The sequence below is a fragment of the Pseudomonas zanjanensis genome (genome assembly GCF_014268745.2).
Taxonomy (GTDB): domain Bacteria; phylum Pseudomonadota; class Gammaproteobacteria; order Pseudomonadales; family Pseudomonadaceae; genus Aquipseudomonas; species Aquipseudomonas zanjanensis.
The window spans coordinates 915049-972719 of record NZ_JABWRB020000001.1 but is presented as its reverse complement, the minus strand read 5'-3'; the positions used below and the strand labels follow the sequence as shown (position 1 = coordinate 972719).

General features: G+C 62.3%; 46 protein-coding genes and 1 other RNA gene (1 of these 47 running past the window's edge). 30 read left to right on the top strand and 17 right to left on the bottom strand.

Going from position 1 to position 57671, the window contains the following annotated elements; translation table 11 throughout:
* From acnA to HU715_RS04450, 3 genes are all read left to right on the top strand, one after another.
* On the top strand, nucleotides 1–1168 hold the 3' end of the coding sequence (gene acnA, locus HU715_RS04460; RefSeq protein WP_186705239.1) for an aconitate hydratase AcnA. It extends 1574 nt beyond the left edge of the window; the window shows 1168 of its 2742 coding nt (coding positions 1575–2742); the start codon falls outside the window, past its left edge; it ends in the stop codon at nucleotides 1166–1168.
* 313 nt (nucleotides 1169–1481) lie between these two features.
* Nucleotides 1482–2270, top strand: coding sequence for a CPBP family intramembrane glutamic endopeptidase (locus tag HU715_RS04455; RefSeq protein ID WP_186705240.1), 789 nt, complete (start codon nucleotides 1482–1484; stop codon nucleotides 2268–2270).
* A gap of 77 nt (nucleotides 2271–2347) precedes the next feature.
* Complete coding sequence (locus HU715_RS04450) at nucleotides 2348–3913, top strand: methyl-accepting chemotaxis protein (RefSeq protein WP_186705241.1); 1566 nt, start codon at nucleotides 2348–2350, stop codon at nucleotides 3911–3913.
* A 191-nt stretch (nucleotides 3914–4104) separates the two neighbouring features.
* On the opposite strand, the gene HU715_RS04445 is transcribed toward HU715_RS04450, so the two are convergent.
* Nucleotides 4105–4794, bottom strand: a complete 690-nt coding sequence (locus tag HU715_RS04445; protein ID WP_225917553.1) for an alpha/beta family hydrolase — start codon at nucleotides 4792–4794, stop codon at nucleotides 4105–4107.
* 96 nt (nucleotides 4795–4890) lie between these two features.
* Between HU715_RS04445 and ccoN (HU715_RS04440) the strand changes: the two genes are divergently transcribed.
* The 18 genes from ccoN (HU715_RS04440) to HU715_RS04355 all read left to right on the top strand — a co-directional run bounded on the left by ccoN (HU715_RS04440) (nucleotide 4891) and on the right by HU715_RS04355 (nucleotide 21715).
* Nucleotides 4891–6315: a cytochrome-c oxidase, cbb3-type subunit I gene (gene ccoN / locus HU715_RS04440; protein WP_186705242.1), complete on the top strand. Its 1425-nt coding sequence runs from the start codon at nucleotides 4891–4893 to the stop codon at nucleotides 6313–6315.
* Nucleotides 6316–6325: 10 nt separating this feature from the next.
* Nucleotides 6326–6934 (top strand): cytochrome-c oxidase, cbb3-type subunit II, encoded by a 609-nt coding sequence (gene ccoO / locus HU715_RS04435; protein WP_053120686.1) that lies wholly within the window; start codon nucleotides 6326–6328, stop codon nucleotides 6932–6934.
* A 5-nt stretch (nucleotides 6935–6939) separates the two neighbouring features.
* Entirely contained in the window at nucleotides 6940–7140 is a 201-nt protein-coding gene (locus HU715_RS04430) for a cbb3-type cytochrome oxidase subunit 3 (protein ID WP_186705243.1), read from the top strand.
* Nucleotides 7137–8090: a cytochrome-c oxidase, cbb3-type subunit III gene (gene ccoP, locus HU715_RS04425; RefSeq protein ID WP_186705244.1), complete on the top strand. Its 954-nt coding sequence runs from the start codon at nucleotides 7137–7139 to the stop codon at nucleotides 8088–8090. Before HU715_RS04430 ends, ccoP (HU715_RS04425) begins: the two co-directional genes overlap by 4 nt.
* A 481-nt stretch (nucleotides 8091–8571) precedes the next feature.
* The gene (gene ccoN, locus HU715_RS04420; protein WP_053120682.1) at nucleotides 8572–10014 is read left to right on the top strand and encodes a cytochrome-c oxidase, cbb3-type subunit I; all 1443 of its coding nucleotides are present in this window, start codon (nucleotides 8572–8574) and stop codon (nucleotides 10012–10014) included.
* Nucleotides 10014–10622 carry a cytochrome-c oxidase, cbb3-type subunit II gene (gene ccoO / locus HU715_RS04415; RefSeq protein WP_072407855.1) on the top strand — a complete coding sequence of 203 codons (609 nt, stop codon included), beginning with the start codon at nucleotides 10014–10016 and terminating at the stop codon, nucleotides 10620–10622. The genes ccoN (HU715_RS04420) and ccoO (HU715_RS04415) overlap by 1 nt, the downstream gene beginning before the upstream one ends.
* Nucleotides 10623–10627: 5 nt before the next feature.
* A complete protein-coding gene (locus HU715_RS04410) occupies nucleotides 10628–10813 on the top strand; it encodes a CcoQ/FixQ family Cbb3-type cytochrome c oxidase assembly chaperone (RefSeq protein WP_003183474.1) in 186 nt (61 codons plus the stop codon).
* A complete protein-coding gene (gene ccoP / locus HU715_RS04405) occupies nucleotides 10810–11793 on the top strand; it encodes a cytochrome-c oxidase, cbb3-type subunit III (RefSeq protein ID WP_186705245.1) in 984 nt (327 codons plus the stop codon). The genes HU715_RS04410 and ccoP (HU715_RS04405) overlap by 4 nt, the downstream gene beginning before the upstream one ends.
* 152 nt (nucleotides 11794–11945) lie before the next feature.
* Entirely contained in the window at nucleotides 11946–12200 is a 255-nt protein-coding gene (locus HU715_RS04400; protein ID WP_186705246.1) for a type II toxin-antitoxin system Phd/YefM family antitoxin, read from the top strand.
* Nucleotides 12201–12611 carry a type II toxin-antitoxin system VapC family toxin gene (locus HU715_RS04395; RefSeq protein WP_186705247.1) on the top strand — a complete coding sequence of 137 codons (411 nt, stop codon included), beginning with the start codon at nucleotides 12201–12203 and terminating at the stop codon, nucleotides 12609–12611.
* Nucleotides 12612–13038: 427 nt separating this feature from the next.
* Nucleotides 13039–14454 (top strand): cytochrome c oxidase accessory protein CcoG, encoded by a 1416-nt coding sequence (gene ccoG / locus HU715_RS04390; protein WP_186705248.1) that lies wholly within the window; start codon nucleotides 13039–13041, stop codon nucleotides 14452–14454.
* An 11-nt stretch (nucleotides 14455–14465) separates the two neighbouring features.
* Complete coding sequence (locus HU715_RS04385; protein WP_186705249.1) at nucleotides 14466–15005, top strand: FixH family protein; 540 nt, start codon at nucleotides 14466–14468, stop codon at nucleotides 15003–15005.
* A 196-nt stretch (nucleotides 15006–15201) separates the two neighbouring features.
* Nucleotides 15202–17652 (top strand): heavy metal translocating P-type ATPase, encoded by a 2451-nt coding sequence (locus HU715_RS04380; protein WP_186705250.1) that lies wholly within the window; start codon nucleotides 15202–15204, stop codon nucleotides 17650–17652.
* Between the two features lie 24 nt (nucleotides 17653–17676).
* Entirely contained in the window at nucleotides 17677–17895 is a 219-nt protein-coding gene (ccoS, locus tag HU715_RS04375) for a cbb3-type cytochrome oxidase assembly protein CcoS (protein ID WP_003183505.1), read from the top strand.
* Nucleotides 17888–18571 carry a sulfite exporter TauE/SafE family protein gene (locus tag HU715_RS04370; protein WP_186705251.1) on the top strand — a complete coding sequence of 228 codons (684 nt, stop codon included), beginning with the start codon at nucleotides 17888–17890 and terminating at the stop codon, nucleotides 18569–18571. The genes ccoS and HU715_RS04370 overlap by 8 nt, the downstream gene beginning before the upstream one ends.
* Nucleotides 18572–18878: 307 nt before the next feature.
* On the top strand, nucleotides 18879–20261 hold the full coding sequence (hemN, locus tag HU715_RS04365) for an oxygen-independent coproporphyrinogen III oxidase (RefSeq protein WP_186705252.1): 1383 nt from the start codon (nucleotides 18879–18881) through the stop codon (nucleotides 20259–20261).
* A gap of 94 nt (nucleotides 20262–20355) precedes the next feature.
* Nucleotides 20356–21090: a fumarate/nitrate reduction transcriptional regulator Fnr gene (gene fnr, locus HU715_RS04360; RefSeq protein ID WP_053120659.1), complete on the top strand. Its 735-nt coding sequence runs from the start codon at nucleotides 20356–20358 to the stop codon at nucleotides 21088–21090.
* Nucleotides 21091–21166: 76 nt separating this feature from the next.
* Complete coding sequence (locus tag HU715_RS04355) at nucleotides 21167–21715, top strand: adenine phosphoribosyltransferase (RefSeq protein ID WP_092197401.1); 549 nt, start codon at nucleotides 21167–21169, stop codon at nucleotides 21713–21715.
* Between the two features lie 127 nt (nucleotides 21716–21842).
* On the opposite strand, the gene recR is transcribed toward HU715_RS04355, so the two are convergent.
* From recR to dnaX, 4 genes are all read right to left on the bottom strand, one after another.
* Complete coding sequence (recR, locus tag HU715_RS04350; protein ID WP_003183510.1) at nucleotides 21843–22445, bottom strand: recombination mediator RecR; 603 nt, start codon at nucleotides 22443–22445, stop codon at nucleotides 21843–21845.
* Between the two features lie 66 nt (nucleotides 22446–22511).
* On the bottom strand, nucleotides 22512–23540 hold the full coding sequence (gene curA, locus HU715_RS04345) for an NADPH-dependent curcumin/dihydrocurcumin reductase (protein ID WP_186705253.1): 1029 nt from the start codon (nucleotides 23538–23540) through the stop codon (nucleotides 22512–22514).
* Between the two features lie 300 nt (nucleotides 23541–23840).
* Nucleotides 23841–24179, bottom strand: a complete 339-nt coding sequence (locus HU715_RS04340; protein WP_003183512.1) for a YbaB/EbfC family nucleoid-associated protein — start codon at nucleotides 24177–24179, stop codon at nucleotides 23841–23843.
* Between the two features lie 64 nt (nucleotides 24180–24243).
* On the bottom strand, nucleotides 24244–26319 hold the full coding sequence (gene dnaX, locus HU715_RS04335; protein ID WP_186705254.1) for a DNA polymerase III subunit gamma/tau: 2076 nt from the start codon (nucleotides 26317–26319) through the stop codon (nucleotides 24244–24246).
* A gap of 132 nt (nucleotides 26320–26451) precedes the next feature.
* On the opposite strand from dnaX, the gene HU715_RS04330 reads away from it, so the two are divergent.
* Nucleotides 26452–27222: a substrate-binding periplasmic protein gene (locus HU715_RS04330; RefSeq protein WP_186705255.1), complete on the top strand. Its 771-nt coding sequence runs from the start codon at nucleotides 26452–26454 to the stop codon at nucleotides 27220–27222.
* Here the strand turns inward: HU715_RS04330 and HU715_RS04325 are convergent.
* Complete coding sequence (locus tag HU715_RS04325; protein ID WP_186705256.1) at nucleotides 27168–28916, bottom strand: putative bifunctional diguanylate cyclase/phosphodiesterase; 1749 nt, start codon at nucleotides 28914–28916, stop codon at nucleotides 27168–27170. The two genes, HU715_RS04330 and HU715_RS04325, sit on opposite strands and share 55 nt — an antisense overlap.
* Before the next feature lie 338 nt (nucleotides 28917–29254).
* On the opposite strand from HU715_RS04325, the gene HU715_RS04320 reads away from it, so the two are divergent.
* Nucleotides 29255–29569: a helix-turn-helix domain-containing protein gene (locus HU715_RS04320; RefSeq protein WP_186705257.1), complete on the top strand. Its 315-nt coding sequence runs from the start codon at nucleotides 29255–29257 to the stop codon at nucleotides 29567–29569.
* Nucleotides 29570–29757: 188 nt separating this feature from the next.
* Here HU715_RS04320 and ffs read toward each other — a convergent pair.
* The 6 genes from ffs to HU715_RS04290 all read right to left on the bottom strand — a co-directional run bounded on the left by ffs (nucleotide 29758) and on the right by HU715_RS04290 (nucleotide 39377).
* Nucleotides 29758–29854: signal recognition particle sRNA small type (gene ffs / locus HU715_RS04315), an RNA gene on the bottom strand.
* A 367-nt stretch (nucleotides 29855–30221) separates the two neighbouring features.
* On the bottom strand, nucleotides 30222–31382 hold the full coding sequence (locus HU715_RS04310) for a zinc-binding metallopeptidase family protein (RefSeq protein ID WP_186705258.1): 1161 nt from the start codon (nucleotides 31380–31382) through the stop codon (nucleotides 30222–30224).
* Between the two features lie 230 nt (nucleotides 31383–31612).
* On the bottom strand, nucleotides 31613–33970 hold the full coding sequence (gene ligA / locus HU715_RS04305) for an NAD-dependent DNA ligase LigA (RefSeq protein WP_186705259.1): 2358 nt from the start codon (nucleotides 33968–33970) through the stop codon (nucleotides 31613–31615).
* A gap of 153 nt (nucleotides 33971–34123) precedes the next feature.
* Nucleotides 34124–34969: a cell division protein ZipA gene (gene zipA, locus HU715_RS04300; RefSeq protein WP_186705260.1), complete on the bottom strand. Its 846-nt coding sequence runs from the start codon at nucleotides 34967–34969 to the stop codon at nucleotides 34124–34126.
* Nucleotides 34970–35227: 258 nt separating this feature from the next.
* A complete protein-coding gene (smc, locus tag HU715_RS04295) occupies nucleotides 35228–38716 on the bottom strand; it encodes a chromosome segregation protein SMC (RefSeq protein ID WP_186705261.1) in 3489 nt (1162 codons plus the stop codon).
* Between the two features lies 1 nt (nucleotide 38717).
* Nucleotides 38718–39377, bottom strand: coding sequence for a GntR family transcriptional regulator (locus HU715_RS04290; RefSeq protein ID WP_186705262.1), 660 nt, complete (start codon nucleotides 39375–39377; stop codon nucleotides 38718–38720).
* Between the two features lie 383 nt (nucleotides 39378–39760).
* Between HU715_RS04290 and xdhA the strand changes: the two genes are divergently transcribed.
* The 4 genes from xdhA to guaD all read left to right on the top strand — a co-directional run bounded on the left by xdhA (nucleotide 39761) and on the right by guaD (nucleotide 45883).
* Nucleotides 39761–41215, top strand: a complete 1455-nt coding sequence (gene xdhA / locus HU715_RS04285; protein WP_186705263.1) for a xanthine dehydrogenase small subunit — start codon at nucleotides 39761–39763, stop codon at nucleotides 41213–41215.
* Entirely contained in the window at nucleotides 41208–43607 is a 2400-nt protein-coding gene (xdhB, locus tag HU715_RS04280; RefSeq protein ID WP_186705264.1) for a xanthine dehydrogenase molybdopterin binding subunit, read from the top strand. The genes xdhA and xdhB overlap by 8 nt, the downstream gene beginning before the upstream one ends.
* Before the next feature lie 114 nt (nucleotides 43608–43721).
* Entirely contained in the window at nucleotides 43722–44558 is an 837-nt protein-coding gene (xdhC, locus tag HU715_RS04275; RefSeq protein WP_186705265.1) for a xanthine dehydrogenase accessory protein XdhC, read from the top strand.
* Between the two features lie 20 nt (nucleotides 44559–44578).
* Nucleotides 44579–45883, top strand: coding sequence for a guanine deaminase (guaD, locus tag HU715_RS04270; protein ID WP_186705266.1), 1305 nt, complete (start codon nucleotides 44579–44581; stop codon nucleotides 45881–45883).
* Between the two features lie 136 nt (nucleotides 45884–46019).
* On the opposite strand, the gene HU715_RS04265 is transcribed toward guaD, so the two are convergent.
* Nucleotides 46020–46784 carry a GntR family transcriptional regulator gene (locus HU715_RS04265; RefSeq protein ID WP_186705267.1) on the bottom strand — a complete coding sequence of 255 codons (765 nt, stop codon included), beginning with the start codon at nucleotides 46782–46784 and terminating at the stop codon, nucleotides 46020–46022.
* A 244-nt stretch (nucleotides 46785–47028) separates the two neighbouring features.
* On the opposite strand from HU715_RS04265, the gene HU715_RS04260 reads away from it, so the two are divergent.
* The gene (locus HU715_RS04260) at nucleotides 47029–48219 is read left to right on the top strand and encodes a benzoate/H(+) symporter BenE family transporter (protein ID WP_003199555.1); all 1191 of its coding nucleotides are present in this window, start codon (nucleotides 47029–47031) and stop codon (nucleotides 48217–48219) included.
* Nucleotides 48220–48381: 162 nt separating this feature from the next.
* Here the strand turns inward: HU715_RS04260 and HU715_RS04255 are convergent, their stop codons facing one another.
* Entirely contained in the window at nucleotides 48382–48726 is a 345-nt protein-coding gene (locus tag HU715_RS04255; RefSeq protein ID WP_186705268.1) for a YggL family protein, read from the bottom strand.
* A gap of 232 nt (nucleotides 48727–48958) precedes the next feature.
* Between HU715_RS04255 and dacB the strand changes: the two genes are divergently transcribed.
* Entirely contained in the window at nucleotides 48959–50425 is a 1467-nt protein-coding gene (dacB, locus tag HU715_RS04250; protein WP_186705269.1) for a D-alanyl-D-alanine carboxypeptidase/D-alanyl-D-alanine endopeptidase, read from the top strand.
* 261 nt (nucleotides 50426–50686) lie between these two features.
* Here the strand turns inward: dacB and HU715_RS04245 are convergent, their stop codons facing one another.
* Together HU715_RS04245 and rlmKL are read right to left on the bottom strand one after the other, a co-directional pair.
* A complete protein-coding gene (locus tag HU715_RS04245) occupies nucleotides 50687–53071 on the bottom strand; it encodes a sensor domain-containing diguanylate cyclase (RefSeq protein ID WP_186705270.1) in 2385 nt (794 codons plus the stop codon).
* Between the two features lie 142 nt (nucleotides 53072–53213).
* Nucleotides 53214–55484, bottom strand: a complete 2271-nt coding sequence (rlmKL, locus tag HU715_RS04240) for a bifunctional 23S rRNA (guanine(2069)-N(7))-methyltransferase RlmK/23S rRNA (guanine(2445)-N(2))-methyltransferase RlmL (RefSeq protein ID WP_186705271.1) — start codon at nucleotides 55482–55484, stop codon at nucleotides 53214–53216.
* A gap of 531 nt (nucleotides 55485–56015) precedes the next feature.
* On the opposite strand from rlmKL, the gene rmf reads away from it, so the two are divergent.
* Nucleotides 56016–56231, top strand: coding sequence for a ribosome modulation factor (rmf, locus tag HU715_RS04235; RefSeq protein WP_003223300.1), 216 nt, complete (start codon nucleotides 56016–56018; stop codon nucleotides 56229–56231).
* Nucleotides 56232–56559: 328 nt separating this feature from the next.
* On the opposite strand, the gene HU715_RS04230 is transcribed toward rmf, so the two are convergent.
* A complete protein-coding gene (locus HU715_RS04230) occupies nucleotides 56560–57579 on the bottom strand; it encodes a quinone-dependent dihydroorotate dehydrogenase (RefSeq protein WP_186705272.1) in 1020 nt (339 codons plus the stop codon).
* Nucleotides 57580–57671 lie beyond the last annotated feature (92 nt).

Sequence of the window (57671 nt, the reverse complement as noted above, 5' to 3'; positions counted from 1 at the left end):
CAACTCCGGGCCGTTGCCGGACCCCATCGAGAAAGCCATCCAGAAAGCCGATCTCACCGTGGCCTCGGTCTTGTCGGGCAACCGCAACTTCGAAGGCCGAGTGCACCCACTGGTGAAGACCAACTGGCTGGCCTCGCCGCCATTGGTGGTCGCCTATGCCCTGGCCGGCACGGTGCGCATCGACATCAGTAGCGAGCCGCTGGGCAACGACCGGGACGGCAAACCGGTGTACCTGCGGGACATCTGGCCCAGCAGCCAGGAAGTCGCCGCCGCCGTGGCCCAGGTCAATACCAGCATGTTCCACAAGGAATACGCCGCTGTGTTTGCCGGTGACGAGCAATGGCAGGCTATCGAGGTGCCGCAAGCGGCCACCTATGTCTGGCAGGACGATTCGACCTATATCCAGCATCCACCGTTCTTCGACGACATCGGCGGGCCGCCACCGGCGGTCAGGAACGTCGAGGGCGCCCGAGTGCTGGCCCTGCTGGGGGACTCGGTAACCACCGACCACATCTCCCCGGCCGGTAACATCAAGGCCGACAGCCCGGCCGGTCGTTACCTGCGCGAACAGGGCGTGGAGCCACGGGACTTCAACTCCTACGGTTCACGGCGTGGCAACCATCAGGTGATGATGCGCGGCACCTTCGCCAACATCCGCATCCGCAACGAAATGCTCGACGGCGAAGAAGGCGGCAATACGATCTACATTCCCAATGGCGAACGCATGCCGATCTACGACGCCGCCATGCTGTACCAGGCCGCGGGCACGCCGCTGGTGGTGATCGCCGGCCAGGAATATGGCACCGGGTCGAGCCGGGACTGGGCGGCCAAGGGCACCAATCTGTTGGGGGTCAAGGCGGTGATCGCAGAAAGCTTCGAGCGCATCCATCGCTCCAACCTGGTGGGCATGGGCGTGCTGCCGTTGCAGTTCAAGCTCGACCAGAACCGCAAGAGCCTGAACCTCACGGGCAAGGAAACCCTGGACATCCTCGGGCTCAATGACGTCGAACTGACGCCGCGCATGAACTTACCCTTGGTCATCACCCGGGAGGATGGCAGCCAGGAGCGAATCGAAGTGCTGTGTCGGATCGATACCTTGAATGAAGTGGAGTATTTCAAGGCCGGCGGGATTCTTCACTATGTCTTGCGACAATTGATTGCTGCTTGAAATTGTGGGAGCGGGCTTGCTCGCGAAGGCAGTGAAACAGTCAACATTGATGCTGCCAGGCACACCGCTTTCGCGAGCAAGCCCGCTCCCACAGGTTCTGCGGCTCGCTGACTGTTATTCACCTCTTAACGGGCGATGTTTTGTATCGACCCGCCTATAATCCCGCCGGCACCCACACAACCGCGCCAGCCAACTGCTTGCCCCTCCTGCGCATGAATCTGCATGGACACAAATGTGCTCTTTGCGCGACACAGTGGCGTCGAAGACCCGACGGCCGCCCTCGCCCAGAGTTCTCCCGCTAAAAGGATGTTGTATGCCCGCTCTATCCTGGCTTCACCTGGCCTTTCTTTCCACCGGCTATGGCTTGTCGCTGCTCTACGGCCAGTTGGCCTGGACCGCGGCCATCTCGGTTGCGCTGCTGCTGTTCGCCGGGTATGCGGTTCGCCAGCAACAGACACCGGTTGGCCAGTTTCTCGGGCATGCGCTGTTCATTGTCATGGCCCTGGCATTGGCCCTGCACTGGATGCCTGGCTTCTTTAACGGCCGGGCCATCGCCCCCCAGCGTTTGACCGATGATGCCGTGCCGTTTGCCATGTACCTGAACCAGGACAAGCCGCTGATCGGTTTCTGGCTATTGCTGGCCTGCCCCTGGATCGTCGGCCGGCGCTCACTGCGCCTGTCCGTCCAGGCCACGGCACTGGGCTTGGGGCTGAGCGCGATGCTGGCCCTCGGCGGGGCTGTGCTGCTGGGCATGGTCCACTGGGCGCCGAAGTGGCCGGATCACGCCTGGTTGTGGACCGCTAATAATCTTTTATTGGTCACGATCGTGGAGGAAGCGCTGTTTCGTGGCTACATTCAGGGGGGGTTGAGTCGACGCTTCAAACATTTGGCCCAGGGCGACAACCTGGCGCTGCTCCTGGCCTCGCTGCTGTTCGGCCTGGTGCATGCCGGCGCGGGCTGGCAGTGGGTGCTGTTGTCGGGCCTGGCGGGCGTCGGTTACGGCCTGGCGTATCGTTTTGGCGGCCTGGGCGCGGCGGTCGCTACGCATTTTTTGCTCAACCTGCTTCATTTCGCCCTCTTTACCTACCCGATGCTGGCGTGATAGCGACAGGCAAAAATAACTTCAACTAAAACCTGACGACGCCGACAACCTTTCAAAGCCTTGCGGATCTACACACCATGCGTAACAACCAACCCGTCACACAACGCGAAAGGACCTTCCCGGCCCAGCAACGATTGATTTCCACCACAGACACCAAGGGTGTGATCACTTACTGCAACGATGCTTTCGTTGAAGTCAGCGGGTATTCGAAGGAAGAACTGATCCGTGCGCCGCACAATCTCGTGCGCCATCCCGATGTCCCCTCCGCCGTGTTCGCGCACATGTGGGGCACGCTGAAACAAGGCTTGCCATGGATGGGCATCGTCAAGAATCGCTGCAAGAGCGGTGACCATTACTGGGTCAACGCCTATGTCACGCCCGTGTTCGAGGGCAATCAGGTGGTCGGCTACGAGTCGGTGCGGGTCAAGCCCACCGCCGAGCAGATCGGCCGCGCCGAAGCCCTCTACCAACGCATCAACCAGGGCAAGTCCGCAGTGCCGGGCAGCGACAAGTGGTTGCCGATACTGCAGGACTGGCTGCCGTTCATCCTGGTCAGCCAGCTGGGCTTCGTCGTCGGCGCGTTTCTGAATTCTTCCTGGGGCTTTGCCCTGGCTGCCCTGCTGTCGGTGCCCTTGGGGCTGATGGGCCTGCAATGGCAGCAACGCGGGATCAAGCGCCTGCTGCGCCTGGCCGAACAAACCACCTCCGACCCGCTGATCGCGCGGATGTACACCGACAGCCGCGGCGTCCAGGCACGCCTGGAGATGTCGATCCTCAGCCAGCAAGCGCGCCTGAAAACCTGCCTGACCCGCCTGCAGGACACCGCCGAACACCTCAACGACCAGGCTCGCCAGTCCAATACCCTGGCCCACGACAGCTCCAGCGGCCTGGAACGTCAGCGGGTGGAAACCGAACAGGTCGCCACGGCCGTCAACCAGATGGCGGCAACGACCCAGGAGGTCGCCAGCCACGTGCAGCGCACCGCCGATGCCACCCAGGAAGCCAATCGCCTGACCAGCCGCGGCCGCGACATCGCCGGGGAAACCCGCGAAGCCATCGAGCGGCTATCGGTGGTGGTGGGTGAGACCGGTCAAACCGTCACCCAACTGGCCAAGGACAGCGATGAGATCGGTGGCGTGGTCGACGTGATCAAAGGCATCGCCGACCAGACCAACCTGCTGGCCCTCAACGCGGCCATCGAAGCGGCCCGTGCCGGCGAGATGGGCCGTGGCTTTGCCGTGGTGGCCGACGAGGTAAGGCAACTGGCGCAACGCACCAGCGAGTCCACCGGGCAGATCCACGCGCTGATCGCCAAGCTCCAGCAGACCGCCACCAACGCCGTGCAAACCATGGACGCCGGCAACCGCCAGGCCGAAGAAGGCGTGGCGCGAGTCATGGAAGCGGACCAGGCGTTGGTGGGCATCAGCGAAGCCGTGGCGCATATCACGGACATGGCCACCCAGATCGCCGCTGCCACCGAGGAACAAAGCTCAGTGGCCGAGGAGATCAGCCGCAACATCAGCAACATCTCGGAACTGGCCGACCAGACTTCGGGACAGGCCCACAGCTCGGCGCTGCTCAGCGAAGAGCTGACCCGGACAGCCAATACGCAGTATTCGTTGGTGGAGCGGTTCAACCGCTGATAGATGCCTGCCCAGTAAAAAACCGGGAAGGTGTTGCTCCCCGGTTTTTTATTGCCAATTCAAAAGTGGTGTCGCGTTATGAACCATCTTCGCGAGCAAGCCCGCTCCCACAGGGGATTGCAGTTGTTCATGCGAACGCATTCTAAAATGTGGGAGCGGGCTTGCTCGCGAAGAGGCCAGGACAGACGCTATCAATCCTGAAGAAACGCCGCCACCGTTCTCGCCGCCGCCTCCAAATGCTGCTCATGACTGAACCCCGAAACCTTCAGCGGCTTGAGGTCATGATCCCCCGCCACCAACCACAACACCTCGATGCTGGGTGACAAGGTGTAGCCCTGCACCGCCTCCCGATTACCCAACGCATCCCGCTCGCCCTGGACAATCAACGTGCGGGTCTTCAATGCCGCCAGATGCTCGACCCGCGGTTTCTCCGGCTTGCCCACCGCGTAGAAGGGATAGCCCAGGCATACCAGCGCATCGGCGCCCAGCTCATCGGCCAGCAGGCTCGCCATGCGCCCCCCCATGGACTTGCCGCCAATGGCCAGCCGCCCAGCGACATAAGGCCGCACCTTGGCGTACACCTCTCGCCAGCATTCGAGCAGCTTGGGCGCCGGGTTCGGTGGACGCTTGCCGCCATCCAGACGCCGCTGGGCCATGTAGGGAAACTCGAAGCGCAACACGTTGACGCCTTGTGCGGCAAGGCGTGCGGCCATTTCCTCCATGAAGCCGCTGTCCATCGGCGCACCGGCACCGTGGGCCAGGATCAGGGTCGGTGGTTCGGCGCACACCCCGGGCCGCGCGGCCGTCCACAACCAGCCATGTTGCTCCACGCACCGCGCCCATTGATCCCCGTCAATACTGGCCTTGTGCTGTTTGTCCATGCTTGCCTCGCTTTTAGTCTGCCTATAACTCCAGGCGAAGAACGCCGCACTGCCTTGCGCAGGCGCTCACTTCGGCTGAACCGTGGATGGGGAACCATGAACACTTCTATCAGTACCGCCTACAACTACAAGGTGGTCCGCCAATTCGCCATTATGACGGTGGTGTGGGGCATCGTCGGCATGGGGCTCGGGGTTTTTCTCGCAGCCCAATTGGTCTGGCCGCAGCTCAACTTCGATTTGCCCTGGACCAGCTTCGGCCGCCTGCGCCCGCTGCACACCAACGCGGTGATCTTCGCCTTCGGCGGCTGCGCGTTGTTTGCCAGTTCGTTCTACTCGGTGCAACGCACCTGCCAAACTCAGCTGTTTGCGCCGAAAATCGCCGCGTTCTGCTTCTGGGGCTGGCAACTGGTGATCCTGCTGGCGGCCATCAGCCTGCCGCTGGGCTACACCAGTTCCAAGGAGTACGCCGAACTGGAATGGCCGATCGACATCCTGATCACCATCGTCTGGGTCGCCTACGCCATTGTGTTCTTCGGCACCGTGGCCAAGCGCAACACCAAGCACATCTATGTCGGTAACTGGTTCTTCGGCGGGTTCATCCTGACCGTGGCGATCCTGCACATCGTCAACAACCTGGAACTGCCGGTGAGCTGGACCAAGTCCTACTCGGTGTACGCCGGGGCCACGGACGCGATGGTGCAATGGTGGTACGGGCACAACGCCGTAGGCTTTTTCCTCACCGCAGGCTTCCTGGGGATGATGTATTACTTCGTGCCGAAGCAGGCCGAACGCCCGGTGTATTCCTATCGCCTGTCCATCGTCCACTTCTGGGCGCTGATCACCCTGTACATCTGGGCCGGCCCGCACCACCTGCACTACACCGCGCTGCCGGACTGGGCACAGTCCCTGGGCATGGTGATGTCGCTGATCCTGCTGGCACCGAGCTGGGGCGGCATGATCAACGGCATGATGACCCTCTCGGGCGCCTGGCATAAGTTGCGCAGCGACCCGATCCTGCGGTTCCTGGTGGTGTCCCTGGCGTTCTACGGCATGTCGACCTTCGAAGGTCCGATGATGGCGATCAAGACCGTCAACGCCCTTTCCCACTACACCGACTGGACCATCGGCCACGTGCATGCCGGCGCGCTCGGCTGGGTGGCGATGATTTCCATCGGCGCGCTGTACCACATGATCCCGAAAGTCTTCGGCCGGCCACAGATGCACAGCATCGGCCTGATCAACGCGCACTTCTGGCTCGCGACCATCGGCACCGTGCTCTACATCGCCTCGATGTGGGTCAACGGCATCGCCCAGGGCCTGATGTGGCGGGCGGTGAACGAGGACGGCACGCTCACCTATTCCTTCGTCGAAACCCTGGTGGCCAGCCACCCAGGCTTCGTCGTGCGGTTGGCGGGCGGGGCGATCTTCCTCATCGGCATGCTGCTGATGGCCTACAACACCTGGCGCACCGTGCGGGCCTACCAGCCTGCCGAAGCCGCCGCTGCCGCGCAGATGGCCTGAGGAGTCCGCCATGAAACACGAAACAATCGAAAAAAACGTCGGCCTGCTGATGCTGCTGATGGTCCTGGCCGTGAGCATTGGCGGCCTGACCCAGATCGTGCCGCTGTTCTTCCAGGACGTGACCAACAAGCCGGTGGACGGCATGAAGCCCTACACCGCCCTGCAACTGGAAGGCCGCGACATCTACATCCGTGAAGGCTGCGTCGGCTGTCACTCGCAGATGATCCGTCCGTTCCGCGCCGAGACCGAGCGCTACGGCCACTACTCCGTCGCTGGCGAAAGTGTCTGGGATCACCCGTTCCTGTGGGGTTCCAAGCGTACCGGGCCGGACCTGGCACGGGTCGGCGCGCGCTACTCCGATGATTGGCACCGCGCCCACTTGTACAACCCGCGCAACGTCGTGCCGGAGTCGAAAATGCCGGCCTACCCCTGGCTGGTGGCCCAGGCAGTGGACAGCAGCCACACCGAAGGCAAGCTGCGCGCCATGCGCACCCTCGGCGTGCCGTACACCGACGACGACATCGCAGGCAGCGTGGCCTCGCTCAAGGGCAAGACCGAAATGGACGCGCTGGTGGCCTACCTGCAAGTGCTCGGCACTGCCATCAAGAGCAAGAGGTGAGCCTGATGTTCTTTGAAATGAGCACTGGAATGATCCGTGGGCTGGGCACCGTCGTGGTGTTCATCGCCTTCATCGGCCTGATCCTGTGGGTGTTCAGCAGCAAGCGCGGACCGGAGTTCGCCCAGGCGCGCCTGCTGCCGTTCGCCGACGAGCCACCTGCCGATCTCACCCCCCAAGACCCTGCAACAAGGAGTACCCGGCCATGACCACCTTCTGGAGTACGTGGATCTGCGTACTGACCCTCGGCAGCCTCATCGGCCTGACCTGGCTGCTGATCGGCACCCGCAAGGGCGAGACCAAGGGCAGCGTCGACCAGACCATGGGCCACAGCTTCGACGGCATCGAGGAATACGACAACCCACTGCCGCAGTGGTGGTTCCTGTTGTTCGCCGGCACCCTGGTGTTTTCCGTCGGTTACCTGGTCCTCTACCCGGGCCTGGGCAACTGGAAAGGCATCCTGCCCGGGTACGAGAACGGCTGGACCGGCGCCCATGAATGGGAAAAGGAAATGGCCAAGGCGGACGCCAAGTTCGGGCCGATCTTCGCCAAGTTCGCGGCCATGCCCGTGGAAGAAGTCGCCAAAGACCCACAGGCCTTGAAGATGGGTGGCCGCCTGTTCGCCTCCAACTGCTCGGTCTGCCACGGCTCGGACGCCAAGGGTGCCTTCGGCTTCCCGAACCTGGCCGACAGCAACTGGCGCTGGGGCGGCGCCGCCGAGACCATCAAGGCGACCATCATGGGCGGACGCATGGCGGCGATGCCGGCCTGGGGGGAAGTGCTGGGGGAGGCCGGGGTCAAAAACGTGGCCGCCTATGTTCGCCACGACCTGGCCGGCCTGCCTTTGCCGGCAGACAGCGGTGCCGACCTGCAAGCCGGCCAGCAGGCCTTCAACACCACCTGCGTTGCCTGCCACGGCGCCAACGGCCAGGGCACCGAAGCCATGGGGGCGCCGAACCTGACGCAACCGGCCGGCTTCATCTACGGCACCAGCCTGACCCAGTTGCAGCAGACCATTCGCCACGGACGCCAAGGCCACATGCCGGCACAGAATGAGTTGCTGGGCAATGACAAGGTGCAACTGCTCGCGGCTTATGTCTACAGCCTGTCCCAGGGTGTCGGCACCGGGCGCCTGCAAGCGGAACACAAAAGCGAATAAATCCTGACCACACGAACAGCCGCATTCATCTGGATGCGGCTGTTCCGTGCCCCTGCGCGACTCATTGTCGCACCCTCCCATAGTCTTTCTTTCGGTTCCCCTGAATCAGGTCTAAGCTTGCCTTTGCGTGCGCTGGCGACTGCCGGTTTCAGGTCGATCCGACCCGATGCGTTCGACAATCGTTCGACAAAAAGGCCGCAAAGGCAGGTGAATACCGGCCGTTGCGACAGTTGCCTGGCATCACCCGAACGCTGTGTTCGAACACACCCCGTTACAACCGACCTGCCCCCCTCGCCTCTTTCCTTCGTTGCGACATTTTGCCGAGGGCCAATTTTGTCCCTACACCGAACAGGGAAAGGCCGCAGAATCAGCTTTGGAAAGCATTGACCCAGGTCATGGCGCGTTGCAATGACCCCCCGCTTTCTCCATACTTGCGACCGATTTTTATCCTAATAAAACACCCAAACCGTGGAACCTTAGAATGAGCACAGCAATCAGTCCGACTGCTTATAACTATAAGGTAGTCCGCCAGTTCGCCATCATGACGGTGGTCTGGGGGATCCTTGGCATGGGGCTCGGTGTCTTCATCGCCTCGCAACTGGTCTGGCCGGAGTTGAACTTCGATCTGCCATGGACGACATTTGGACGCCTGCGCCCGCTGCACACCAACCTGGTGATCTTCGCCTTCGGTGGTTGTGCGTTGTTTGCCACTTCTTACTACGTCGTGCAGCGAACCTGCCAAACGCGACTGATTTCCGACAGCCTCGCCGCCTTCACCTTCTGGGGTTGGCAAGCGGTGATCGTCGGCGCGATCGTGACCTTGCCAATGGGTTTCACCACCACCAAGGAATACGCGGAACTGGAATGGCCCCTGGCTATCCTGCTGGCGATCGTCTGGGTGACCTACGGTTTGGTGTTCTTCGGCACCATCGTCAAGCGCAAGACCAAGCACATCTACGTCGGTAACTGGTTCTACGGTGCCTTCATCGTCGTGACCGCCATGCTGCACATCGTCAACCACGCCTCCCTGCCGGTCAGCTTCTTCAAGTCGTACTCGGCCTATTCGGGCGCGACCGACGCGATGATCCAGTGGTGGTACGGCCACAACGCCGTGGGGTTCTTCCTGACCACCGGCTTCTTGGGGATGATGTACTACTTCGTGCCGAAACAGGCCGAGCGTCCGATCTATTCCTATCGCCTGTCCATCGTCCACTTCTGGGCGCTGATCACCCTGTACATCTGGGCCGGCCCGCACCACCTGCACTACACCGCACTGCCAGACTGGGCACAATCCCTGGGCATGGCGATGTCGATCATCCTGCTGGCGCCAAGCTGGGGCGGCATGATCAACGGCATGATGACCCTGTCGGGTGCCTGGCATAAATTGCGCACCGACCCGATCCTGCGCTTCCTGGTGGTATCCCTGGCGTTCTACGGCATGTCGACCTTCGAAGGCCCGATGATGGCCATCAAGACCGTCAACTCCCTGAGCCACTACACCGACTGGACCATCGGCCACGTACACGCCGGTGCACTCGGTTGGGTTGCGATGATTTCCATCGGCGCCATCTACCACATGATCCCGAAACTGTTCGGTCGTGCGCAGATGCACAGCACCGGCCTGATCAACGCGCACTTCTGGCTCGCGACCATCGGCACCGTGCTCTACATCGCCTCGATGTGGGTCAACGGCATCACCCAAGGCCTGATGTGGCGTGCGATCAACGACGACGGCACCCTGACCTATTCGTTCGTCGAAGCGCTGCAAGCCAGCCACCCTGGCTTCATCGTGCGTGCCCTGGGCGGCGCGTTCTTCGCCAGCGGCATGCTGTTCATGGCCTACAACGTGTACCGCACCGTTCGTGCCTCTGACCCGGCTGAAGCTGAAGCCGCCGCCAAGATCGCCGTAGTTGGAGCTCACTGATGAAGCACGAAGCAGTAGAGAAGAATATCGGCCTGCTGGCCTTCTTCATGGTCATCGCCGTGAGCATCGGCGGCCTGACCCAGATCGTTCCGCTGTTCTTCCAGGATGTGACCAACAAGCCGGTCGAAGGCATGAAGCCGCGTACCGCCCTTGAACTGGAAGGCCGTGACATCTATATCGCCAACGGCTGTGTCGGCTGCCACTCGCAGATGATCCGTCCGTTCCGCGCCGAGACCGAACGCTACGGCCACTACTCCGTTGCCGGCGAAAGCGTCTGGGACCACCCGTTCCTGTGGGGTTCCAAGCGTACCGGCCCGGACCTGGCCCGCGTTGGCGGCCGCTACTCCGACGACTGGCAGCGTGCGCACTTGTACAACCCGCGCAACGTAGTGCCTGAGTCGAAAATGCCGGCCTACCCGTTCCTCGTAGAAAACAAGCTCGACGGCAAAGACACCGCCAAGAAAATGGAAGTCCTGCGTGCCTTGGGCGTGCCTTACACCGACGAAGACATCGCCGGTGCCAGGGATGCCGTCAAGGGCAAGACTGAAATGGACGCGCTGGTGGCCTATCTGCAAGGCCTGGGCACCATCATCAAAAGCAAACGGTGATTTAGATGGATATCGGGATGATTCGTGGCCTGGGCACCGTCGTCGTGATGGTGGCCTTCATTGGTCTGGCCCTGTGGGTGTTCAGCCCCAAGCGCAAGTCGGAGTTTGACGACGCGACCTTGCTGCCGTTCGCGGATGATCCCGAAGCCATCAAGCACGTCGAGCAAGCTTCTAGGAGTAACAAAGAATGACTACATTCTGGAGTCTGTACGTCACAGTCCTCAGCCTGGGAACGATCTTCGCCCTGACCTGGCTGCTGCTGTCGACCCGCAAGGGCCAGCGCAGCGAAGCCACCGAAGAGACGGTTGGCCACTCCTTCGACGGGATCGAGGAGTACGACAACCCGCTGCCGAAATGGTGGTTCATGCTGTTCGTGGGCACCATCATTTTCGCCCTCGGTTACCTGGTGCTCTACCCTGGCCTGGGCAACTGGAAAGGCCTGCTGCCAGGCTATAACTACCTGGACACCGAAAAGCAGACCGCCTTCGCCAACGGCCAGACCGGCTGGACAGGCGTTCATGAGTGGGAAAAGGAAATGGCGCGCTCGGACGCCAAGTTCGGTCCGATCTTCGCCAAGTTCGCCTCCATGCCGATCGAAGAAGTCGCCAAGGACCCACAAGCCCTGAAGATGGGTGGCCGCCTGTTCGCCTCCAACTGCTCGGTTTGCCATGGTTCCGACGCCAAGGGTGCCTACGGTTTCCCGAACCTGACCGACGCCGACTGGCGCTGGGGCGGTGAGCCGGAAACCATCAAGACCACCATCATGGGCGGCCGTCACGCCGTGATGCCGGGCTGGGCTGCCGTGGTGGGCGAACAAGGCGTGGCCGACGTGGCCGCCTACCTGGTGACCGGTCTGCACGGTCGCAAACTGCCCGAAGGCGCCAAGGCCGATCCGGCCAACGGTCAGAAACTGTTCGCGGCCAACTGCGTGGCCTGCCACGGTCCTGCCGGCAAGGGCACGCCCGCCATGGGCGCACCTGACCTGACACATCCAGCGGGCTTCATCTACGGTTCGAGCTTCGCTCAACTGCAGCAGACCATCCGCTACGGTCGCCAGGGCCAGATGCCGGCCCAGGCCGACCTGCAAGGCAACGACAAGGTCCACCTGCTGGCGGCCTATGTCTACAGCCTGTCTCACGGCGAAAAGGCTCCGGCCGCTGACGCCCAGTAAGACAAGTCGCTGATACACGAAAGGCCCCGCCAATCCGATTGGCGGGGCCTTTTTGTTACTGGCAGGAAAACCCTGGAAAAGCTGTTGCGCTTGCGGCCTCTCCACACCAGTAGTAACGTGCCTACATTCGAACTGAACATGAGGGCACGCCCATGTCCATCACCACCCTCTCCAGCCGTGAATTCAACCACGACACAAGTGGTGCCAAAAAAGCCACCCGCGAAGGGCCGGTGATCATCACCGACCGTGGCAAGCCGGCCCATGTGCTGCTAAGCATTGAGGAGTACCAGAAACTGACCGGCCTCGGCACCAGCATTGTCGAGTTGCTGCTCATGCCCGATGCGCCGGACATCGACTTCGAGACCGAGCGCGCCGTCATCACGCCTCGCTCGGTGGACCTGTCCTGAATGTTTCTACTCGATACCAACGTCATTTCCGAACTGCGCAAATCCCAGGCAGACAAGAACGTCCAGGCCTGGGCGCGCAGCGTTCCCGCGCCCAGCCTGTACGTCTCGGCGATTACCGTACTGGAACTGGAAACCGGCGTGCTGCGCTTTGAACGCAAGGACCCGACGCAGGGTGGTCGCCTGCGGGCCTGGCTGGATGATCATGTGCTGCCGGCCTTTGCTGGCAGGATCCTGGCCGTGGACCGTGCCGTCGCGCTGCGCTGCGCTCGCCTGCATGTGCCTGACCGCAGCAATGAATGTGATGCATTGATCGCCGCGACCGCGCTGGTTCATGGGTTGACCGTGGTGACCCGCAACGTGAGTGATTTCCAGGGCTGCGGCGTGGCGGTGCTCGATCCGTGGGTTGGCTGATGTCTATTTGGCAGTCACTACAAGGTGGCCTTTTTGTGGCGAGGGAGCTTGCTCCCGCTGGGTGGCGAAGCCGCCCCAGAAAATCGCCAGGCTTTTCCAGGTCAGACCGCACCCGCCTGATTTACGACGGCTGCGCCGCCGAGCGGGAGCAAGCTCCCTCGCCACAGAAGGCCTCCTCGCCACGAACAGGGGAGCCCTCAGAACGTGGCCTTCGTTTCGCCAACGCCATCGACTGTCTATAGTCAATTGATCTGGATCATGACTTGTTACATCCGCTACACCATTCGACCCAGACGCCCAACGCGACCAAAGGTCGCACCCTTGAGCCAGAGCGACAGGCGTATCATTGCGCCACTGCAACACCCTTTCTGACCGAGGTCGGCACGTACTGGCCCCGGCACTTTTCCACTGCCGTGGGATGCAATTGATGAGCAACCAGATTCCGGTACATGACGTTACCCCGCCTGCCAAGGACGCTAACAAAAGCGTCGACCTGTATGCCTCTCGGGAAAAAATCTACACCCGCGCCTTCACCGGCCTGTTTCGCAACCTGCGGATGGTGGGCGGAGCGTTCCTGTTCCTGCTGTATTTCGGTACGGTCTGGTTGAACTGGGGCGGCCATCAGGCCGTCTGGTGGAACCTGCCGGAGCGCAAATTCTTCATTTTCGGTGCGACGTTCTGGCCCCAGGATTTCATCCTGCTCTCCGGGATGCTGATCATTGCCGCGTTTGGCCTGTTTTTCATCACGGTCTATGCCGGACGGGTGTGGTGCGGCTACACCTGTCCACAAAGCGTGTGGACCTGGATCTTCATGTGGTGCGAAAAAGTCACCGAAGGTGACCGCAACCAGCGCATCAAGCTCGACAAGGCGCCCATGGGTGCCAACAAATTCCTGCGCAAGTTCGCCAAGCACAGCCTGTGGCTGCTGATCGGCTTCGTCACCGGTGTGACCTTCGTCGGTTACTTCACGCCGATCCGCGAACTGGTGTTCGAGTTCTTTACCGGCCAGGCCGATGGCTGGTCGTATTTCTGGATCGGCTTCTTCACTCTCGCCACCTACGGCAACGCCGGCTGGCTGCGTGAACAGGTGTGCATCTATATGTGCCCTTACGCGCGCTTCCAAAGCGTGATGTTCGACAAGGACACCTTGATCGTGTCCTACGACCCGCGTCGTGGCGAAAGCCGTGGCCCGCGCAAGAAGGGCGTCGACTACAAGGCCCTGGGTCTTGGCGACTGCATCGACTGCACCATGTGCGTCCAAGTCTGCCCGACCGGCATCGACATCCGCGACGGCCTGCAGATCGAATGCATCGGATGTGCCGCTTGCATCGATGCCTGTGACAACATCATGGACAAGATGGATTATCCCCGCGGCCTGATCAGCTACACCACCGAACACAACCTCTCGGGGCAGAAAACCCATAAACTGCGCCCGCGCCTGATCGGTTATGCCTTGGTATTGCTGGCGATGATCAGCCTGCTGGCGGCGGCATTCTTCATGCGCTCGCTGGTGGGGTTCGATGTCAGCAAGGATCGCGTGCTGTACCGCGAAAACGCCGAAGGCCGGATCGAGAACGTCTACAGCCTGAAGATCATGAACAAAGACCAACGCGACCATACGTACGTCCTGGACGCCGTTGGCCTGCCCGACCTCAAGCTGCAAGGTCGCCGGGAAATCAAGGTCGCCGCCGGCGAGATCTACAGCCAGCCGGTCGAGCTGTCCAGCGCACCGGAACAACTGCCATCAAGCGCCAACGAGGTGACGTTCATCCTCAAGGACGCCGATGACGAAAGCGTACATGTCGAAGCCAAGAGCCGGTTCATCGGCCCACAAACTCGTTGAGAGAAATGAACATGCCTGCAGCAACCGCCACCAGCCCTTGGTACAAGCACCTCTGGCCGTGGATCATCATTGCGATCCTGAGCTGCTCGGTGACACTGAGCCTGACGATGGTGACCATTGCGGTGAACAACCCCGACAATCTGGTCAATGACAACTATTACGAAGCCGGCAAGGGCATCAACCGCTCGCTGGAGCGCGAACTGCTGGCCCAGACCCTGCAACTGCATGCCAATGTGCAACTGGATGACGTGACCGGCGAAGTGAATCTGCGCCTGAACGGCGACAGCCGTCCCCAGACCCTGGAACTGAGCCTGATCTCGCCGACCCAACCGGAGAAGGACCGCAAGATCGTCCTGACCCGCAACGACAGTGAGCCGGGGCGCTACGTCGGCCAGTTGACGGACAAGATCGAAGGCCGGCGCTTTGTCGAATTGCTGGGGGTGGAGCACGACAAGACCTGGCGCCTGTTCGAAGAAGAGCAAATCAACCACGACCAGGCCATCCTGCTGGGCGATGAACCGCTGCAAGGCGCTGAAGACCTGAAAAAATAAGCTGCTGTTGTGGCGAGGGAGCTTGCTCCCGCTGGGCTGCGAAGCGGCCCTGAAGCCTGAGTCCCGGCGCTATCAGGCTCCATCGTGTCGGCTGCTTTGGGCCTGCTACGCAGGCCAGCGGGAGCAAGCTCCCTCGCCACAAAAAGCGCCCTCACTTGTAGCAAGCTCCTTCCACAAAGGCCTTCATGCGATACCCATGACCACTCCACAGCCCTGCTACCACTGCGCCCTGCCCGTTCCCCCCGGCAGTCGCTTCACCGCCGTTGTCCTCGGTGAAACCCGCGAGCTGTGCTGCCCGGGCTGCCAGGCGGTGGCCGAAGCGATTGTCGCCGGCGGCCTGGAAAGTTATTACCAGCATCGCAGTGAAGCATCGGCCAACCCCGAATCCCTGCCCGTCCAGTTGACCGATGAACTGGCGCTGTACGATCGCCCTGACGTACAGCAGTCGTTCGTACGCCATGAGGGCGAACTGGCCGAAACCACCCTGTTGATGGAAGGCATCAGTTGCGCCGCCTGCGGCTGGTTGATTGAAAAACAATTACGCAGCCTGCCGGCCGTGGCCGAGGCGCGGTTGAACCTGTCCAACCATCGCCTGCATGTGCGCTGGGCCGATGCCCAATTGCCGCTGAGCACGCTGCTCGCCGAATTGCGCCAGATCGGCTACGTAGCGCACCCGTACCAGGCCGACCAGGCGTGTGAACAACTCGCCGCACAAAACCGCCTGGCCCTGCGCCAATTGGGCGTGGCCGGCCTGTTGTGGTTCCAGGCGATGATGGCGACCATGGCGACCTGGCCGGAATTCAACATCGACCTGAGCCCGGAGATGCACACCATCCTGCGCTGGGTCGCCCTGTTTCTCACCACGCCCATCGTCTTCTACAGCTGTGCGCCGTTCTTCAAAGGCGCCCTGCGCGACCTGCGCACCCGCCACCTGACCATGGACGTTTCGGTGTCCCTGGCCATCGGCAGCGCCTACATAGCAGGTATCTGGACATCGATCACCGGCGTCGGCGAGTTGTACTTCGATGCCGTGGGCATGTTCGCCCTGTTCCTGCTGGCCGGCCGTTACCTGGAGCGCCGGGCCCGGGAGCGCACGGCGGCCGCCACCGCCCAACTGGTCAATTTGTTGCCGGCCTCGTGCCTGCGCCTGGCGGATGACGGCCAGAGCGAACGTATCCTGCTCAACGAATTGCGCACCGGCGATCGGGTGCTGGTACATCCCGGGGCGGTCCTGCCGGCCGATGGCAAGATCCTTGAGGGTCAATCCAGCATCGACGAATCGCTGCTGACCGGTGAATACCTGCCACAGCCTCGGCAAGTGGGCGATGCGGTCACCGCGGGCACGCTGAATGTCGAAGGCGCCTTGACCGTCGAAGTGCTGGCCCTCGGGCAAGACACCCGGCTGTCGGCCATCGTGCGCCTGCTGGAGCGGGCCCAGGCCGAAAAACCGCGACTGGCGGAAATCGCCGATCGCGCCGCCCAATGGTTCCTGTTGTTCTCCCTGGTCGCGGCTGCGGCCATCGGCTTGCTGTGGTGGCAACTGGATGCCTCGCGGGCCTTCTGGATCGTCCTGGCGATGCTGGTTGCCACCTGCCCCTGCGCGTTGTCCCTCGCCACGCCGACCGCCCTGACTGCGGCCACCGGCACCTTGCACAAACTTGGCCTGCTGCTGACGCGCGGCCATGTGCTGGAGGGCCTGAACCAGATCGACACGGTGATTTTCGACAAGACCGGCACCCTCACCGAAGGCCGCTTGGCCTTGCGCGCCATTCGGCCACTGGCGGGCCTCGACAGCGATCAGTGCCTGGGCTTGGCCGCGGCCTTGGAAAACCGCTCGGAACACCCCATCGCCCGGGCGTTTGGCCGCGCGCCGTTGGCCGCCGAGCAGGTGCACAGCACCCCGGGGCTGGGGCTGGAAGGCCAGGTGGCGGAACAGCGCCTGCGCATCGGCCAGCCCGGTTTTGTCTGCGAGCTGAGTGACGCTCCCGTACCGCAGATGCCGGACGAAGCCGGGCAATGGCTGTTGCTGGGCGATGAGATCGGACCGTTGGCCTGGTTCGTCCTCGATGACCGCTTGCGCGTCGATGCCCCGGCCCTGCTGGCGGCCTGCAAGGCACGAGGCTGGCGAACGCTGCTGCTGTCGGGCGACAGCTCTCCGATGGTCGCCAGTGTCGCGGCCGAGCTGGGCATCGATGAGGCCCGCGGCGGCCTGCGCCCGGATGACAAGCTGGCGGTGTTGCAGCAGCTACACCAACAAGGCCGCAAGGTATTGATGCTCGGCGATGGCGTGAACGACGTGCCGGTCCTGGCGGCGGCGGACATCAGTGTCGCCATGGGCTCGGCCACCGACCTGGCCAAGACCAGTGCCGACGCCGTGCTGCTGTCCAACCGCCTAGAGGCCCTGGTCCACGCCTTCAGCCTGGCCCGACGCACGCGCCGGGTGATCATCGAGAACCTGGTGTGGGCAGGGCTGTACAATGGCCTCATGTTGCCGTTCGCCGCCCTCGGCTGGATTACGCCGGTGTGGGCCGCGGTCGGCATGTCCATCAGTTCGTTGACCGTGGTGTTGAATGCCTTGAGGCTGACCCGCCAACCGAAGGCGCAGGTGTTCGCCGCCACGCCCGATACCCGTCCGCTGCCGGCCTGAGCCGCGCGGGCATGGAGTTCCGACATGCCAGCTCTCTACGTGATGATTCCGGCCGCGCTGCTGATCGTGGCCATCGCCGTGTACATTTTTTTCTGGGCCGTGGACAGCGGCCAGTACGACGATCTCGACGGTCCGGCCCACAGCATTCTGTTCGACGACCAGGACCCGAACCACAAGGCGGCGGTGGACGAAGCCAGTGGCGAGGCCCGCAAGCCGGACGACAAGGCCCCGCCCCATGCTTGACCTGGCGCCATTGCTGGTTTCTGCGGTCATTCTTGGCCTGCTCGGTGGCGGCCATTGCCTGGGCATGTGCGGCGGCCTGATGGGCGCCCTCACCCTGGCGATCCCCAAGGAACAGCGCAGTCGGCGCTTTCGGTTACTGCTGGCGTACAACCTGGGGCGGATCCTGAGCTACGCCACCGCTGGGCTGCTGATCGGCCTGGCGGGATGGGCCGTGTCCAATAGCCCGGCCGCGATGATCATGCGGGTGCTGGCCGGCTTGCTGTTGATCGCCATGGGCCTGTACCTGGCGGGCTGGTGGAGCGGCCTGACCCGCATCGAAAGCGTGGGGCGCGGCTTGTGGCGGCACATCCAACCCGTCGCCAACCGCTTGCTGCCGGTGTCGAGCCTGCCCCGGGCCTTGCTGCTCGGCGCCCTGTGGGGCTGGCTGCCGTGCGGGTTGGTCTACAGCACCCTGCTCTGGTCCGCCAGCCAGGGCAATGCCTTGGACAGTGCCCTGCTGATGCTTGCCTTCGGCCTGGGCACCTGGCCGGTGCTGCTCGCCACCGGCCTGGCCGCCGAGCGCATCACCGCCCTGTTGCGCAAACGCAGCGTGCGCATGGCCGGTGGCTTGTTGGTGATTATTTTCGGGGTATGGACCCTGCCGGGGCCGCATCAGCATTGGCTCATGGGGCATTGACCGAGTTGCCCCCATCGCGAGCAAGCTCGGCTCCCACAGAGACGGGTAGCGCCGCCAAGCAAATGTGGGAGCGGGCTTGCTCGCGAAGGCGGCGGCACATCCAACACCATCGGCTCAGTCAGACCGCTTTCGCGAGCAAGCCCGCTCCCACAGAGGATTTGGGGTGGATTGGGCATTTGTGGGAGCGAGCTTGCTCGCGATGAGGCCTGCATCGACAACGCCCGATGCGCCGTTGACGCAAATCAAAACAGCCTCGCCCACAGCCCCCTAGACTCGCCCCATGCCAGCCTATCCGGGGAACACCCGCATGCTCGACGCCATCCGTTGGGACTCAGACCTGATCCGCCGCTACGACCTGGCGGGACCACGCTACACCTCGTACCCGACTGCGGCGCAGTTCGGCGGCCAGGTGGGCACCTTCGACCTCCTCCATGCCCTGCGTGACAGCCGCAAGGCCCGGCGGCCGCTGTCGCTGTATGTGCACGTACCGTTCTGCGCAAACATTTGCTACTACTGCGCCTGCAACAAGGTCATCACCAAGGACCGTGGCCGCGCCCACGCCTACCTCCAACGCCTGGAACAGGAAATCCAGCTGATCGGCTGCCACCTGGACCCGACCCAACGCGTGGAACAACTGCACTTTGGCGGCGGCACCCCGACGTTTCTCAGCCATGACGAGCTGCGGCAACTGATGGCCTCGTTGCGCAAGCACCTGAACCTGCTGGACGACGATTCCGGCGACTACAGCATCGAGATCGATCCCCGGGAAGCCGACTGGTCGACCATGGGCTTGTTGCGTGAACTGGGTTTCAATCGGGTCAGCATCGGCCTGCAAGACCTGGACCCGGCCGTGCAACGCGCCGTCAATCGCCTGCAAAGCCTGGAAGAAACCCGCGCGGTGGTCGAGGCTGCCCGGACCTTGCAGTTCCGTTCGATCAACATCGACCTGATCTACGGGTTGCCCAAGCAGACTCCGGACAATTTCGCCCGCACCGTCGAAGAAGTCATCCACTTGCAACCGGACCGCCTCTCGGTGTTCAACTACGCCCACCTGCCGGAACGCTTCATGCCCCAGCGGCGCATCAACAGCCAGGACTTGCCAAACCCGGAGCAGAAGCTGGCGATGCTGCAAGGCACCATCGAACAGTTGACCGCCGCCGGCTACCGCTACGTCGGCATGGACCACTTCGCCCTGCCCGACGACGAGCTGGCCATCGCTCAGGAAGAGGCCACGTTGCAGCGCAATTTCCAGGGCTACACCACCCACGGCCATTGCGACCTGATCGGCCTCGGCGTCTCCGCCATCAGCCAGATCGGCGACCTGTACTGCCAGAACAGCAGTGACCTGAACCATTACCAGAACACCCTCGCCGACGTGCAACTGGCAACCAGTCGAGGACTGACCTGCACGGCCGACGATCGGTTGCGACGTGCGGTGATCCAGCAATTGATCTGCCATTTCCACCTGGCGTTCGCGGACATCGAGCACCGTTTCAATGTCGATTTTCGCGGTTACTTCGCGCCGCTGTGGCCGCAATTGCAGGCCATGGCCGAGGATGGGCTGATCGAGTTGGATGACATCCACATCCGGGTACTGCCCGCTGGGCGCCTGCTGGTGCGATCCGTGTGCATGGTGTTCGATGCCTATTTGGAGCAGCACAATCGCCAACGTTTCTCCCGGGTCATTTGAGCGCGACAATTTGACGACGACACCGCACTGGCTGGAGTGTCTGCTCTGGGGTACCCTTACGCCTTATGTGTGTTTTCCCACAAGGATTTAAGAAATGTCCGAGCCCGTCAAACTGCGCGCCCACAACCAGGCCCATTGCAAGGATTGCAGCCTGGCCCCCCTCTGCCTGCCACTTTCGTTGAATCTGGAGGACATGGACGCGCTGGACGACATCGTCAAACGAGGCCGCCCGTTGAAAAAAGGTGAATTCCTGTTTCGCCAGGGCGACGCGTTCGATTCCGTCTATGCCGTGCGCTCGGGTGCCTTGAAAACCTTCAACTTGAGCGACGGCGGCGAAGAACAGCTCACCGGTTTCCACTTGCCCAGCGAACTGGTGGGCCTGTCGGGCATGGACACCGAGACCCATCCGGTCTCGGCCCAGGCGCTGGAAACCACCTCGGTGTGCGAAATCCCCTTCGATCGCCTGGACGAGCTGGCCATACAGTTGCCGCAACTGCGTCGCCAGTTGATGCGAGTCATGAGCCGGGAAATCCGTGACGATCAACAGATGATGTTGCTGCTCTCGAAAAAAACCGCCGACGAGCGGATCGCCACGTTCCTGGTCAACCTCTCGGCACGCTTCCGCGCCCGCGGGTTCTCGGCCAACCAGTTCCGCCTGAGCATGTCGCGCAACGAAATCGGCAACTACCTGGGCCTGGCGGTGGAAACCGTGTCCCGGGTATTCACGCGTTTCCAGCAGAACGAGCTGATTGCCGCCGAAGGCAAGGAAATTCACATTCTCGACCCGATCCAGCTCTGCGCCCTGGCTGGCGGCTCGATCGACGGCTGATGAACCTGCGCGGCTGAGGGATTGGCCTCGCCGCGCTATACTGCCGCGTTTGCAGCCCTGCCAGGACACCTCGACGATGGTCTTTGACTCCTTCGACATCAAATCCCTGATCCGCCCCGTGACCGACTTCCCCAAGCCCGGCGTGATCTTTCGCGACATTACTCCACTGTTCCAATCCCCGACCGCCCTGCGCCTGGTCATGGACAGCTTTGCCCACCGCTATGTCGAGGCAGAGTTCACTCACATTGGCGCAATGGATGCTCGCGGCTTCCTGATCGGCTCGATCCTGGCCTATCAGTTGAACAAGCCGCTGGTGTTGTTCCGCAAGCAAGGCAAGCTGCCGGCCGACGTGCTGGCCGAGGGTTACCAGACCGAATACGGTGAAGCCTTCCTTGAAGTGCACGCCGACAGCCTGTGCGAAGGTGATTCGGTGGTGATGTTCGATGACCTGATCGCCACCGGTGGCACGCTGATTGCCGCCGCCAACCTGATTCGCCGCATGGGCGCCAAAGTCCACGAAGCCGCGGCGATCATTGACCTGCCGGAACTGCTCGGCTCCCAGCGTCTGGAAGACATGGGAATTCCAACGTTCTGCCTGACGCAGTTTTCGCTTAGCGAGAAATAACCTTCGAGCAACAGTTACCTGTGGGAGCGGGCTTGCTCGCGAAAGCGGAGTGTCAGTCAATATAATCGCTTGCTGATCCACCGCTTTCGCGAGCAAGCCCGCTCCCACATTAGCTTTGGGGTGGCTGTTACAAGGCGATCGGCTTACGCCCCGCAAACGAATGCGCCAGCGTCCCGCCGTCCACCAATTCCAGCTCCCCACCCAGCGGCACGCCGTGGGCGATGCGGGAGGCGACCAAGCCTTTGTTGCTCAGCAATTGGGCGATGTAATGGGCGGTGGCTTCGCCTTCGACCGTCGGGTTCGTGGCGAGGATGACTTCCGTGAACGTGCCCGCCTCTTCGATCCGTGCGATCAACTGTGGGATGCCAATGGCTTCAGGCCCCAAGCCATCGAGTGGGGACAAATGGCCCTTGAGCACGAAATAACGGCCACGGAAACCAGTCTGCTCCACCGCATACACATCCATCGGCCCTTCCACGACGCAGAGCAGGCTGTCGTCCCGACGCGGATCGGCACATTGCGGGCAGAGGTCGTCTTCGGTGAGGGTGCGGCATAAACGGCAATGCCCTACGCCCTCCATGGCCTGGCTCAAGGCCTGGGCCAGGCGTGAACCGCCGCTGCGATCACGCTCAAGCAATTGCAACGCCATGCGCTGGGCAGTTTTCTGACCTACACCCGGCAACGTTCGCAGGGCATCGATCAGTTGGCGAATCAAAGGGCTGAAGCTCATGGAGGAAATGTCCGACATAACAACGAGACGCGGTTTATACCCGCGCCTCCGATTAGCGTCAAATACTCAATCCTGCGCGACCCGCACCACCAGCTTGCCGAAGTTGCGCCCTTCCAACAGGCCGATAAACGCCTGTGGCGCATTTTCCAGGCCGTCGACCACGTCCTCGCGAAACTTGACCTTGCCATCGCGCACCCAAGGCGCCATGGCACTGACGAACTCCGGCTGACGGTCACCGTAGTCGTCAAACACAATAAACCCCTGGATCCGCACGCGCTTGGTCAGCAAGGTGCGCTGCAGTTGCGGCAAGCGATCCGGACCGTTCGGCGCCTGATTGTCGTTGTAGGACGCGATCAGACCACAGAGCGGGATTCGTGCCTTGGCGTTGAGCAACGGCACGACGGCATCAAAGACCTTGCCGCCGACGTTTTCGTAATAGATGTCGATGCCCTTGTCACAGGCCCGCGCCAATTCCTCGGCAAAATTGGCGCTCTTGTGATCGACACAGGCATCAAAGCCCAGTTCGTCGACCACGTACTTGCATTTCTCGCTGCCGCCCGCGACGCCGACCACCCGCAGGCCCTTGATTTTCGCCACCTGGCCGACCACCGAGCCCACGGCACCCGAGGCTGCCGCGACCACCAGGGTTTCCCCGGCCTTGGGCTGGCCAATGTCCATCAACCCCATGTAAGCGGTCAGGCCCGGCATGCCCAACACCCCCAGGGCCATCGACGGACTGGGTAGCCCGGAAGGAATGGGCATCACGTTGCGCCCGTCACTGATGCTGTGGGTTTGCCAACCCGTAGCGCCAACCACCCAATCGCCCTCATGGAATTTCGGGTGCGTCGAACGTTCCACGCGGCTGACAGCGCCGCCGGTCATCACCTCATCGATTTCCACCGGAGCGGCGTAGGAAGGCGCATCACTCATGCGCCCGCGCATGTAGGGGTCCAAGGACAGGAACAACGTCTTGAGCAGGATCTGTCCCTCTGCCAGATCCGGCAGTGTCACATGTTCAAGACGGAAGTTTTCAGGGGTGGGCGCACCTTGGGGACGGGAGGCCAGGACGATGCGCTGGTTGGAAATCGATGACATGGAGGCGTCTCCTTGTTCGTTGGGCGGACACGTATAGGAAGCAGACCATTACCGAGGGGGCGGCGTTCGATGTTTATTCCGGGATAGCGCGGTGCAGCCTTCGCGAGCAGGCTCGCTCCCACATAGAACCTGCGGCGAATATCACAATCGAAGCCCCTTCAATCCAGTGTGGGAGCGAGCCTGCTCCGGGCGGCGTTCCGACGAAAGCGGTCGAACAGCTACCCGAGGCTCCGACAGAAACAAAAATGCCAGGCGCGATGCCTGGCATTGTGTTTAGCCCATCCCGACCGGGATGGCGAATCAGAACGGCAGTTTCATGCCCGGCGGCAATTGCATGCCTGCCGTCATGCCGGACATCTTGTCCTGGCTGTTGGCTTCGATCTTGCGCACCGCGTCATTGACGGCGGCGGCGAACAGGGCTTCGAGCATTTCCTTGTCGTCTTCGCTCAGGCCTTCGACCACGCTTGGGTCGATGCTGACGCGCTTGATGTCATGGCGACCGGTCATGACCACGGTCACCATGTCGCCGCCGGACTTGCCGGTGACTTCGGCGTTGGCCAGTTCTTCCTGCATCTTGGCCATCTTTTCCTGCATCTGCTGCGCCTGCTTCATCAGGCCGGCCATGCCACCTTTCATCATGGGAATCACCTCGAAAGTACTTGGATAAACAACGCGCCCGGCCCGTTCGGCCCGGCGCCTTCAGTTATGAGCCCTGGGTGACCGGGGCATCGACAGGTTCGATAGTATCGTGACGGACCACGGCGCCGAACTGTTGCATCATCTGTTGGATGAATGGATCGCCGTGGATCGACTCCTCGGCTTCGCGCTGACGGTCGGCACGGCGGCGGGACGCGGCCTGGGCCGGGGTCTCCTGCTCGGGCTTGATCAGCTCGATGGTCAACGTCAGGTTACGCTGGTGGTACTGGTTCAGCGCATCGTTGAGGCGACGCTGCTGGGTCGCGTTGAACAGTGCACTGTGTGCCGGATCCAGGTGCAGCAGCCAGTGGTCGCCTTCCACCGCCATCAGCGTGCAGTTGGCGGCGATGCTGCCGGTCATGCCGCTGATCGGCAATTTAGGGAACAGTTCCAGCCATTGCAGGGCCAGGCCGGTGGCCGGCATCGCCGCCGGCTCGGGCTCGGGCTCCGGGGCCGGTTCAGCGGCGTGCTCGCTGGCCAGATCGTCCAGGTAGCTGTAGGCCGAATCCATGTCCGGCTCGATATAATCCTCGTCCAGCGGCGGCTCGTCGTCCAGGTCGATGCCCGGCGTGGCGACATCGACATCGGCCACCGTTGGCTCGGGCACCGGCGCGGCCACCCACTCTGGCGCATCGGGCACCACGCTGTCGGGCGTTGGCAGCGGCATTGGCGGCAACTCAGGCTGCTCGGCAACGGTTTCCAATACGGGCTCGACGACCGGCTGCTGGACAACTTCCGGCTCGACCGGGTCGTTCCACGGCAGGTCGATGACTTCTTCAACGACGGGCTCGGGCAGCGCCTCGACGACCGGTTCGGGTTCCGGCTCAGGCGTCGCGACAACAGGCGTCGGCATCGGCTGGGCGACAGGCACCACCGCGGCCGGAGCCGAAGCCACTGCCGGCGCAACGACGGGCGCGGCAGCCACTGGCTTGGCGGAATCAGCTGTGGCTTGGCTGATCCCCACTGGCTTTAGCGCTTGCCTCGGCGCATCCGCCGTGTCGGCTGGCCGGAACGCCAGCATTCGCAACAGGACCATTTCGAAGCCGCCGCGCGGATCCGGCGCCAAGGGCAGATCGCGTCGGCCGATCAGGCCCATCTGGTAATAGAACTGCACATCTTCGGCCGGCAGCGCCTGGGCCAGGGCCAGTACGCGGTCACGGTCGCCGTGGCCGTTGTCGACGCCTTCAGGCAGGGCCTGGGCGATGGCGACACGGTGCAGCACGTTGAGGATTTCCGAGAGCACGCCATTCCAGTCCGGGCCCTGCTCGGCCAAGTGACGCACCGCCTCGAGCAGCGCCTTCGCATCGCCTTCGATCAGCGCATGCAAGACGTCATAGACCTGGCCATGATCGAGAGTGCCGAGCATGGCCCGGACATCGGCGGCCATGACCTTGCCTTCACCGAAAGCGATGGCCTGGTCGGTCAGGCTCATGGCGTCACGCATCGAACCATCGGCGGCGCGGCCCAACAGCCACAGCGCATCGTCTTCGAACGGGACATTCTCGACACCCAATACGTGGGTCAGGTGCTCGACCACCCGTTCCGGGGTCATGTTCTTCAGGGAGAACTGCAAGCACCGCGACAGAATCGTTGCAGGAAGTTTCTGCGGATCGGTGGTCGCCAGGATGAACTTGACGTAGGGCGGCGGCTCTTCAAGGGTCTTGAGCAGCGCATTGAAGGAATGGCTGGAGAGCATGTGCACTTCGTCGATCAGGTAGACCTTGAAGCGCCCACGGCTCGGGGCGTACTGCACGTTGTCGAGCAGTTCGCGGGTGTCCTCGACCTTGGTGCGGCTGGCGGCGTCGATCTCGATCAGGTCGACGAAGCGGCCCTCATCGATTTCCCGGCAGACCGAACACTCGCCACAAGGCGTCGAGGTGATGCCGGTTTCACAGTTCAGGCACTTGGCGATGATCCGCGCGATGGTGGTCTTGCCCACGCCCCGGGTCCCGGTGAACAGGTAGGCATGGTGCAGCCGCTGGCTGTCCAAGGCATTGATCAGAGCCTTGAGCACATGGGTCTGGCCGACCATTTCGCGGAACGAGCGCGGACGCCATTTACGTGCAAGAACCTGATAACTCATCGAAAACCGTCGCAACGAAGGAACATAAGCGGCTAATGCTAGCGGAGCAGGGGCGAAATTGCATCCGGTGTGCTCGTCTAATCTGACTAAGCTTGGGTTGTCGACGCGGTTTTATACAGTCAGGGAGAGTTTATGCGATCAGCCATGGGGGCTTTGCTGTTGCTGGGTACCGGTTGCTTAGCCGAAGAAGTCCCCTTGCGTTTCGCCATTACCGACGGCTGGGCAATGCCCATGGTACAGATCGAACGAGGCCGCCCGATCCAGGGCATCCTTCCCGACATCATGACCAGCCTGGCGACCCAAGTGGGAAGGCCGGCGCAATTCCACGTCCTGTCCCGCGCCCGGCTCGACGGCGCCATGAAGCACGGCGAAATCGACATGCGTTGTTATGTCAGCCCGGACTGGGTGAAGGACAATGGCGATTATCTGTGGAGCATCCCGTTGTTTTTCCAGCGCGACCTGCTCGTCGCCACGGCCAACGCACCGGCGGCCGTCACGCCAGCAACGCTGCCGCAACAAGCCATCGGCACCGTGCTCGGCTATAGGTACCCGACCCTGCAACCCTTGTTCGATACCGGCCAACTGCACCGCGACGATGCCCGTAGCCAGGAACAAGTGCTGGCGAAACTGCTGGCCGGGCGTTATCGCTATGGGGTCACCAACCAATGGGCGCTGGACTGGTTCAATCAACGGCATGCCGCTGATCGCCAGCTCCATGAGGTGACTGTCCTGCAGGAGCAGCAGTTGAGCTGTTACGTGCGCAACGATCCGGACATTCCCGCACAACGCATTCTGAGGACATTGCTGAACATGAAAACGTCCGGGGAAATCGACGCGATCATCCAGCTTTACACCGGTCGCAGTGAAACATCGCGGGTCAAGAGCGAGGCGCCTTCGCCCTGATCGCCGGACCGCTGTTGCCATTGGGACGGTGGGATGAAGCCCTGAACCCAGTCGGGTATCTGTTCGGGCGGCATGGGCCGGGCGATGAAATAACCTTGTGCCACCTCGCAGCCCAGGCTCAGCAGCAGTTGGCCGTGCTCCAGGCTGTCCAGCCCCTCGGCGACCACCTCGCGACCAAAGGCCCGGGCCAGGCCGATCACCGCTTCAGTCAGTGCCAGGTCGTCGCGGTCATCGAGGATGTCGCGGACGAAGGTCTTGTCGATCTTGATGGTTTGCGTGCGCAGGTGCTTGAGGTCGTTGAGCGAGCAGTAGCCCGTGCCAAAACCACCCAGGGAAAACCCCACGCCCAGCGCCTGGCATGCCTGGAGGCAGGCGCTGACGTGGGCCAGGTTCTCCACGGCGACAGACTCGACAATCTGCAGGTCCAACAGCCGTGGCGGCACCGCCGGATGCCGCTCCAACACCTGCCGCAGCCGCTCGACAAAATCCGCCCGCTGGAAATGCCGTGCCGAGATATTGATGCTCACCGGCCAGCCTTGCCCCACTTGCTGCCATTGCTGCAACTGGGTCAAGACCTGCTCCATGACCCACTCGCCGATCTCGACGATCAGGTCAGTCTCCTCCACCAAGGGCAGGAACTCCCGAGGCGGCACCAGGCCACGTTGCGGGTGCTTCCAGCGCAGCAACGCCTCCAGGCCGACCACGGTGCCATGGCGCATGTTGACCTTGGGTTGGAAATGCAGCCGCAGCTCGTTACCGGCCAGTGCCTGGCGGACCCGTTCGACGGTCTGGTAAGTGGCCCGTACCTCCTTGTCCCGGGACACATCGAACAAGTGGAAACGATTGCGCCCGCTTTGCTTGACCACATACATCGCCTGGTCGGCGTGACGGAGCAGGGTCTCGGCGTCTTCGTTGTCCCACGGGAACAGCGTGACGCCAATACTGGCGAAGACCTTGATGTCCTTGCCATCAATGCCATACGGCATGGAGACGGCGATCAACACCCGGTTCAACGCGGCATGCAGTTCTTCCATTCCACGCACATGGCGCAGCACCAGCACGAACTCGTCCCCGCCCAGCCGCGCCACCACGTCCTCGCCACGCACGATGCTGCGCAGGCGCCTGGCAACCTCCACCAGCAGCCGATCACCGCTGGCATGACCATAGCCGTCGTTGACGGCCTTGAAACCATCGAGATCGAGCATGCACACCGCCAGGGGCAGGTTCTCCGTGCGGGAAAATTCCAGCGCCTGGTCCAGCAGGTCCGACAGATAAGTACGATTGGGCAGCCCGGTCAGCACATCGTGACCGACCCGCCATTGCAGCGAATGCAGCAAGCGACGCTTTTCACTGACGTCGAAGCGAATCGCCAGGTAGCGCTCGATTTGCCCGGTCTCATCGTCGATCACTGGCACCAGGGTGGTGTCGACCCAATGCAGCGTACCGTCCTTGGCCCGGTTGCAGATTTCCCCTTTCCAGACCTGCCCCAAGGCAATGGTGCGCCACATGGCGCTGAAGAACTCGCCGGGGTGCTGAGCGGAATTGAGCAGGCGATGGTTCGCGCCCAGCAACTCATCGCGCCGGTAACCAAAAAGGCTGCAAAATTGATCGTTGACGTAAGTGATGCGCCCGCTCAGATCGGTCTCGGAAAAAATCGCGGCGGCGTCAACGGCCCTGCGGTACTTCTTATCCATCGAAGCAGTCATCCATGAGTCAGGCTCATTTGTCGCGCGCGGTTGCACCGCCTTCAAGACAGGCGAAAATCAACTAGGCTCAAACACTTTGAGGGAAGCTGGAGCGCGGGCCCTGGCGGTGCCCAGGGAGGGCTCAGCCCTTGCCTTGTATCGTGGCAAGAAACACAAGGCCCGGTCTTTGCACACCCCTCGGCTTCGCAAAGCGGGTCACCAAATACCCGTGCCAAAGGCCGATTCTACGAAACACATCACACTTTGCAAAGCAAGGTGATGGATCGCGCGGTTGCCTAATGCGAAAATCTATCGTTAAGTTCTTGATTCTAAATGGGAATTAAGCGATGCAAATTTCAAGTTTGGGTCCAGCCATCAGACGCTACCGCAAAGTAGCGGGGCTTACTCAGGCTGAACTTGGCGAAAAAACCGGTTTTGACCCTAAAACCATCAGCCGCTTCGAAACCGGCACCTACACCCCCAGCGTCGAAGCCTTGTTCCTGCTTGCCAATGTGCTGGATGTGCAACTGAAGGCTTTTTTTGCCGACATGACCGATGAGGACGAACAGCGGGCTTACCTGTTCGGTGTCATACACAAAGCCACCCCGAAGGATCTTGGGAAGCTGATTGCGGCGGTCGACCAGGCCTTGTCCAAGCCTTGATGCAGATGCGAAAGAAAAGCCGGGCCCGTCCATGCGAGACAGGTCCGGCTTCTCTTTGACGTTCACTTGCCTGTCCAGCAAAAAACCTGGACAGCAGAAAGCACCGACCGATAGCGATCAGCAGAAACAACAGGACATTTGAATTTTGGCAAACCTTGCGAATGAAGGCTTGGGCGTTATGGAGGCAACCCCACCAGCCACACCCCGGCACACAATGTTCCCGCTGTGGCTGCTTCCTTCCGGATCTGACCAGGTTCACGGGTAATCGTTGCGGGGGGACCGATGGGGTCACCATAACGACGCCCGCCTGACGGCGAGCCGCGCCATTGTACCTATCTGGCAAGAAGTTACAACCGTTCGTGTCGGATTAAAAACTGAAGGCGTTCAAGCACTTGCCGTGGGAGCAAAGCTTGCTCGCGATGACGTTGGCACATCGGGCATGGATGCAAGCTGACCGACCGCTATCGCGAGCAAGCCCGCTCCCACAGGGGTCCTGTGCCTGGACGCAGGAGCTGTGGACACCCGGAAGCCAGTGTGGGAGCGAGCTTGCTCGCGAAGGCGTCGGTACATTCGGCATCGATACAAACTGACCGGCCGCTTTCGCGAGCAGGCTCGCTCCCACAGTGGGGTCTGCGCTTGCCTACACAGAAACCTACAACAACACCTCATCCGCCCGACCGCCCTCCTCCTGGATCACCAGATGGATGAAGTGCAGCTTGGTAATGACGGCAGCCGGTACGACGAACGGATAGAAGTCCGGCTGACCCATGCTGCGGGACAATTCGTTGAGCATGCCGGCCAGTTCGATCCAGGCGTTGACGAACGAGAGAAAGGCCGCGCCGCCTGCGTGTTCGGCGTCGTACAAGGTCTCGGGCGGGAACGGCTGGTAGTCGAAATCCATCTCCCGAGCGCTCATGCCAAAGCCCAGGGCAGTGTCGACCGCGTCCATCATGTGCAGGTAATGGGCCCAGGTTTCCGCCCAGTCCTCCCATGGGTGCATGGTGGCGTAGGCACTCACGTAGCGGGTTTGCCAATCCAGCGGCGCGCCTTGCTGGTAATGCCGCTCCAGGGCGTCGGAATAGCTGGCGCGCTCGTCGCCGAACAGTTCGCGAAAAGCCCCGAGCCAGTGGCTGTTGGCAATCAGCCGGTCCCAGTAGTAGTGCCCTACCTCATGACGAAAATGCCCGAGCAAGGTGCGATACGGTTCGTGCATTTGCTGGCGCACATGCTCGCGATGGGCATCGTCCGCCTCCTTGATGTCGAGGGTGATCAATCCGCTGGCGTGACCCGTGGTCGGCGGCGTGCCATCTGGGTCGACGCCGATGAAATCGAACGCCAAGCCGATGTCTTCATTGACGGTTTTCGGGATGACCGGCAAGCCGAACGTGATCAGTTGCGCGACCAGTCGACGCTTGGCGGTCTCGACCTTGCGCCAACGTTCAGGATTTTCCGGAATCGACAGGTCGGGAATGGTGCGATTCAGGCTACAGGCGATGCACAGGGTATCGCGGCCATTGTCCGGCAGCAGCCAATTGCAGGCCGCCGGGGTGTCGAGGTTGGCGCAACGGCGAAACAGCCCGGCGTGCGGATCGGCATCCAGCGTCCAGGTGTCGGGTTGCTCACCGGGTTGCAGGGAGGACAGGCGGCTCCGCTCAGGTTGATAACCCAGCGCCGCCAGACAGGCCAGGCACTGGCTGTTGCGAAAGAACAATGACTGGCCGCAGCGGCACGGCCAGACCTTGCTGTTACGTGACCGATCACCCAGGAACGGCGCGGCAATGCGTGAACTCAGCTGTTCGAAGAAGCGGTACATGGCGATCTCTCCCTGGAGCCTGCAAGACTAGATCACCTTACGCTCATGATCGTTCCAAAACGCTGGGTCATGACGCCGGTAAATCGTGGCGAGGGAGCTTGCTCCCGCTCGGCGGCGCAGCCGTCGCAAAACCAGCTAATGCGGTCCACCAGGAGCATTGCGTCGCCCCGATTGGGGCGGCTGCGCCACCCGGCGGGAGCAAGCTCCCTCGCCACAAAAGCCGATCACCCTCAGACCGTGATGCCATGGCCCGCCAGGAAATCGACAAAAGCTTGTTCGTCGAGCACCTTCACCCCCAGCTCGTTGGCTTTGGTCAACTTCGAACCAGCACCCGGCCCGGCCACCACGCAGTGGGTTTTCGCCGACACGGACCCGGCGACCTTCGCTCCCAGGCTCTCCAACTTATCCTTGGCGACGTCACGGCTCATCAGTTCCAGCGAACCGGTCAGCACCCAGGTGTGACCCGCCTCGGGCAAGCCTTCGACGACCTTCTTCTCGCTCTGCCAGTGCATGCCAAAGTCGCGTAACTGCTGCTCCGCCGCTTCGGCCTGCTGACGGTTGGCGGCGATGGCAAAGAACTCGCGCACGGCATTGGCCTGTTTTTCCGGCAGGGCCTGGCGCATGTCCAGCCAGTCGGCGTTCATGACCGCTTCGAGCGAGCCGAACTTGTCCGCCAACTTCTGTGCCCCGCCCGGCCCCACCGAGGGAATGTGCAACTTGTCGAGAAAGCCGCCCAGGGTGGTGCTGGCGGAGAACTCGGCGCCCAACTCGCCCTGGTCCTGGATCTCCAGGCCATGGCGCAACAGGTCCTTGATCACCTGGCGGTTGTGCGGGTCTTCGAAGAAGCTGTGGATCTCGTGGGCGACTTCCAGGCCGACATCAGGCAAGTACGTGAGCACTTGGGGCAACGCCGCCTGCACGCGCTCCAGCGAACCGAGGGAGCGGGCCAGGACCTTGGCGGTCTCCTCGCCCACGTCCGGGATGCCCAGGGCATAGATGAAACGCGCCAGGCTCGGCTGCTTGCTGTCGACGATGGCGGCCAGCAGGTTCTTGCTCGACAGTTCGGCGAAGCCTTCCAGGTCGACCACCTGCTCGAAGGTCAGCGCATACAGGTCGGCAGGCGAACCCACCAGGCCCTCATCCACCAGTTGCTCGACGCTTTTCTCGCCCAAGCCTTCGATGTCCATGGCCCGACGCGAGACGAAATGGATGATCGCCTGCTTGAGCTGCGCGCCACAGGCCAGGCGACCGACGCAGCGGTACACCGCGCCTTCGCTAACGGTTTCGCGGCCCTTGCTGCGCTTGATCAGTTGCGTGCGCTCGACGTGGGAGCCGCAGACCGGGCATTGCTGGGGCACTTCCACCGGGCGGGCGTTTTCCGGACGGCGCTCGGTGACGACCTGCACCACCTGCGGGATCACGTCCCCGGCACGGCGGATGATCACCGTATCGCCGATCATCACGCCCAGGCGCGCCACTTCGTCCATGTTGTGCAACGTCGCGTTGGCCACGGTTACGCCGGCGACTTTCACCGGCTTGAGACGGGCCACCGGAGTCACCGCGCCGGTGCGGCCGACCTGGAACTCGACGTCCAGCAACTCGGTGAGTTCTTCGGTGGCGGGAAACTTGTGGGCAATGGCCCAGCGCGGTTCCCGGGCACGGAAACCAAGCTCGCGCTGGGAAGCGATGCTGTTGACCTTGAACACGACACCGTCGATCTCATAGGGCAACGCGTTGCGGCGCTCGCCGATGTCACGGTAGTAATCCAGGCATTCGTCGACGCCGTGGGCCAGCTTCAACTCACGGCTGATGGGCATGCCCCAGGCCTTGAGTTGCTTGAGGTTGCCAATATGAGTGTCGGCGATGTCCGCCGTCACCTGGCCGATGCCGTAGCAACAGAACTCCAGGGGACGGTTGGCCGTGATCCTCGAATCGAGCTGACGCAAGCTACCGGCCGCCGCGTTGCGCGGATTGGCAAACGTCTTGCCGCCCGCCTCCAGTTGCGTGGCGTTCAGGCGCTCGAAGCCAGCCTTGGACATGTACACCTCGCCGCGCACTTCCAGCAGCGGCGGCCAGCCAGTGCCCTGCAACTTGAGGGGAATGTTGCGCACGGTGCGTACGTTGACGCTGATGTCCTCGCCCGTGGTGCCGTCACCGCGCGTGGCTCCGCGCACCAGCATGCCGTCCTGGTACAACAGGCTGACCGCCAGGCCATCGAGCTTCGGCTCGCAGCTGTACTCCACTGCCGCGCCACCGCCCAGCAAATCACCCATGGGCAGGTCGAGGCCTTCCGTCACCCGGCGGTCGAATTCCCGCAGGGTAGTTTCGTCGAAGGCATTGCCCAGGCTGAGCATCGGGATCTCGTGACGCACCTGGCTGAACGCCGACAGCGCCATGCTGCCGACCCGCTGGGTCGGGGAGTCGCTGGTGACAAGTGACGGGTGCTGCTCTTCCAAGGCTTTGAGCTCGTGGAACAGGCGGTCGTACTCGGCGTCCGGGATGCTGGGTTCGTCGAGGACGTGGTAGCGGTAGTTGTGCTGGTCCAGCTCGGTGCGCAACTCTAGGATGCGTGTTTCGACGGCGTTCATGGGTGTTCTCTCATAAAGCAAAAGAGCAGCCTGGGCTGCTCATTCTTTTTAAACCTTTTGGGGGGCTTCGCCCCCAGCGGGAGCAAGCTCCCTCGCCACAAAAGCTCTCCTGCCACAAAAAGCTCTCTGGTCAGGGAGAGCCTGTGTCATTGATCAGCGCTTCTGGGTCAGCGCCCGGCGCTCGAATTCGACGATGCGCTGGCGGTAGTGCTCGATGGTCTGGGCGGTCAGCACGCTGCGCTGGTCATCCTTCAGTTCGCCGTTGAGCTCCTGGGACAGCTTGCGAGCGGCGGCCACCATCACGTCGAATGCTTGCTTGGGATGACGCGGGCCCGGCAGGCCAAGGAAGAAGCTCACCGCCGGCGTGCTGAAATGATCGATGTCGTCGAGGTCGAACACGCCAGGCTTGACCGCGTTGGCCATGGAGAACAGCACCTCGCCGTTACCGGCCATGCTTTCGTGACGGTGGAAAATGTCCATTTCGCCAAAACGCAGGCCGCTTTCGAGGATGTTCTGTAGCAACGCCGGGCCCTTGAAGCCGGCCGGGTCGCGGCAGATCACGCTGATCACCAGCACTTCTTCAGCCTGGGCCTGGTCCTTGTCGGCGCTCGGGGCCTTGTTTTCGTCCGGGAAGTCGCCGTCGCGACTGCTGAAGCTCGGCCCGCCATCCAGGTCGAGGTTCAGGTTCAAATCACCCTGGGACGGCTCGCTGTTGCGCTTGCCACGCTTGGAACCCGACTCCCGTGGCTCACGGGCAGGCGCGCTCATCGACGGCAAGTCATGCTCGTCCAGCTGCGGCTCCTTGTGGGCGTCCAGCACCCGCGGCGGCCCCAGCAGCTCGGCGCTATCATCCTCATCGGGCAGGTTCGACAGGCTGCGATCCAGGCGAAACTTCAGTTTCCCCTTGCCGCCGCGCATGCGACGCCAGCCGTCGAAAAGAATACCGGCAATGACAATGATGCCGATGACGATCAGCCACTCGCGCAGACCGATTTCCATGTAATCCCGTGCCTCTATAAAAATGCTGAAAAATAAGGGGCTTAGCTATTTGCAAACCGCTTTAAAACGTGGCGCCAACTCTATGTTCTGAATGGCGTTTTGCCCACGCATACGAAAAATTGACATTAAACTAGCACGACCAAAGATAACTTTACACCGTCTGTCGCATAGGCTTGTGCCCAATCTGTGAATTGAACATCAGCCCCAAGGGTAAAAAATACCTACAGCGTTCGAAGTTGAAGCCCTACAAGCTGTTGTTCAGGCATCCACCATGGCCATGGCCTCCTCCACATCCACCGCCACCAGTCGCGAACAGCCCGGCTCGTGCATCGTCACCCCCATCAACTGATCGGCCATTTCCATGGCGATCTTGTTGTGGGTGATGTAGATGAACTGCACCGTTTCAGACATTTCTTTCACCAGCCGTGCGTAACGGCCTACGTTGGCGTCGTCCAGCGGCGCGTCGACCTCGTCGAGCATGCAGAACGGCGCCGGGTTCAATTTGAAGATGGCAAAGACCAGGGCCAGCGCGGTCAGCGCCTTTTCGCCACCGGAGAGCAAATGGATGGTGCTGTTCTTCTTGCCAGGAGGACGCGCCATGATTGTCACCCCTGTATCGAGTAAATCTTCGCCCGTCAGTTCCAAGTAGGCGCTGCCGCCACCGAAAACTTTTGGAAAAAGGGCCTGCAAACCGCCGTTGATCTGATCAAAGGTATCCTTGAAGCGGTTGCGGGTTTCCTTGTCGATCTTGCGGATGACGTTTTCCAGGGTCTCCAGCGCTTCCACCAGGTCGTCGTTCTGGGCGTCCAGGTAGCGCTTGCGTTCGGACTGCTGCTGGTACTCGTCGATGGCCGCCAAGTTGATGGCCCCCAGGCGCTGGATGCGCTGGGCAATGCGCTCCAATTCTTCCTCGGCGTCCTTCTCGTTCGCCCCGGCCACCAGGGTAGCGAGCACGCCGTCGAGGTCGTAGCCGTCTTCCAGCAACTGGTCCTGCAAGGCCTTGCGCCGCACCGTCAAGGCTTGCCACTCCATGCGCTGCTGTTCCATCTGGCCACGGATCAGTTGCGATTGCTGCTCGGCCTGGCCGCGGCGCTTTTCGGCGTCGCGCAGTTCGCGGTCGGCGTCCTCCAAGGCGATTTGCGCGGTCTTGAGCTCTTCGTCGACACTCATGCGCTTGTCGAGCAACTCTTCAAGCTTGAGGCGCAGCTCTTCCAGTGGCGCTTCGCCCTCCTCCAGATTGAGGCTCAACTGTTCGCGCTTTTCGGTCAGGCGCTCGGACTGCATTTCCAGCCGTTCCAAGGCCTGGCGCGTGGAATCGTGCTGGGCCCTGAGCGAGCCCAGGCGCACCGCCAGTTGATGGGCGTGGTCCTTGTGCTGGCGTGCTTCCTGGCGCACCCGGTCCAGGCGTTCGCGCAAGCTGTCACGCTGGGCCAGCAACAGTTCGCGCTGCTCGGTGTCCAGCGCCATGGCATCAAGGGCTTCTTGCAGTTGCAAGCGCGCTTCGCCGATCTGCTCGTGCTCCAGGGCCCGCTGCTCGCCCAGCTCGGCGATTTCTTCTTCCAGGCGGGTACGGCGCAGCGCCAGCTGTTCAACCTTGGCCTTGCCGGCCGACAACTGCGCCTTGAGCTCGCCTTGCTGGCGCGCTTCATCCTGCAACAGCCGCCGCAGGTGTTCGCGGCCGTTTTCCTGTTGACGCTGTTGCGCCCGCAGGTTTTGCAATTCGGTTTCCAGGGCTTCGACGCTGGCTTCGCGCTCTTCTCGCTCGGCGCCCAGGCGCTGGATTTCCTGGCCGCGGGCGAGCATGCCGCTCTCGGCTTCGCTGGCCCGGCGCACCCGCAGGAAATGCCGGCCAACCCAATACCCGTCACGACTGATCAAGCTTTCGCCGGCTGCCAATTGCCCGCGCAAAGCCAAGGCCTGCTCAAGGCTGTCCACTGGCTTGACCTGCCCGAGCCAGGGCGACAGGTCGACCTGGGCCTCGACCTTATCGAGCAAGCTGCCGGGAATTCGCACGCCATCGCCGGCCGGGCTGAGTAGGCGCAGATCGCCTTGAGTGAAGCCCGACAGGTCGAAGCCAGCAAAGTCATCCACCAGCACCGCTTGCAGGTCAGCGCCGAGCACGGTTTCCACCGCCAGTTCCCAGCCACCATCGACCTTCAGGCCCTCGGCCAGTCGTGGACGCTCGGCCAGGTGCTGGTCGCGCAGCCATTCGGCGGTGCCAGTGCCCGGGTCCAGCGCCGCTTGCTGCAAGGCCTCCAGCGAAGCCAGGCGCCCATTGAGCCGCTGCAATTCGCCCTGGGCCTGTTGCTGGTTCTGCAAGGCCAGTTGCAAAGCCTGGCGCAGTTGTTCAAGGCGCTCGACCTGGGCATCTTCGCTGGCCTGCAAGTCTTCGAGGGTGGCCTCGCTGGTCGCCAGTTGCTCGCTCAGCTCCAGAATCGCGGCGTCTTCCGGATCCGCGGCGAGCAAGGCGCGCTCTTCGGACAGGCGGCGCTGACGTTCGGCCAGGCGCTCCATGCTGGTTTCCAACTGCTGGATGCGCGACTGCTGGACTTCTGCCTGGCGCCGCGGCTCGGCCGACGTCAGGTTGAAACTGTCCCACTGCTCTTGCCAGCCATGCATGGTCAGCTCGGCTTCTTCCAGGGCTGCGGCAGCCTCTTCGGCGGCGGCGCTGGTGACTTCCTGCTCCGGCGTCAGCCTGTCCAGCTCTTCGCCGAGGGTCAACAGCAACGTGCGGTCATGACCCAGGTGCGATTCGGTTTCCAGGCGCGCCCGCTCGGCTTCCTTCAAGTCGTCCTGCAACTGCCGCAGCCGTTGCTGACCATGCTGGATGCTCTGCTCGACCCGGGCGATGTCGCCCCCCACGGAATAGAAGCGCCCTTGCACCAGATTGAAGCGCTCGGACAGGTCATGGTGGCCGTCGCGCAGCCGCTCGATGGCTGCGTCGGCGTTGCGCTGCTCGGCCACCAGGGCTTCGAAGCTGACTTCCTGGTTGCCGATGATCGCTTCGCGCTGGCCGACCTGCTCGTTCAGCGCCTGCCAGCGCAAGGCCGACAGCTGGGCCTTGAGCTGACGCTCCTCGCCTTTGTATTCCTGGTACTTCTTCGCAGCCTCGGCCTGACGATGCAAACGTTCGAGCTGGCGTTCGAGTTCTTCGCGCAGGTCGGTCAGGCGCGCCAGGTTTTCGTGGGTGCGACGAATGCGGTTTTCGGTCTCGCGCCGGCGCTCCTTGTATTTGGAAATGCCGGCGGCCTCTTCGATGAAGTTGCGCAGGTCTTCGGGCTTGGCCTCGATCAGCTTGGAGATCATGCCCTGCTCGATGATCGAGTAGCTGCGCGGGCCCAGGCCGGTGCCGAGGAAAATATCGGTGATGTCCCGGCGACGGCACTTGGCGCCGTTGAGGAAATAGCTGTTCTGGCTGTCGCGGGTCACTTTGCGACGAATGGAAATTTCCGCATAGGCCGCGTACTCGCCCACCAGGGTGCCGTCGGAGTTATCGAACACCAGCTCGATGCTGGCCTGGCTCACCGGCTTGCGACTGGTGGAGCCGTTGAAGATGACGTCGGTCATCGACTCGCCGCGCAGGTTCTTGGCCGAGCTTTCGCCCATCACCCAGCGCACGGCGTCGATGATGTTCGACTTGCCGCAACCATTGGGCCCGACCACCGCCGCCATGTTACTGGGGAAGTTCACCGTGGTCGGGTCGACGAAGGATTTGAACCCCGCCAACTTGATGCACTTGAGCCGCACGTCAGGCCGCCGTCAGGGCAGAAACCACCAGATCGCAACTGCGCTGGGCGTAGGCCGTGAGCACGATGCGGATCTGCGGCAAATCACGGGCCAGCACAGCGGCGAGCAGGCGCTGGAACAGGTCGAGGAATTCGCTCATTTCCGCCTTGCGCTGGTCCAGGGCCAGGAAATAGGCACGGCTCATGGCCGGTTGCAGGTTCTCGACGGTTTCCTGCAGATACGGATTGTTGGCAAAGGGATAGGCGGCGCGCATCACGCTGAAGCTTTCATCGACGAAGGTGCGGATGTCCTGGCGCGCGTAGGCGTCGTTGAGACGCTGCTGGATCGCGACGAACGGCGCCATGTCGGCCTGTTCTTTCCAGCCATGGGCCACGGCGTTGCCCAATAGGATGTACAGCTCGCTCATCAGCGTGCAGAGGCTGCGCACCTTGTGCTCGGTGAGTTCGGTGACGTGGGCGCCACGGCGCGGCAGGATCGCGATCAAATGGCGTCGCTCCAGGATCAGCAAGGCCTCGCGGACCGAGCCGCGGCTGACGTTGAGCGCCAGCGTGACCTTCTGCTCCTGGATGCGCTCTCCCGGTTTCATTTCGCCGCGAATGATGCGTTCGGCGAGGTGATGGGCGATTTGCTCGGCGAGGCTGTCCGGGGCCTTGAACGTCATGGTTGTCCTTCAAACTCTTCGATCTGCACAAGCGGCGCAGTGTAGCGCACTCGGTACGTCATGGCGCAGGGCCTGCAGCGGGTTTTTGGCACGATATAAGCAAAAAAATCCGGACTCTCATCCTGGAACAGAATCTGTGGAAGAACCTGTGGGAGCCGAGCTTGCTCGCGATAGCGGTCTGTCAGCTTGCATCCATACTGAATGTACCGCCGTCATCGCGAGCAAGCTCGGCTCCCACAGGGTTCCACCGTGTCCATAAAGCGTTGTTTATCGACCAGATGGATTTTCTTGACCCTTAAGTCAGAAAATCGTTGACCGAAAAGTCAGACCTGATAAATTCAGGCCCACGTCGAAACAACAATAATGAGTCTGCGAGGCCTTCCGTGATCCAGTTTTTACTCAACCAGGAACTCCGTAGCGAGCACGCCCTGGACCCGAACCTGACCGTGCTCAACTACTTGCGCGAACACGTTGGTAAACCCGGCACCAAAGAAGGCTGCGCCAGCGGCGACTGTGGCGCGTGTACCGTGGTGGTGGGCGAATTGGAAACGGACGCCAATGGCCGCGAACGCATTCGCTACCGCAGCCTCAACGCGTGCCTGACCTTCGTCTCGTCCCTGCACGGCAAGCAACTGATCAGCGTCGAGGACCTCAAGCACCAGGGCCAACTGCACAGCGTTCAGCAAGCGATGGTCGACTGCCACGGTTCGCAATGCGGTTTCTGCACACCGGGCTTCGTCATGTCGCTGTTCGCCCTGCAGAAGAACAGCGAGCAAGCCGACGCCCACCAGGCCCACGAAGCCCTGGCCGGCAACCTGTGCCGTTGCACCGGCTACCGGCCGATCCTGGCCGCCGCCGAGCAGGCCTGCTGCAGCAAGCAGCCGGACCAGTTCGACGCCCGCGAGGCCGAGACCATCGCCCGCCTCAAAGCCATCGCCCCCACCGAGACCGGTGAACTCAACAGCGGCGACAAACGCTGCCTGGTGCCGCTGACCGTGGCCGACCTGGCCGATCTCTACGACGCCTATCCCCAGGCGCGCCTACTGGCCGGCGGTACGGACCTGGCCCTGGAAGTCACGCAATTTCATCGCACCCTGCCGGTGATGATCTACGTGGGCAACGTCGCCGAACTCAAGCGTATCGAACGCTTCGACGACCGCCTGGAGATCGGCGCCGCCACCGCCCTCTCCGATTGCTACGAGGCCCTGAAAGCCGAATACCCGGACTTCGGCGAACTGTTGCAACGCTTCGCCTCGCTGCAGATCCGCAACCAGGGCACCTTGGGCGGCAACATCGGCAACGCCTCGCCTATTGGTGACTCGCCGCCCCTGTTGATCGCCCTCGGCGCGCAGATCGTGCTGTGCAAGGGCCAGGTCCGCCGCACCCTGGCCCTGGAAGACTATTTCATCGACTACCGGGTCACCGCCCGCCAGGAAAGCGAATTCATCGAAAAGATCATCGTGCCGCGAGCCAGCGCCGAACAGGCGTTCCGCGCCTACAAGGTGTCCAAGCGCCTGGACGATGACATTTCCGCCGTATGCGCGGCCTTCAACCTGCGCATCGACAACGGCGTGGTCCGCGACGCCCGCGTGGCCTTCGGCGGCATGGCCGCCACACCGAAACGCGCCAAGCATTGTGAAGCCGCATTGATCGGCGCGCCGTGGACCGACAGCACCGTCGAACGCGCCTGCGCCGTCCTGGCCGAGGATTTCACGCCGCTGTCGGATTTCCGCGCCAGCAAGGAATACCGCCTGCTCAGCGCCCGCAACCTGTTGCGCAAATATTTCATCGAACTGCAAACGCCGCACATCGAGACTCGGGTGACCGCTTATGTCTAACCATCACGCCGTAGAGAAGACCCAAGCCGAACTGGCGGAGCTGTTCGCCCGCGACCTCACCACTGGCGTGGGCCGTAGCGTCAAGCATGACAGCGCCGCCAAGCACGTGTCCGGCGAGGCGCAGTACATCGATGACCGCCTGGAATTCCCCAACCAGTTGCACGTCTATGCCCGGCTGTCGGACCGCGCCCACGCCCGGATCATCCGCATCGATACCGCGCCGTGCTACGCCTTTGAGGGCGTGCGCATCGCCATCACCCACGCAGACATTCCAGGCCTGAAGGACATTGGCCCACTGCTGCCCGGCGATCCGCTGCTGGCCATTGATGATGTGCAGTTCGTCGGCCAACCGGTGCTGGCTGTTGCCGCCAAGGATCTTGAGACCGCACGTAAGGCAGCGATGGCCGCCATCATCGAATACGAAGACCTGGAGCCGGTGCTGGACGTGGTCGAGGCCCTGCGCAAGCGACACTTCGTGCTGGACAGCCACACCCACCAGCGCGGCGATTCGGCCACGGCGCTGGCGAGCGCCGAGCATCGTATCCAGGGCTCGCTGCACATCGGCGGCCAGGAGCATTTTTACCTGGAAACCCAGATTTCCTCGGTGATGCCCACCGAAGACGGCGGCATGATCGTCTACTGCTCGACCCAGAACCCCACCGAAGTGCAGAAACTGGTGGCCGAAGTGCTGGGCGTGTCGATGAACAAAGTCGTGGTGGACATGCGCCGCATGGGCGGCGGCTTTGGCGGCAAGGAAACCCAGGCCGCCAGCCCGGCGTGCCTGTGCGCCGTCATCGCGCACCTCACCGGGCAGCCGACCAAGATGCGCCTGCCCCGGGTCGAAGACATGCTGATGACCGGCAAGCGCCACCCCTTCTACATCGAATACGACGTCGGCTTCGACAGCCGCGGGCGCTTGCACGGCATCGCCCTGGAACTGGCCGGCAACTGCGGTTGCTCGCCGGACCTGTCGGCCTCCATCGTCGACCGGGCGATGTTCCACGCCGACAACGCCTACTACTTGGGCGATGCGACCATCAACGGCCACCGCTGCAAGACCAACACCGCGTCGAACACCGCCTACCGGGGGTTCGGCGGGCCGCAGGGCATGGTCGCCATCGAAGAAGTGATGGACGCCATCGCCCGACACCTGGGGCTCGATCCGCTGGCGGTGCGCAAGGCCAACTACTACGGCAAGACCGAACGCAACGTCACCCACTACTACCAGACCGTCGAGCACAACATGCTCGAGGAAATGACCGCCGAGCTCGAAGAAAGCAGCCAGTACGCCGAGCGCCGTGAAGCGATCCGTCGCTACAACGCCAATAGCCCGATCCTGAAAAAGGGCCTGGCGCTGACCCCGGTGAAATTCGGCATTTCGTTCACCGCCAGTTTCCTCAACCAGGCCGGCGCCTTGATCCACGTCTACACCGACGGCAGCATCCATCTCAACCACGGCGGCACCGAAATGGGCCAGGGCTTGAACACCAAGGTTGCCCAGGTGGTGGCCGAGGTGTTCCAGGTGGAAATGGACCGCGTGCAGATCACCGCGACCAATACCGACAAGGTGCCGAACACCTCGCCCACCGCTGCCTCCAGCGGTGCCGACCTGAACGGCAAGGCGGCGCAGAATGCCGCCGAAATCATCAAGCGGCGCCTGGTGGAATTTGCCGCGCGGCACTACAAGGTCAGTGAAGAGGATGTGGAATTCCACAACGGCCATGTGCGGGTGCGCGATCACATCCTGACCTTCGAAGCGTTGGTACAGCAGGCGTATTTCGCCCAGGTCTCGCTGTCCAGCACCGGCTTCTACAAGACCCCGAAAATCTACTACGACCGCAGCCAGGCCCGTGGCCGGCCGTTCTACTACTACGCCTATGGCGCGGCGTGTGCCGAGGTGATCGTCGACACCCTCACCGGCGAGTACAAGATGCTGCGCACCGACATCCTCCACGATGTCGGCGCCTCGCTGAACCCAGCCATCGACATCGGCCAGGTCGAAGGCGGTTTCATCCAGGGCATGGGCTGGCTGACCATGGAAGAGCTGGTATGGAATGACAAGGGCAAGCTGATGACCAATGGCCCTGCCAGCTACAAGATCCCCGCCGTGGCCGACATGCCGCTAGACCTGCGGGTCAAGCTGGTGGAAAACCGCAAGAACCCTGAAGACACGGTGTTCCATTCCAAGGCCGTGGGCGAGCCGCCGTTCATGCTCGGCATCGCCGCGTGGTGCGCCATCAAGGACGCCGTGGCGAGCCTGGGGGATTACCGGCAGCAACCGAACATCGATGCCCCGGCAACGCCGGAGCGGGTGTTGTGGGGGTGTGAGCAGATGCGGGGGTTGAAGGCGGCCAAGGCTGAGGAAGCTGAACCCGAGTTGGCTTCGCTTTAGACCGCGGCGCCGCCTTCGCGAGCAAGCCCGCTCCCACAGGGAACCGCGTTCCAATGTGGGAGCGAGCCTGCTCGCGAAGGCGGTTGAACAGACAACAGAGATGTCGAGGTGAATATGTACAACTGGATCAGCGCCCTCGCCGACCTGCAAACCCGCGGCGAACCCTGCGTGCTGGTGACGATCATCGAGGAGCTCGGCTCCACCCCGCGCAACGCCGGTTCGAAGATGGTCATCAGCGCCAGCCAGACGTTCGACACCATCGGTGGCGGACACCTGGAATACAAGGCCATGGAGATCGCCCGGCAAATGCTCGCCAGCGGCCAGCAGAACACCCACCTGGAGCGCTTCAGCCTCGGTGCGAGCCTGGGCCAGTGCTGCGGTGGCGTCACCGTATTGCTGTTCGAGCCCATGGGCCAGGTCCAGGCGCAGATCGCCGTGTTCGGCGCCGGCCATGTCGGCCGCGCCCTGGTGCCGCTGCTGGCGAGCCTGCCCTGCAAGGTGCGCTGGATCGACTCGCGAGAAGCGGAGTTCCCCGAACACTTGCCCCATGGCGTGCGCAAGATCGTGGCCGAAGAGCCATTGGATGAAGTCGATGAATTGCCCGCCGGCAGCTACTGCATCGTCATGACCCACAACCATCAGCTCGACCTGGAGCTGAGCGCCGCGATCCTCAAGCGCAACGACTTTGCCTACTTCGGCCTGATCGGCTCGAAGACCAAGCGGGTCAAGTTCGAGCATCGCCTGCGTGATCGTGGTTTTGATAGCAGCACCTTGCAACGCATGCGTTGCCCGATGGGTATCGGCGAAGTCAAAGGCAAGTTGCCTGTGGAAATCGCCATCTCCATCGCCGGCGAAATCATCGCCACCTATAACGCCGATTTCGGCCAGCACACCTCGCGCGCCGAACCGATTGCCAAGTTGCTGCCAGCTTCGCGCCGCAGCCAGCGTTAATCCCTTTATCGAGACAGACCATGCCCCTGACACGCAAAGCCTACCGCGCCGCCCTGCTCCACAGCCTCGCCGATCCGGCCGAAGTGGGTATCGAAGCGTCCTATGAATATTTCGAAGACGGACTGCTGGTGGTGGAGAATGGCCAGATCAGCGCCATCGGCCACGCCCATGACCTGTTGCCGACCCTGGCGGCGGACATCGACATCGCCCATTACCCGGACGCACTGATCACGCCAGGTTTGATCGACACCCACATCCATCTGCCGCAAACCGGCATGGTCGGCGCCTATGGCGAGCAATTGCTGGATTGGCTCAACACCTACACCTTCCCCTGCGAAAGCCAGTTCGCCGACAAGGCCCACGCCGATGCCGTGGCGGATATTTTCGTCAAGGAATTGCTGCGCAACGGCACCACCACCGCGCTGGTGTTCGGCAGCGTGCATCCGCAGTCGGTGAATGCGTTTTTCGAAGTGGCCCAGAAGCTCGACCTGCGGATGATCGCCGGCAAGGTGATGATGGACCGCAACGCCCCGGACTACCTGACCGACACCGCCGAATCCAGCTACACCGAGAGCAAGGCGCTGATCGAGCGCTGGCACGGCAAGGGCCGGCTGCACTACGCCGTGACCCCGCGCTTCGCCCCCACCAGCACCCCGGAACAACTGGCCCTGGCCGGTCAGTTGCTGGGGGAGTACCCCGACTTGTACATGCAGACTCACATCAGCGAGAACCTGCAGGAGGTGCAGTGGGTCAAGGAACTGTTCCCGGAGCGCAAGGGCTACCTGGACGTCTACGATCACTACCAACTGCTTGGCGAGCGTTCGGTGTTCGCCCATGGCGTGCATTTATGCGATGACGAATGTGCGCGGCTGGCCGAGGCCGGGTCGGCCATCGCTTTCTGCCCGACCTCGAACTTTTTCCTCGGCAGCGGCCTGTTCAACCTGCCCATGGCCGAGAAGCACAAGGTGAACGTCGGGTTGGGCACGGACGTAGGTGGCGGCACCAGTTTTTCGCTGCTCCACACCCTGAACGAAGCCTACAAGGTGATGCAGCTGCAGGGCGCGCGGCTGAGCCCGTTCAAATCGCTGTACCTGGCCACCCTCGGCGGCGCGCGGGCCCTGCGCCTGGAGGACAAGATCGGCACGTTGCAACCGGGGACGGACGCGGACTTTCTGGTGCTGGATTACAACGCCACGCCGCTGCTGAGCTATCGCCTCAAGCAGGCCAAGGACATTGCCGAACGGTTGTTCGTGTTGATGACGCTGGGGGATGACCGGACGGTGACGCAGACTTATGCGGCTGGCAAGGTGGTGCATCAGCGCTAGATTTCATTCGCCTGTCACACCGCTTTCGCGAGCAAGCCCGCTCCCACATTTGATCCGCGTATGTCATGACAACACGGTCGAATGTGGGAGCGGGCTTGCTCGCGAAGGGCGCGACTCGGTATGACTGATTCAACCTTCAGAGCTTGGCGGTCGACCGCCCCGGCTTCTTGCTCTGCAACAGATGCGAAAACACCGCGTGCAAGTCATCCGACGCACTTTCCTCGTCGAGGTTGAGCTTGCTGTCGATGTGGTCCATGTGATGCATCATCAGGTCCACCGCCAGCGTGGCATCGCGGGCCTCGATGGCGTCGATCAACTGGGTATGTTCGTCGTAGGAGCAATGGGAACGGTTGCCACTTTCGTACTGGGCGATGATCAACGACGTCTGGGACACGAGACTGCGCTGGAAACTGATCAGCGGGGCGTTCTTCGCCGCTTCGGCCAGCTTGAGGTGGAACTCGCCCGACAAACGGATGCCGGCGCCACGGTCGCCCCGGGAAAAACTGTCGCGCTCGTCGCTGACCATCTGCCGCAGCTCAGCCAGTTGTTCGGCGGTAGCGTGCTGCACCGCCAGCTCGGTGATCGCCCTTTCCACCAGGCGCCGGGCCATGAACACCTGGCGGGCCTCTTCGACACTCGGGCTCGCCACCACGGCACCGCGATTGGGCCGCAGCAACACCACGCCTTCGTGGGCCAGGCGGGACAAGGCCCGGCGAATGATCGTGCGGCTGACTCCGAAAATCTCCCCCAGCGCCTCTTCGCTCAATTTGGTCCCGGGCGCCAGGCGTTGTTCGAGGATGGCCTCGAAGATGTGCGCATAGACAATATCGTCCTGGGTTCCGCTGCGGCCGGTCTTACCAGCTCGCGGTTGTTTCTTGAGGGGCTGCAACTGTTCGTTCATGGGCACTCGAGTCGGGAGAACTGCGGCGAATTGACCGTGACTGTAATACGGCACAGCGGGTCGCTGGCAAGTATCGCGTAAAAAACAGCTCGATTGTACACAACCTCTGATGGCAACACGACTGTACGGCTGTTTGCGGGCATGGCTGTATTGCAATCGATGATGGGGTTGAGTTTAGGCTTTAAACCGCAAATCTGTGGGGCTATCAAGCCCAGACAATCTACAACAAGGACCACCGCCCACCATGACCGAAGTCACGACCACGCCACTTCGTCCATTGGCCGACACCTCGCCTTCGGCCATCGTCGCCGGGTTCATCGCGATGATGACCGGCTACACCAGTTCCCTGGTGCTGATGTTCCAGGCCGGACAGGCGGCGGGGCTGACCAGCGGGCAGATTTCCTCGTGGATCTGGGCGATCTCCATCGGCATGGCGGTGTGCTCCATCGGGCTGTCGCTGCGCTATCGCACGCCGATCACCATCGCCTGGTCGACACCCGGCGCCGCGCTGCTGATCACCAGCCTGGGCGGCGTGAGTTATGGCGAGGCCATCGGCGCCTATATAACCTGCGCGGTGCTGGTGACGATCTGTGGCCTGACCGGCAGTTTCGAGCGCCTGGTCAAGCGCATTCCGGCCTCGCTGGCGGCGGCGTTGCTGGCGGGGATTCTGTTCAAGATCGGCAGCGAGATCTTCGTCGCCACCCAGCATCGCACCGGCCTGGTGCTGGGGATGTTTTTCACCTACCTGATCGTCAAGCGCCTGTCGCCGCGCTACGCGGTGCTCGCGGCACTGCTGATCGGCACAGCGCTTTCCGGCCTGCTGGGGCTGTTGGACTTCAGCGGTTTTGCCCTGGAAGTCGCGACGCCGGTCTGGACCACGCCGCACTTTTCCTTGGCGGCCACCATCAGCATCGGCATTCCGCTGTTCGTGGTGGCGATGACCTCGCAGAACATGCCCGGCATCGCCGTGTTGCGGGCCGACGGCTACAACGTGCCGGCTTCGCCGCTGATCACCAGCACCGGCATCGCCTCGCTGCTGCTGGCACCGTTCGGCTCCCATGGCATCAACCTGGCGGCCATCAGCGCGGCCATCTGCACCGGGCCCCACGCCCACGAAGATCGCAACAAGCGCTACACGGCGGCGGTCTGGTGTGGGATTTTCTACGGGATTGCCGGGGTATTCGGCGCGACGCTGGCGGCGTTGTTCGCGGCGCTGCCCAAGGAATTGGTGTTGTCCATCGCGGCCCTGGCGCTGTTCGGCTCAATCATCAATGGCTTGAGCATCGCCATGAGCGAAGTGAAGGAGCGGGAAGCGGCGCTGATCACTTTCATGGTCACGGCGTCGGGGCTGACGCTGTTCTCCATCGGTTCGGCGTTCTGGGGGATCGTGGCGGGGGTGTTGACGTTGCTGATCCTGAACTGGCGTAGCGCCTGAGAGCTTAAAAGCTTCGCGAGCAAGCCCGCTCCCACAAAGGCGATGTGAGCGATACATATCCACTGTGGGAGCGGGCTTGCTCGCGAAGGCTGCCTGGCAAGCAACACATAAATGGCAGGCACAAAAAAACCGGCACCCAAAAGGGCTGCCGGTTTCTGACCATCAAGCGACCGGATTGATCGGCTTTTCCGGGTACCACACGTCCAGCAACGGGCTGACTTCAACGCTGGTCAGCTCGGGACGGGCCTTGAGCCAGGCTTCAACGGCAGCGCGCTGCTCTTCGGTGACCGAGCCACGCTTCTGCAGGCAAACCAGACCGTAGTCGTCACCGCCGACGTAGCCCAGGCCATTGGCTTCCATGGCTTCTTTCAGGAAAGCGTCGAGGAAAGCGTCAATAGCCTCATCGGCCAGATCTTCTTTGAAATCCAGGTTCAGTTCGAAACCCAGCTCTTGAAATTCATCCACGCACAGCTTTTTGCGCAGACGCTGGGAACGGTTAGTCGCCATTGGAACAATCCTCATAAGTAATAACGGCCGGCACTTTACCAGTTTGGTGCGTCGATTGCCCGACTCATCGGGCAAGTCCGTTAACCGTTGGTAAAAAAATACCGCTTCGCTGGGCTTGGGCACGGCACATGCCGTTGCGCCTTGGGGCATAATGCCGACACTTTCATGACCGTTGAGGACGTTCATTTTCATGTCCTCGTATTTTCCCCCTCGCCCGTAGGGTTTTATTTCAATGATCAAATCTTTGCGTCCATTGCTTCTGGCCAGCCTTCTTCTTCCCCTGGCCCTCCCTGTCACCGCCCATGCTGCCACGATCAACACCGCCCTATCGCCCAACGTACAAAAGGCCCTCAAGGCCAGCAAACTGCAGAACGACGCCCTGTCCCTGGTGCTGGTGCCGCTCAACGGCCCCGGCACGCCAACCCTGTACAACGCCGATGTTTCGGTCAATCCGGCGTCCACCATGAAACTGGTGACCACCTATGCGGCCCTGGAGATGCTCGGCCCCAATCATCAATGGAAAACCGAGTTCTACACCGACGGCACCCTGAGCGGCGGGATCCTCAACGGCAACTTGTACCTCAAGGGCGGCGGCGATCCCAAGCTGAACATGGAAAAACTCTGGCTGTTGATGCGCGATCTGCGGGCCAACGGCGTCCAGCAGGTCACCGGTGACCTGGTGCTGGACCGCAGTTTCTTCATCCAGCCGCAACTGCCCGAGTTCAACGACGACGGCAACGACGAAAACAAACCCTTCCTGGTCAAGCCCGACTCGCTGCTGGTCAACCTCAAGGCCCTGCGCTTCGTCGCTCGCAATGATGGCGGCCGGGTGCTGGTCTCGGTTGAGCCACCGATTGCCAGCATTCGCATCGAAAACGTGGTCAAGGCCATCAACGGCAAGCAATGTGCCGGCGGCGTTCGCTACAACCCCGTCGCCCAGGCCGATGGCAGCATGACCGTCACTGTCAGCGGCCAACTCGGTGAAGGTTGCAGCTCCCAGACCTACCTGTCACTGCTCGATCACGCCACCTACACCGCTGGCGCGGTGCGGGCCATCTGGAAGGAATTGGGCGGCAGCATCCAGGGCCAGGACCGCCTGGCCACGACCCCGAGCAACGCCAAGGTATTGGCCCGGGCGTTCTCCCCGGACCTGGCGGAGATCATCCGCGACATCAATAAATACAGTAACAACACCATGGCCCAGCAACTGTTCCTGAGCCTGGGCGCACAATTTCGCAACGAAGCCGACGGTGACGACGCGAAGGCTGCGCAACGGGTGGTACGCCAGTGGCTGGCGAAGAAAGGCATCACCGCACCGCACCTGGTGATGGAGAACGGCTCCGGCCTGTCCCGCGCCGAACGGGTCAGCGCGCGGGAAATGGCTGCGATGCTGCAAGCCGCCTGGCGCAGCCCGTATTCGGCGGAGTTCATCAGTTCGATGCCGATTGCCGGCACAGACGGCACCATGCGCAAACGCCTGAAGACCACCGCCATGGCAGGCGAAGCCCACGTCAAGACCGGGACCCTGAACACCGTCCGCGCCATCGCTGGCTACAGCCGCGACATCAACGGCAACACTTGGGCAGTGGTGGCGATCCTCAACGATCCAAAGCCATGGGGCGCTTCGTCGGTGCTGGACCAGGTGCTGCTGGACCTGTACCGCCAGCCGAAACTGCCACAGACGGCTTCGGTGCTCTGACCCAGCACATACCCCATGTGGGAGCGAGCCTGCTCGCGAATGCGGTATGTCATTCAACATCGATGTTGCTGACCGACCGAATCGCGAGCAGGCTCGCTCCCACAGTGAATCGGGCCATACACAAATCTTGTGCCCACTGAAGATCAACTGTGGGAGCGGGCTTGCTCGCGAAGGGCGGTACAACATTCAACCATTGTGTTGACTGACATGCCGCATTCGCGAGCAAGCCCGCTCCCACACTTTGACCTCAATATCCCCTGGCTAGCCCAACTGCGTCTCGACCCGATCCCGCCCGGCCTGCTTGGCCGCATAGACGCCTGAGTCGGCCCTGAGCAGTAACGCATCGGCGCCCTCCCCGGCGCGCCAGGTGGCGATGCCGAAGCTGGCGGTAACCACCCCGACATCGTCGATGGGCGCAGCCCGCAAGCCTTCCCACAGCCCCAGCGCCAGGGAATAAGCGCTTTCACTGTCGGTGTCCGGGCACAGCACCACGAACTCCTCCCCACCCAACCGACAGAACACATCGGTACGGCGCAACCGTTGGATGATGCGCTGGCAGAACGCCTGCAACACCCGGTCGCCCACCGCATGGCCGTGCTGGTCGTTGATGCGCTTGAAGTGATCGATGTCGAGCATGATGACCGCCAGCCCACCGGAACCGCGCTCGACCCGGGCCATTTCCGAGGTCAAGCGTTCCTGGAAATAACGGCGGTTGCGAATGCCGGTCAGGGCGTCGGTCACGGATAAGGCCCGCAGCTCTTCTTCCACACGCTTGAGGTCGGAAATATCCGAGATATAGCCATGCCACAACACCCCGCCGCCAGGCAGTTCCTCGGGGGTGGCCTCGCCGCGCACCCAGCGCAGCCCGCGCAAGGGTAATTGCACCCGGTACTCTTCCCGCCATGGGCTCAAGGTATTGGCCGAAGCACGGATCGAAGCGCGGACGCGCGTACTGTCCAACGGATGAATACGCGAGAAAATCGCCTCGGCGTTCTGCACCAGCACATCGGGTTCCAATTCATAGATGTCGCGGATGCCGTCGCTGGCATAGATCACGCTGAAGCGACCATTGAAATCCATCCTGAATTGGTAGATTCCCCCGGGGACATGGGCGCTGAGCTTTTTGAGCAGCAGGTCCCGGGCGGCCAGGGCTTCGTGGACGCGCTTGCGCTCGGTGATGTCGATGCAGATCGCCAGGTGCCCGACCCACAGCCCCTGCTCATCGAGCATCGGCGTGGCCAGCATGTTCACGGTCAGGTGACTGCCATCGCGGCGCACCAGGGTCCATTCCCGCGCCTGCTGCCCACCCTGCTCGCCGCCCTCGAGCAGCATCGCATGGCAGGTAGGAATGGGTTTACCAAAGCGCGCGCCAAGCTGAGCGGCCCGGGCCTGGAGTTCGCGCGGCACATGCAGGCTCTCCAGGGTCATGCTTTGCAGCACCTCGCAGCTCGGGTAGCCGAGCATCTGCTCGGCGCCGGCGTTGAAAGTGGTGATGACGCCGCGCAGGTCGGTGGCAATGATCGCCACCTGGGTCGCGGCATCCAGCACACCGCGCAACTGGCCGTGGGTACCGCGCAACTCCTGCTCCCGGGCACGCAGTTCGCCGGTGCGTTGTTCCACCAGTGCCAAGGCTCGCTGCCGCTGGCTGACCAGCACATAAAGCAAGGCACTGAGCAGCAGGCTGAGCAGGCTGCCCAGCACAGCCAGGCTCGTCACCGACGAGTGATTGGAGGACAGGAACACCCGGCTGGGCCGCAACTCTACACGGTAGTCTTGGTCAGCCAGGCGCAACAGGCGGGTCGCCGACAAGTCACTGTCACCCGGCGATTCAAGGGAATCGAACAGCACTTCCTCCCGGTCGTCGGTGGATAGGTCCAGGACACGCATCGACAGGTTGTCATGACCTGCGGCCGGCAAGCCGTCAGCCACCAACTGACGCATGTTGATGCCCGCCACCACGTAACCGAACGGCTCCTTGGCCGAGGCTCGGGTGACCGGCGCAACCAGCAACACCCCACGCGCGAAGTCTGGGCCTACCCCCATCAGGTCCAGTGGCTGCGAGACTACTATCGTGCCAAGCGAGCGCGCCCGTTCAAGCACAGCCCGGCGCAAGGGATGGGAAAGCAGATCGAATCCCAGGGGGGACATGGAAAGCGGCTGGCTCTGGAGGTACAGCACCGGCACGTATTCGTCCCGCTCGGCGGCCTGCCGCAGGCCGCCGCCATCGGCGACCTCACGGATGCCAAAGGAGTCGCCCCCCTGGTCCCGCGTCGCTTGTTCGAAGGATTGTCGTTGCTCCCGAAAGATCCGTGGTGCCCAGGCGAAGGCCAGGGTGCGCCGCAGCAACGGTTCGACGTAGCCATGAAATTCCGCGTTGGAAACCCCTGCCGAATTGGCAAAGAACCGTCTCAGGCCATCGAGACGTTGTTCCTGGTCCTGGAATCGCTCCTCAATGCGGCTGAAGCGTTCCTCGGCTTGCAATTCGAAGCGCTGGTGCAATTGCTGGTTGAACAGGTTCATCATCGCCCAGCTCAGCAAACCGGTCAGGCAGGTACCGGCCAGCAGCACCAGCGAAGCCACCAGCCAGGCCGACACGTCTTCGCTGATAAAGCCCAGGATCCTGGGGCGCACCTGATGCAATGCCATAGACACAACTCGCAAAGGTACCAGGCATAGGCACAGCCCTGGACACAGCCTAAGTTATAGCTATTCGCCATCACTTTGGCCAGTCCCTAAATGAGGCTAGAAGCCTTGAACTACAAGGCTCCGTGGATCCAATCGATCGCCTTCAACGCGCCATGATCTTCCAAGCGCGGTGGATCTTGCCGTTGCGGGCGAAATCCGGATCGATGGTCTTGGCAGTGATCTCTTCCACTGCATAGCGCTCGCCGAGGTTGTCCTCGAGCTGGAACTTGCGGAAATTGTTGGAGAAGTACAGCACGCCGCCCGGCGCCAGGCGCGCCATGGCCAGGTCCAGCAACTGGACGTGGTCGCGCTGCACATCGAACACACCTTCCATGCGCTTGGAGTTGGAGAAGGTCGGCGGGTCGATGAAGATCAGGTCGTACTCGTCACGACTGGCTTCCAGCCAGGCCATCACATCGCCCTGCTCCAGGCGGTTCTTGTCGGAAAAACCATTGAGCGACAGGTTGCGTCGCGCCCAATCCAGGTAGGTTTTCGACAAGTCGACACTGGTGGTGCTGCGGGCACCGCCCTTGGCAGCGTGGACGCTGGCGGTCGCGGTGTAGCAGAACAGGTTGAGGAAACGCTTGCCGGCTGCTTCCTTCTGGATCCGCAGGCGCATCGGCCGATGGTCGAGAAACAGCCCGGTGTCCAGGTAGTCCGTGAGGTTGACCAGCAGCTTCACGCCGCCTTCGTTGACCTCGGTGAACTTGCCTTGGGCGCTCTGGCGCTCGTACTGCTTGGTGCCGCTCTGACGCTCGCGGCGCTTGATCACCACGCGGCTCTTGTCGACGTTCAGTGCCTGGGGAATGGCCGCCAAGGCATCGAACAACCGGGCCGAGGCCTTTTCCGGGTCGATGGACTTCGGCGCGACGTATTCCTGGACGTGTACCCAGTCATGGTAGAGGTCGATGGCCATGGAGTATTCCGGCATGTCGGCGTCGTAGACCCGGTAACAGTCCACGCCTTCACGCTTGGCCCACTTACTCAGCGTCTTGAGGTTCTTTTGCAGGCGATTGGCGAACATCTGCCCGCCTTCGCTCAACCGCGCCTGCTCGACCACGGGGGCTGGCGCCGGCGCCGGCTTGATCGGGTTGCCGTTCTTGTTGTACTGGCGCTCTTGTGGCACTTCCGGGGTTTGATCGTAGGCGGCCTGTTCACGCTCGGCCTGGCGCTGTTCCGGGGTGCGACGCTCGCCGGTGACGAACTGGTCCGGCAGCACCTTGATCAGCAGCAACTTGCACGGCAAGGCGCCGTTCCAGAACGAATACTGCTTGTGGCTGCGAATGCCCATGCGCTTGCCCAGGTCCGGCGCGCCGGTGAACACCGCCGCCTCCCAGTTCAGGCACGCCTGGCGCAGGCGCTCGCCGAGGTTCTGGTAGAGGTAAAGCAGACTGGCTTCATCCCCCAGGCGCTCGCCGTACGGCGGGTTGCAGATTACCAAGCCCTTCTGGTTCTGGTCCGGGCGCGGCTCGAAGGTGGCGACTTCGCCTTGATAGATCTTGATCCACTCGCTCAGGCCCGCACGCTCGACGTTGTTGCGGCCCGGCTGGATCAGCCGTGGGTCGGCCTCGTAGCCACGAATCCACAACGGCGGCTTGGCCAGCCCGGCGGCGGCGCGCTCGGTGGCTTCTTCGTGCAATTTCTTCCACAACGCCGGCACGTGGCCGAGCCAGGCGGTGAAGCCCCACTGCTGGCGACGCAGGTTCGGTGCCATATCGGCGGCGATCATGCCGGCTTCCACCAGGAACGTGCCAACACCACACATCGGGTCGGCCAGCGCCCCGCCTTCAGCGGCAATGCGCGGCCAACCGGCGCGGATCAGGATCGCGGCGGCGAGGTTTTCCTTCAGCGGCGCGGCGCCTTGCTGCAGGCGATAACCGCGCTGGTGCAGGCTGTGGCCGGAAAGGTCGAGGGAGAGGATCGCTTCGCCGCGGTCCAGGCGCAGGTGGATACGCAGGTCCGGGTTGAGCTTGTCGATGGACGGCCGCTCGCCCGATGGCGTGCGCAGCTTGTCGACGATGGCGTCCTTGACCTTCAAGGCACCGAAGTGAGTATTGTCGATACCCGAGCCATGGCCACTGAACTCAACCGCCAGGGTGCCATCGGCCAGCATGTGGTCTTGCCAGTCGATGTCCAGCACGCCGTGGTACAGGTCTTCGGCGTCCTTCATCGGGAAGCGCTTGAGCACCAGCAACACGCGGTTGGCCAGGCGCGACCACAGGCACAGGCGATAGGCCGTTTCCATGTCGGCCATGCCGCGCACGGCCGAAGTGTGCTCGCGCGCCTCTTCAAGGCCAAGCCCGACGGCTTCCTCGATCAGCAGGCCTTCGAGGCCCTTGGGGCAAGTGAGGAAGAGTTCGAAACGATCGGACATGGGATTTCCAGAGCCTTTGGCTAAGTGGACCGGGCAACGCATTGCCGGGCCGGGTTCAATCAGGTGCTTTTCTCAAGAGCACCCGTGTGGCACGAAAGTGTGCCGTGCCGCCCTTGCCGCTCAGGTTAAAAGAGCTTAGATGCGAAGGCAGATAAAAAATTCTGTGCAACAAATTGTGAAAATTCGACCCTTTCGTCGAATAGTACCCGAGTGCAACGGGTGGACATTCTCATTCAAGGAAAGCCAGTCCCCTTTGGCGCAGGGCCGATCATACAGGGGTCTTGCTCAAAAGCGGTCAACGAACATCAAGTTACTTATCGCCCTAACATCTTTATTGTTACGTGCTTATGACAAAACGATCATTCCATCCCTGTGACGCTTTGGTTAGAACTCAACACAGGTTGACGTCGCAACGGCGTCAACACCTCGGCTCGTCACGCCGGCAACGAGCCACCAACGGCAGAATGATTCTGCCCCGGCCTCGATAGAGGTCGACGCTAAGCAACAGTCAACAAGTGAGGGCAACACCCTATGAGAAGACTTAAGCGTGATCCGTTGGAAAGAGCATTTTTGCGTGGTTACCAATATGGCGTTGGTGGTAAATCCCGTGAGCTTTGCCCCTTTACTCTACCGTCGGTACGTCAAGCCTGGATCAATGGCTGGCGAGAAGGACGCGGCGACAACTGGGACGGTATGACCGGCACTGCGGGTATCCACAGACTCAACGAACTTCACGCCGTCGGCTGACACAGGGCTTATTACTCAAGAACTCGACAATTTGACATCCCAATCGATTTAACCACGCACGTCCCATCCGGGCGGCGGGCTACGGCCCAGGGGGCTCCTTCGAGGAGCCCTTTTTAATGCCTGGGTTTCATGGGCACTTACGAATGCCTGAGCTGTGAATATTATTGTGGCGAGGGAGCTTGCTCCCGCTGGGCTGCGCAGCAGCCCCAAAACCATGACACGCGGTTATCCAGGAAAACAGTGCCAGCCGGGTTCAGGACTGCTTCGCAGTCCAGCGGGAGCAAGCTCCCTCGCCACAATGGGTCAGCGCCGAACTTTAACCTCCGGCTCACCCCAACGCCGCAATCGCATCCACCGACTCACGAATCAACGCCGGCCCCTTGTAGATGAAACCCGAGTAAACCTGCACCAGGCTCGCCCCGGCGGTGATCTTCTCGGCGGCGTGCCGGCCTTCGGTGATCCCCCCCGCCGCGATGATCGGCAAGCGCCCCGCCAGTTCAGCGGCCAGCACCTTCACCGTGTGGGTGCTCTTGTCACGCACTGGCGCGCCCGACAAGCCACCCGCCTCGTCACCGTGCTCCAGCCCTTCGACGCCTTCGCGTCCCAGGGTCGTGTTGGTAGCGATCACCGCGTCCATGCCCGTCTCGATCAGGGCCTGGGCCACCTGGGCGGTCTCCTCGTCGGTCATGTCCGGGGCGATCTTGATCGCCAGGGGCACGTGCCGGCCGTGGGTCAACGCCAGTTCCGCGCGACGTTGGGCCAGATCGGCCAGCAGTTGCTTGAGGGAATCACCGAATTGCAGGCTGCGCAGCCCCGGGGTGTTGGGGGAGCTGACGTTGACGGTCACGTAGCTGGCGTGGGCGTAGACCTTGTCCAGGCAGATCAGGTAGTCATCGACGGCGCGCTCCACCGGCGTGTCGAAATTCTTGCCGATGTTGATGCCCAGCACACCCTTGTACTTGGCCGCGGCCACACGGGCCAGCAGATGATCGACGCCCAGGTTGTTGAAGCCCATGCGGTTGATGATCGCCTCGGCTTGCGGCAGGCGGAACAACCGTGGCTTGGGATTGCCCGGCTGTGGTCGCGGCGTGACGGTGCCGATTTCCACAAAGCCGAAACCCAACTGGGCAAAGCCGTCGATGGCCGCGCCATTCTTGTCCAGGCCCGCCGCCAACCCGACCGGGTTGGGGAACTCCAGGCCCATGACCGTCACCGGCACTTTCGCCGGCGCCTTGCACAGCAAACCGTTGAGGCCCAAACGCCCGCCCGCGCCGATCAGGTCCAGGGACAAATCGTGGGAGGTTTCCGGGGAAAGTTTGAACAGCAGCTGACGGGCCAGGGTGTACATGGGTGGGGTGGGCTCTGGGCGATAAAAAGTGACGGGATTATACCGAGCAGGAGCGCCAGCGGCGAGAACCACTTGGATTCCGGGTTCCATCT

Excerpts from the sequence above, each read along its gene's own strand:
- fnr (WP_053120659.1), top strand. The coding sequence starts at position 20,356 with ATGTCCGAGCCCGTCAAACTGCGCGCCCACAACCAGGCCCATTGCAAG.
- HU715_RS04395 (WP_186705247.1), top strand. The coding sequence starts at position 12,201 with ATGTTTCTACTCGATACCAACGTCATTTCCGAACTGCGCAAATCCCAG.
- HU715_RS04370 (WP_186705251.1), top strand. The coding sequence starts at position 17,888 with ATGCTTGACCTGGCGCCATTGCTGGTTTCTGCGGTCATTCTTGGCCTG.
- zipA (WP_186705260.1), bottom strand. The coding sequence starts at position 34,969 with ATGGAAATCGGTCTGCGCGAGTGGCTGATCGTCATCGGCATCATTGTC.
- HU715_RS04455 (WP_186705240.1), top strand. The coding sequence starts at position 1,482 with ATGCCCGCTCTATCCTGGCTTCACCTGGCCTTTCTTTCCACCGGCTAT.
- HU715_RS04230 (WP_186705272.1), bottom strand. The coding sequence starts at position 57,579 with ATGTACACCCTGGCCCGTCAGCTGCTGTTCAAACTTTCCCCGGAAACC.
- HU715_RS04290 (WP_186705262.1), bottom strand. The coding sequence starts at position 39,377 with ATGACGTTCAAGGCCCCGGACAGCCTCGCCGAGCAAATCGCCCATCAC.
- ccoP (WP_186705244.1), top strand. The coding sequence starts at position 7,137 with ATGACCACCTTCTGGAGTACGTGGATCTGCGTACTGACCCTCGGCAGC.
- HU715_RS04445 (WP_225917553.1), bottom strand. The coding sequence starts at position 4,794 with ATGGACAAACAGCACAAGGCCAGTATTGACGGGGATCAATGGGCGCGG.
- ccoN (WP_186705242.1), top strand. The coding sequence starts at position 4,891 with ATGAACACTTCTATCAGTACCGCCTACAACTACAAGGTGGTCCGCCAA.
- HU715_RS04330 (WP_186705255.1), top strand. The coding sequence starts at position 26,452 with ATGCGATCAGCCATGGGGGCTTTGCTGTTGCTGGGTACCGGTTGCTTA.
- HU715_RS04355 (WP_092197401.1), top strand. The coding sequence starts at position 21,167 with ATGGTCTTTGACTCCTTCGACATCAAATCCCTGATCCGCCCCGTGACC.
- HU715_RS04340 (WP_003183512.1), bottom strand. The coding sequence starts at position 24,179 with ATGATGAAAGGTGGCATGGCCGGCCTGATGAAGCAGGCGCAGCAGATG.
- HU715_RS04265 (WP_186705267.1), bottom strand. The coding sequence starts at position 46,784 with ATGAACGAACAGTTGCAGCCCCTCAAGAAACAACCGCGAGCTGGTAAG.
- HU715_RS04430 (WP_186705243.1), top strand. The coding sequence starts at position 6,940 with ATGTTCTTTGAAATGAGCACTGGAATGATCCGTGGGCTGGGCACCGTC.
- HU715_RS04400 (WP_186705246.1), top strand. The coding sequence starts at position 11,946 with ATGTCCATCACCACCCTCTCCAGCCGTGAATTCAACCACGACACAAGT.
- HU715_RS04255 (WP_186705268.1), bottom strand. The coding sequence starts at position 48,726 with ATGGCGACTAACCGTTCCCAGCGTCTGCGCAAAAAGCTGTGCGTGGAT.
- HU715_RS04450 (WP_186705241.1), top strand. The coding sequence starts at position 2,348 with ATGCGTAACAACCAACCCGTCACACAACGCGAAAGGACCTTCCCGGCC.
- HU715_RS04410 (WP_003183474.1), top strand. The coding sequence starts at position 10,628 with ATGGATATCGGGATGATTCGTGGCCTGGGCACCGTCGTCGTGATGGTG.
- xdhC (WP_186705265.1), top strand. The coding sequence starts at position 43,722 with ATGTACAACTGGATCAGCGCCCTCGCCGACCTGCAAACCCGCGGCGAA.
- HU715_RS04260 (WP_003199555.1), top strand. The coding sequence starts at position 47,029 with ATGACCGAAGTCACGACCACGCCACTTCGTCCATTGGCCGACACCTCG.
- rmf (WP_003223300.1), top strand. The coding sequence starts at position 56,016 with ATGAGAAGACTTAAGCGTGATCCGTTGGAAAGAGCATTTTTGCGTGGT.
- curA (WP_186705253.1), bottom strand. The coding sequence starts at position 23,540 with ATGTCATCGATTTCCAACCAGCGCATCGTCCTGGCCTCCCGTCCCCAA.
- hemN (WP_186705252.1), top strand. The coding sequence starts at position 18,879 with ATGCTCGACGCCATCCGTTGGGACTCAGACCTGATCCGCCGCTACGAC.
- dacB (WP_186705269.1), top strand. The coding sequence starts at position 48,959 with ATGATCAAATCTTTGCGTCCATTGCTTCTGGCCAGCCTTCTTCTTCCC.
- HU715_RS04320 (WP_186705257.1), top strand. The coding sequence starts at position 29,255 with ATGCAAATTTCAAGTTTGGGTCCAGCCATCAGACGCTACCGCAAAGTA.
- HU715_RS04380 (WP_186705250.1), top strand. The coding sequence starts at position 15,202 with ATGACCACTCCACAGCCCTGCTACCACTGCGCCCTGCCCGTTCCCCCC.
- ccoO (WP_072407855.1), top strand. The coding sequence starts at position 10,014 with ATGAAGCACGAAGCAGTAGAGAAGAATATCGGCCTGCTGGCCTTCTTC.
- HU715_RS04245 (WP_186705270.1), bottom strand. The coding sequence starts at position 53,071 with ATGGCATTGCATCAGGTGCGCCCCAGGATCCTGGGCTTTATCAGCGAA.
- ccoP (WP_186705245.1), top strand. The coding sequence starts at position 10,810 with ATGACTACATTCTGGAGTCTGTACGTCACAGTCCTCAGCCTGGGAACG.
- HU715_RS04325 (WP_186705256.1), bottom strand. The coding sequence starts at position 28,916 with ATGGATAAGAAGTACCGCAGGGCCGTTGACGCCGCCGCGATTTTTTCC.
- dnaX (WP_186705254.1), bottom strand. The coding sequence starts at position 26,319 with ATGAGTTATCAGGTTCTTGCACGTAAATGGCGTCCGCGCTCGTTCCGC.
- HU715_RS04385 (WP_186705249.1), top strand. The coding sequence starts at position 14,466 with ATGCCTGCAGCAACCGCCACCAGCCCTTGGTACAAGCACCTCTGGCCG.
- ccoO (WP_053120686.1), top strand. The coding sequence starts at position 6,326 with ATGAAACACGAAACAATCGAAAAAAACGTCGGCCTGCTGATGCTGCTG.
- ligA (WP_186705259.1), bottom strand. The coding sequence starts at position 33,970 with ATGAACGCCGTCGAAACACGCATCCTAGAGTTGCGCACCGAGCTGGAC.
- rlmKL (WP_186705271.1), bottom strand. The coding sequence starts at position 55,484 with ATGTCCGATCGTTTCGAACTCTTCCTCACTTGCCCCAAGGGCCTCGAA.
- ccoS (WP_003183505.1), top strand. The coding sequence starts at position 17,677 with ATGCCAGCTCTCTACGTGATGATTCCGGCCGCGCTGCTGATCGTGGCC.
- recR (WP_003183510.1), bottom strand. The coding sequence starts at position 22,445 with ATGAGCTTCAGCCCTTTGATTCGCCAACTGATCGATGCCCTGCGAACG.
- xdhB (WP_186705264.1), top strand. The coding sequence starts at position 41,208 with ATGTCTAACCATCACGCCGTAGAGAAGACCCAAGCCGAACTGGCGGAG.
- ccoG (WP_186705248.1), top strand. The coding sequence starts at position 13,039 with ATGAGCAACCAGATTCCGGTACATGACGTTACCCCGCCTGCCAAGGAC.
- HU715_RS04310 (WP_186705258.1), bottom strand. The coding sequence starts at position 31,382 with ATGTACCGCTTCTTCGAACAGCTGAGTTCACGCATTGCCGCGCCGTTC.
- ccoN (WP_053120682.1), top strand. The coding sequence starts at position 8,572 with ATGAGCACAGCAATCAGTCCGACTGCTTATAACTATAAGGTAGTCCGC.
- guaD (WP_186705266.1), top strand. The coding sequence starts at position 44,579 with ATGCCCCTGACACGCAAAGCCTACCGCGCCGCCCTGCTCCACAGCCTC.